Source organism: Microbacterium pasadenense, assembly GCF_047246565.1.
Taxonomy (GTDB): Bacteria; Actinomycetota; Actinomycetes; order Actinomycetales; family Microbacteriaceae; genus Microbacterium.
In genome coordinates, this window is record NZ_JBFOKN010000005.1 from 1 (window position 1) to 56,344 (window position 56,344).

Below are 56,344 nucleotides of genomic sequence, written 5' to 3' on the forward strand. Positions count from 1 at the left end.
AGTGCACGCTGTTGAGTTCTCAAGGATCGGATGCTCCCACCTCCACCCTCCCGGGCTTCACTGTGGGGCAACTTCTCTATCTTAGGACGCCGTTTCGAACCCGTCAAATCCGACACGCCGTGTGATTCTCAGTGAATCACGGTGCCGGACGACCTGTGCGAGCAGGCATCCTGGCTCCGACCTAGATCGTGATGATCAGACCCAACCATCGAGCGGCTGTTTCTTATCGGGTGGAGATGTTCACCGACGTGAGGGAGGCGGGCCTTCCGGCCTCTCGCTCTTCCCTGTGGGGCGAACAAGTAAAAATATACGCGCGCTTCGGGGATCGGGCAAATCCGGAGCCCGGATTTTCGGACACCGGGCGTGTCGGAACACGACAAGTCCCGGTGAGCAGGGAGTTCGCCGTCGACGGCCGCGTGCACCCCGGGCGCGTCGCGCGACCGGCGCCGGGTACGCGAAAGGGCCCGCCCCGAAACGGGGGCGGGCCCTGAGGTCCCTCGACGAGGGAGTCTTACTTCGCGTCGTCCGCGACGGCGTCCTCGGCCGCAGCCTCAGCAGCAGCGCCCTCCTCGGGCGACTCGGCGCCGGCCTCGGCTGCAGGAGCCTCGGACTCGGCAGCGTCGGCCTCGGGAGCGGTGTCCTCGACGGCCGGCTCCTCGGCGGGAGCAGCGGCAGCCGGAGCGTCCGCCTTCTTGGTGGACTTCACCTTCGGGGTAACGGGCTCGAGGACGAGCTCGATCACGGCCATGGGGGCGTTGTCACCCTTGCGGTTGCCGACCTTCGTGATGCGGGTGTAGCCACCCTCACGCTCGGCGACCAGCGGGGCGATCTCGGCGAACAGTTCGTGGACGACCGACTTGTCGCCGATGACCGACAGCACGCGACGGCGGGCGTGCAGGTCGCCGCGCTTGGCGAACGTCACGAGACGCTCCGCGAACGGACGCAGGCGCTTGGCCTTGGTCTCGGTCGTGGTGATCGACTTGTGGGTGAACAGCGCAGCGGCGAGGTTCGCAAGCAGCAGGCGCTCGTGGGCGGGGCCGCCTCCGAGGCGGGCGCCCTTCGTGGGCTTAGGCATATCAATTACTCCAGTTGAAAAAAGTCAGCGAGAGACCCGGGCGAACCGGTGTCCGCTCAGAGGGTCTCGTCTTCGTAGCCGCCGTAGAAGTGCGCGCCGTCGAACCCGGGGACCGAGTCCTTCAGCGACAGGCCGAGCGACACGAGCTTGTCGCGCACCTCGTCGACCGACTTCTGACCGAAGTTGCGGATGTTCATGAGCTGCGTCTCCGACAGGGCGACGAGCTCAGACACCGTGTTGATGCCCTCGCGCTTGAGGCAGTTGTACGAGCGGACCGACAGATCGAGGTCCTCGATCGGCATGGACAGCTCGTTGGTCAGGACCTCGGCGACCGGCGCGGGGCCGATCTCGATGCCCTCGGCCTCGACGTTCAGCTCACGGGCCAGGCCGAAGAGCTCGACCAGCGTGCGACCAGCCGAAGCGACAGCGTCGCGGGCGGTGATCGACGGCTTGGTCTCGACATCCAGGACGAGCTTGTCGAAGTCGGTGCGCTCCCCGGCACGGGTCGCGTCGACGCGGTAGCTGACCTTGAGGACGGGCGAGTAGATCGAGTCGATCGGGATCTGACCGGCCTCGGCGTACTCGTTGCGGTTCTGCGTGGCCGAGACGTAGCCGCGGCCACGCTCGATCGTCAGCTCGAGCTCGAACTTCGCCGAGTCGTTGAGCGTCGCGATGACGAGCTCGGGGTTGTGCACCTCGACGCCGGCGGGAGCCGAGATGTCGGCGGCCGTGACCTCGCCCGCACCGGTCTTGCGCAGGTACGCGGTGATCGGCTCGTCGCGCTCGCTCGAGACCACCAGCTGCTTGATGTTGAGGATGATCTCGGTGACATCCTCCTTGACACCGGGGACCGTGCTGAACTCGTGCAGGACGCCGTCGATGCGGATGCTGGTGACAGCCGCACCCGGAATCGAGGACAGCAGGCTGCGGCGCAGCGCGTTGCCGATCGTGTAGCCGAAGCCCGGCTCGAGAGGCTCGACGACGAAGCGGCTGCGGTACTCGCCGATCTTCTCCTCGGTCAGAGTGGGACGCTGTGCAATGAGCACTATGTGTTCCTTTCAGTCACGTGACCGCTATATGACACGTGCAGTTTCAAGAGGTGTTGAGTTGTGTCCGAGGATGCCGGGGGCCGCGCCGGAGCGCGCGCCACCCGGCATCCGTCGCGGAAAGATCAGACGCGGCGGCGCTTCGGGGGGCGGCAGCCGTTGTGAGCCTGGGGCGTGACGTCCTGGATCGAGCCGACCTCGAGGCCGGCGGCCGTCAGCGAGCGGATCGCGGTCTCGCGGCCCGAACCCGGACCCTTCACGAAGACGTCGACCTTCTTGACGCCGTGCTCGGCGGCCTGACGGGCAGCCGACTCGGCGGCCATGCCGGCCGCGTACGGGGTCGACTTGCGGGAGCCCTTGAAGCCCACGCCACCCGAGGACGCCCAGGCGATGACGGCGCCGGACGGGTCGGTGATCGAGACGATCGTGTTGTTGAACGTCGACTTGATGTGGGCGTGGCCCAGCGCGATGTTCTTCTTCTCCTTGCGGCGCGGCTTGCGCGCTGCGGACTTGGCCTGTGCCATGTGCGTGTTCTCCTAAACCTGTGGCGGCCGCGCTTTAGCGCGCCTTCTTCTTGCCGGCGACGGTGCGCTTGGGTCCCTTGCGGGTACGCGCGTTGGTCTTCGTGCGCTGACCGCGCACCGGGAGGCCACGACGGTGGCGGATGCCCTCGTACGAGCCGATCTCGACCTTGCGGCGGATGTCTGCGGCGACCTCGCGGCGCAGGTCACCCTCCACCTTGTAGGTGCCTTCGATGTAGTCGCGGAGTGCGACGAGCTGGTCGTCGGAGAGGTCCTTGACGCGGATCGACTCGTCGATCTCGGTGGCGGTGAGGATCTCGACCGAGCGGGTACGGCCGATGCCGTAGATGTAGGTGAGGGCGATCACCACGCGCTTGTCACGCGGGATGTCGACGCCGGCAAGACGTGCCATGCGATGTCTCCTAGGAGTAAGTGGAGGTGTGGAGCAGGATCGGTGCCCGGGCCTCCGACCCGAGGTGTCCCCCGCCGAACGGGTTCTGATCCTGCCGAGATGTGTTCAGTTGTGAGTCTGCGGGCCGCGCGGACGCGGCATCCGTTCAGCCCTGGCGCTGCTTGTGACGCGGGTTGGACTTGCAGATGACCATGACGCGACCGTGGCGACGGATGACCTTGCAGTGGTCGCAGATGGGCTTGACGGAGGGGTTGACCTTCATGATGTTCCTGTTTCGCTGTCTTCGCCGACGCGCCTGACGGCGCGGGGCGTTACTTCTCGACCGGTCTAGCGGTAGCGGTAAACGATGCGCCCGCGGGTCAGGTCGTAGGGCGAGAGCTCCACGACCACGCGGTCCTCGGGGATGATGCGGATGTAGTTCTGCCGCATCTTGCCGGAGATCGTGGCCAGGACCTTGTGTCCGTTGCTCAGCTCGACGCGGAACATCGCGTTCGGCAGAGCCTCGGAGATCACGCCCTCGATCTCGATGACACCGTCTTTCTTGGCCATACGCTCGCTTACAGTTGTGCAGACCGGTCGGTCTGCGGTGAATGGGGTGGTGGTGACACGCCGAGAAAGGCGCAAGGCACCAAAGATTCAGTGTACGTGATATTTTCCCGACCCGCCACTCGGCGCAGCCGGGCGGAGGTCAGTTCAGGCGGGCGACGATGTCGGCCTCGGCGTCGCCGGTGAGGGTGATCCGCTCGCCGTTGACGAAGACCGTCGGCGTGCCTGCACCGCCCGTCTCGGGGTCGGCCGGGATGGTCTCGGTCTGCTCGGCGACGAGGTCGTCCCACGTCCGGTCGGCGATGCACTCGGCGGCGCCCATGGAGCCGGCGGCCTCCGCGTGCTCGACGAGCTGCTCGTCGGTGAGGCCCGCGCCGCTCGGCTTCTCGGCGAAGACCGACGTGTAGAACGGGAAGGCCGCGACCGGCTCATCGGCGGCGACGCAGAACAGCGCGTTCGCGGACCGCTTCGAGAAGTCCGTCCCGGATGCCGCATTGAGGGAGTTCAGCGCGACGGGGTGGATGTTGAGGGTGACCGACTCGTCGCCGAGCTGCTCCTCGAGCGTCGGGCCGTAGACATCCTCGAAGTCCTGGCAGTGAGGGCAGTAGAAGTCGACCCAGACGTCGATCTCGTTCGCGCCCGTGCCGACGACGACGGCACCGGTCGACTCGTCGATGCCCGCGCTGTCGGGGCGCGCGGCAGGCGCGGTCGCGGCGTTGTTCATCACCACGACGATGCCGATCACGAGGGCCAGCACGGCGACGACCGCCACGCTGATCCAGATCGCGAACCAGTTCGTCTTCCCTGCAGCCGCCTGTGCCAACGCCACACCCTTCGATCACTTCTCGATGCCGGATGCCGGGCGCCCGGCATCCGTTTGCTCCATCCTCCCACCCCTCCCCTGTGCCTTCACTCCACGGGGCGGCGGTCCGGGTTGCTGCGAGACGTACGGTTCGGCGCGAGACGGATGTTCTCCCCGTCCGTCTCGGCGCGGATCGTCCGTCTCGCCGCGGATCGTCGGTCTCGTCGCGGCCAGCGGCGGCCGCGCGGCGCGGGCAGGGGCACCGGGGCTTCTCCCCCGGCGAGGCGGGGGCGGATGCCCTCCACACGTGAGGGGGGCGAGCGGCGGCACCCGGTGCCGGCCCGGGCAGGATGCCCCATGGCCTTGACTCTTGCCGGGCGCGCGATGATCTTTCCGCCGCTCGAGATCCTGAACCGCGCCGAGGCGCGACTGCGCGGCATCCGTCTCTCCCACGACACGCACCACCGGGTCCGACCGGGCGCGTGGGTCGATCGTGCCGCGTTCCGCGCGCTCCGTCCCTGGCAGCGGTACGCGGTGAGGGTGCACGCTTTCGCCCGCACTCACCCTGACGGGGTCCTCGCGGACGAGTCCGCGGCCGTCCTGCACGGCCTGCCGCTGTTCGGCGAGGCGAGCCGCATCCACGTGATCGAGCCGGCGCCCCAGTGGAGCCGGACACGCGGCGACGTGCAGGTGCACACGACGACGGCACCGACGGAGGTGTGCCGGGTGGGCGGGATCCTCGTCACGTCGCTGCTCGACACCGTGGTCGCGCTGGCCAGGGTGCTGCCGCCGGCCCACGCGCTGGCCGTGACGGATGCCGCGGTGTCGAGCGTGCAGGGCGGGACGCTGACGGTCGGCGCGCTCCAGCAGCGGCTCGCCGCGGGGTCGACATCACGCGGCCACCGGCGCGCCCGCCAGGTGCTGTGCCAGACCGACGGGATGTCGGAGTCCCCCGGCGAGAGCGTGAGCCGTGCGGTGATCGCCTGGTGCGGATTCGAGACTCCGATCCTGCAGCAGAGCTTCACCTACGAGGGGCGGGAAGCCCGCGTCGACTTCTTCTTCCCGGCATCCCACGCGATCGGCGAATCAGATGGGTGGGGGAAGTACGAACTCGAGCGTCCCGAACGAGCGGCGGAACTCCTGCGCACGGAGAAGACGCGCGAGGACAGGCTCCGCCGCCACGGGCATCCGTTCGCGAGGTGGGACCTGCGCGACGCCTTCCGGGTCGTTCCGCTGCAGCAGGCCCTGAGCGCGGCGGGCGTGCACCGCGTCCGCCCCGCGAATCTCGCCATGCTCGCGACGCTGCAGTCCTCGACGCGCTCGCTCCCCCGATGACAGCCCGATGCCACGAGACGGACCATCCGGCGCCAGACGCACGGTCGCGCCGTCCGTCTCGCGGCGAGCCGTCCGTCTCGCGGCGAAGTGTCCGGCTCGCGCGCGCGGGCGAGAGGGAGCGGCTCAGGCGATCTCGACGGGGACGACGCCGAACTCGGCGAGCTTCGCGGCTCCCCCGTCCGGCTCCGTCAGCACCCAGATGCCGCCGTCGTGCACGGCCACGCTGTGCTCCCAGTGCGAGCCGTCGCGGCCGTCGACGGTCGAGACCGTCCAGTCGTCGTCCTCGACGAGGGTCGCCTCATCGCCCGCCACGACCATCGGCTCGATGGCCAGGCACAGGCCGGGGCGCACCTCGGGTCCGAGATCGGCCACGCGGTAGTTGAAGACGGTGGGGCCCTCGTGCATCTTGCGACCGATGCCGTGGCCGACATAGTCGCGGAGGATGCCGTAGCCCTCCCCCGACGACTCGATGTGCGTCTGCACGGCGTCGCCGATCTCACCGACGCGGTGAGCGGATGCCAGGGCGGCGATCCCCGCCCACAGCGAATCCTCGGTGACCTCCGACAGACGCTGCCGGGCGGCGACGAGCTCGGGCCGGGACGGGTCGGGCACGACGATCGTGATCGCCGAGTCGCCGTTCCACCCCTTGAACTGGGCGCCGCAGTCGATCGAGACGATGTCACCCGGCTGGAGGACGCGCTCCCCCGGGATGCCGTGCACGACCTGCTCGTTCACCGAGATGCAGGTGGTGTGACGGTAGCCGCGCACGAGCTGGAAGTTCGACTCGGCGCCGCGGCCGACGATGGTCTCGTACGCGATGGCGTCGATCTCGGCGGTGGTCGCGCCGGCCACGACCGCCGGTCGCAGCGCCTGAAGCGCGGCGGCCGTGATGAGACCGGGTTCCACCATCGCCCGCAGCTGGGCGGGCGTCTTGTACAGGGAGCGGCGAAGACCCATCACGCCGTGATGCCGCGGGCCTCGAGGGCCGCCGCGATGCGCTCGGTGATCTCGTCGAACGAGCCGACGCCGTCGACGCCGTCGACGATGCCGCGGTCTCGGTAGACGTCGAGGATCGGCGCGGTCTCGGACTCGTAGATCGAGAGGCGCTTCGCGATGGACTCCGCGTTGTCGTCGGCGCGTCCCTGCTCGGCGGCGCGCACCGACAGTCGCGAGATCGACTCCTCCCGCGGCACCGTCAGCTCGATGACGGCGGTGAGAGGCTCACCGCGCGACTCGAGGAACGCGTCGAGGTCGCGGACCTGGCCGAGGTTCCGGGGATAGCCGTCGAGCAGGAATCCCGCCGCGGCATCCGTCTGCGTGAGACGGTCGCGGACGATCTCGCTGGTCAGCTCGTCGGGCACGAGGTCGCCGGCGTCGATGATCGCCTTCACCTTCAGGCCGAGCTCGGTGCCCTCGCTCACGTTGGCGCGGAAGACGTCGCCGGTCGATACGGCCGGGATCCCGAGCGCCTGTGCGATGCGAGCACCCTGGGTGCCCTTGCCGGAGCCCTGGGGCCCGATGATCAGCAGGCGTGCGGGAGTCGACGTCATCGCAGAAGTCCTTCGTAGTGTCGTTGCTGGAGCTGAGCGTCGATCTGCTTCACGGTCTCGAGACCGACACCGACGATGATGAGGATCGATGCGCCGCCGAACGGGAAGTTCTGGTTGGCACCGACCGTCGCCAGCGCGATCAGCGGCAGCAGCGCGATGAGGCCCAGGTAGATCGACCCCGGCAGCGTGATGCGCGTGAGGACGTAGTCCAGGTACTCGGCCGTGGGACGACCGGCACGGATGCCGGGGATGAAGCCGCCGTACTTCTTCATGTTGTCGGCGACCTCGACCGGGTTGAACGTGATCGCGACGTAGAAGTACGTGAAGCCGATGATGAGCAGGAAGTAGACCGCCATGTACAGCGGGTGGTCACCGGTGGTGAAGTTCGTCTGGATCCACGACACCCATCCGGGGACGGAGCCGTCGGCATCCGGGTTCGCGTTGAACTGCGCGATCAGCGCAGGGATGTAGAGCAGCGACGACGCGAAGATGACGGGCACGACGCCGGCCATGTTCACCTTGATCGGGATGTACGTGTTCGTGCCGCCGAGCGTGCGACGCCCGACCATGCGCTTGGCGTACTGCACCGGGATGCGGCGCTGCGACTGCTCGACGAACACGACCAGCGCGATCGTCGCGATGCCGACGGCGAGGACGAGGAGGAAGACCTCGAAGCCGCGCGCCTGCGCGATGCCCCACAGCGCCGACGGGAAGGAGGCGGCGATGGAGGTGAAGATCAGCAGCGACATGCCGTTGCCGATGCCGCGCTCGGTGACGAGCTCGGCCATCCACATGATGAGTCCGGTGCCGGCGGTCATCGTGAGGATCATGAGCAGCTGTGCCCACCATGCCTCATCGGTGAGCAGCTGCTCGCACTCGGCGATGCCGGTGATGCCGAACAGCTGGCCCGAGCGGGCCACCGTCACGAGGGTCGTCGACTGCAGCAGTGCAAGCGCGATCGTGAGGTAGCGCGTGTACTGGGTCAGCTTGGCCTGACCGGCCTGGCCTTCCTTGTACAGCGTCTCGAAGTGCGGGATGACCACGCGCAGCAGCTGCACGATGATCGTCGCCGTGATGTACGGCATGACGCCGAGGGCGAAGATCGACAGCTGCAGCAGCGCGCCACCCGAGAAGAGGTTGACCAGCGACAGCAGACCCTCGGTCGAGCCGGACTGGCTCAGGCAGGACTGCACGTTCGGGAAGTCGACGAACGGAGTCGGGATGTGCGCGCCGAACCGGTAGATGGCGATGATCGCCAGCGTGAAACCGATCTTCCGACGCAGATCCGGAGTGCGGAAGACCCGCGCAATGGCGCTGAACAAAGGGATTTCCTCCAGTGGGATGCCGGGCGCGTCGGGGCGCGCCGCATTCCAACATACGGCAACAGGGGCCGGAGGTTATCCTCCGGCCCCTGTGACGCGATTACTTGATCGAACCGCCTGCGGCGACGATCTTCTGCTCGGCCGAACCCGAGACCTTGTCGACGGCCACCGTCAGCGCGACCGAGATGTCGCCGGTGCCGAGCACCTTGACCTTCTCGTTCTTGCGGACGGCACCCTTGGCGACGAGGTCGGCGACGGTGACGTCGCCACCGGTCGGGTACAGCTCGGCGAGCTTCTCGAGGTTCACAACCTGGTACTCGACGCGGAACGGGTTCTTGAACCCGCGCAGCTTCGGCGTACGCATGTGGAGCGGCATCTGGCCACCCTCGAAGCCCACCCGGACGGTGTTGCGGGCCTTGGTGCCCTTGGTGCCACGACCAGCGGTCTTGCCCTTCGAGCCCTCACCGCGACCGACACGGGTCTTCGCGGTGTTGGCGCCGGGGACCGGACGCAGGTGGTGGACCTTCAGAACGCCGGGGCGTCCTGCAGTGGCATCCTTCTTCGGCGTCTCCGCCTTCTTCTCAGCCATCAGTCGATCTCCTCAACCTTGACGAGGTGCGCGACGGTCTTGACGTAGCCGCGCGTCTGCGCGTCGTCGGGACGGACGACGGAGTCGCCGATCCGCTTCAGACCGAGCGAACGCAGCGTGTCGCGCTGGTTCTGCTTCTCGCTCACCTTGGACTTGACTTGCGTAACCTTCAGACGGCTCGCCATCACGCACCTGCCTTCTGCGCCGCTGCGGCCTTGGCCTCGTTGCGGATGATGATGCCGGGCACGACGGCGTCGTAGTCGAGACCACGACGGGCGGCGACGGCACGGGGCTCCTCGAGGCTCTTCAGAGCCGCGACGGTCGCGTGCACGATGTTGATCGTGTTCGACGAGCCGAGCGACTTCGAGAGGACATCGTGGATGCCGGCGCACTCGAGGACGGCGCGGACCGGACCACCGGCGATGACACCGGTACCGGCGGCAGCCGGACGCAGCAGCACGACACCGGCAGCGGCCTCACCCTGCACGGGGTGCGGGATGGTGGAGCCGACGCGCGGGACCCGGAAGAAGTTGCGCTTGGCCTCTTCGACACCCTTCGAGATGGCGAGGGGGACTTCGCGCGCCTTGCCGTAGCCGACGCCGACGAGACCGTTGCCATCACCCACGACGACGAGCGCCGTGAAGCTGAAGCGGCGGCCACCCTTGACGACCTTCGACACGCGGTTGATCGTGACGACGCGCTCCAGGAACTGGTTGTCGCCCCGGTCACGCGAGTTGCGGTCACGGGTCTGGCTGCGCTCGCGGCCACCGCGACGCGGCTCACGCTCACGCTCGGCGGGCGCCTCGGCGGCAGCCGTGGCGGGCTGCTCGGTCGCAGTCACTTCGTTCTCCTTGTTATCGCTCACAGGTTCAGACCTCCTTCGCGAGCGCCGTCGGCGATCGCTGCGACGCGGCCGGCGTAGCGGTTGCCACCACGGTCGAACACGGCCGACTCGACGCCGGCAGCCTTCGCACGCTCAGCGACGAGCTCGCCGACCTTGCGGGCCTTGGCGGTCTTGTCACCGTCGAACGTGCGCAGATCGACCTCGAGGGTCGATGCGGATGCCACGGTCTGGCCCTTGCTGTCGTCGACCAGCTGCACGAAGACGTGGCGGGCCGAACGGGTCACGACGAGGCGCGGACGCGCCTCGGTGCCCACGATCTTCTTGCGAAGACGGGCGTGTCGACGCGAACGGGCGTCGGACTTCGACTTCACAGCCATGGTTACTTACCAGCCTTTCCGGCCTTGCGACGCACGACCTCGCCGGCGTAGCGCACACCCTTGCCCTTGTACGGCTCGGGCTTGCGGATCTTGCGAATGTTGGCGGCGGCCTCGCCGACGGCCTGCTTGTCGATGCCGGCGACGGTGACCTTGTTGTTGCCCTCGACGGTGAGCGTGATGCCCGCCGGAGCCTCAACGAGGACCGGGTGCGAGAAGCCGAGCGCGAACTCGACGGCTGCGCCCTTCTGGGCCACTCGGTAACCGGTGCCGACGACCTCGAGGCCCTTGGTGTAGCCCTGCGTCACGCCGATGATGTTGTTGTTGATCAGGGTGCGGGTCAGTCCGTGCAGCGAACGCGACTCGCGCTCGTCGTCGGGACGGGAGACCAGAACCTGGTTCTCCTCGACCGCAACCTCGATGGGCTTGGCAACGGTGAGCGTCAGCTCACCCTTGGGGCCCTTGACAGCGACGTCCTGGCCGGAGACCGAAACGGTCACGCCGGCGGGGATGTCGATGGGAAGTCGTCCAATACGCGACATGTCAGATCACCACACGTAGGCGAGGACTTCCCCGCCGACGCCCTTCTGCTCAGCCTGGCGGTCCGTGAGGAGGCCAGAGGAGGTGGACAGGATCGCGACGCCCAGGCCACCGAGGACCGTGGGCAGCTCGGTGGAGCGTGCGTACACGCGCAGACCGGGCTTCGAGACGCGCTTGATGCCGGCGATCGACCGCTCGCGGTTCGGGCCGTACTTCAGCGTCAGGGTGAGGCTCTGACCCACGCGGGCGTCCGAGACCTCCCACCCGGCGATGTAGCCTTCGCGCTGGAGGATCTCGGCGATGTGAGTCTTGAGCTTCGAGCTCGGCATGGACACGGAGTCGTGGTGTGCCGAGTTCGCGTTGCGCAGACGGGTCAGCATATCTGCGACCGGGTCTGTCATCGTCATAAGTGATGTCCTTTAGTCATGAGGTTTCGACTGCCGTTACACGACAGGCGACCTTCGATGAATGTTCGATATTCAGTTGTGCGGTCGTTCGGCCCCGGAGCACGCCCCGAGGCCGAACGATCGATTCTAGCGGATCACGCCTGAGCGTCTGCCGCCTTGAAAGGGAAGCCCAGGTGCTTGAGCAGCGCCCGACCCTCGGCATCCGTCTTCGCCGTGGTAACGATCGTGATGTCGAAGCCGCGAACGCGGTCGATCTTGTCCTGGTCGATCTCGTGGAACACAGCCTGCTCCTGGAGACCGAACGTGTAGTTCCCGTTGCCGTCGAACTGCTTGTCCGACAGGCCGCGGAAGTCACGGATGCGCGGAAGCGCCAGGTTGACGAGGCGGTCGACGAACTCCCACGCGCGGTCGCCACGGAGGGTGACGTGCGCGCCGATGGCCTGGCCCTCGCGCAGCTTGAACTGCGCGATGGACTTCCGGGCCTTGGTGACGACCGGCTTCTGGCCGGTGATCTTGGTGAGGTCTGCGACCGCACCGTCGATCACCTTGCTGTCGCGCGCAGCCTCACCGACACCGGTGTTGACGACGACCTTGACGAGACCGGGGATCTGCATGACGTTCGGGTAACCGAACTCGTCCTGCATCGCCTTCTTGATCTCGGCCTGGTACTTCTGCTTCAGGCGGGGCTGGATCTTGCCAGCTCCCACAGCAGTTGCGTTGCTCATGTTCAGAGGTCCTTGCCTGACTTCTTGGCGTAGCGGACACGGACGGTGCGCTTGACGCCGTCCTTCGTCTGCTCCTCGACCCGGTGGCCGACGCGGGTCGGCTTCTTGGTCGACGGGTCGACGACCGCCACGTTGGAGATGTGGATCGGGGCTTCCATCGTCTCGATGCCACCGGTCTTGGTGCCGCGCTGCGACTGTCCGACACGGGTGTGCTTCGTGACGTAGTTCACGCCCTCGACGACGACGCGGTTCTGCTCGACGAGGACCTCGAGGACCTTGCCCTGCTTGCCGCGGTCGCCGCCCTTGTCCTGCTTGCGGCCGTTGATGACCTGAACCAGGTCACCCTTCTTGATGTTCGCCATGATCAAATGACCTCCGGGGCGAGCGAGACGATCTTCATGAACTTCTTGTCGCGAAGCTCACGACCGACCGGACCGAAGATGCGGGTGCCGCGGGGCTCCCCGTCGTTCTTCAGGATGACGGCGGCGTTCTCGTCGAACTTGATGTACGAACCGTCGGGACGACGGGTCGACTTGACGGTGCGGACGATGACGGCCTTGACCACATCGCCCTTCTTGACGTTGCCGCCCGGGATCGCGTCCTTGACGGTCGCCACGATGATGTCGCCCACGCCGGCGTAGCGGCGGTTGGACCCACCGAGCACACGGATCGTGAGCAGCTCCTTGGCGCCGGTGTTGTCGGCGACCTTGAGGCGAGACTCGTTCTGGATCATTTCTTACTTCGCCTTCTCGAGAATCTCGACCAGACGCCAGCGCTTCGAGGCGCTGAGCGGACGGGTCTCGCTGATGAGGACGAGGTCGCCGATGCCGGCGGTGTTCAGCTCGTCGTGAGCCTTGACCTTCGACGTGCGGCGGATGACCTTGCCGTAGAGCGGGTGCTTAACGCGGTCCTCGACCTCGACGACGATGGTCTTGTCCATCTTGTCGCTCGTGACGTAGCCACGACGGGTCTTGCGGTAGCCGCGGGCGTTGACGTCGCGGACGTCGCGCTCGGACGACTCGTGGCCCTTGGTCTCGGTGGCTGCAGCAGCCTTCTTCTCAGCCATCACTCGGCCTCTTCCTTCGCGGCCTCAGCGGACTCGTCCGCCTTCTTGGCCTTGCTCTTCTTCGCCTTGGTGGCCGTCTCAGCCGGAGCGGGCGTGGCACGGATGCCGAGCTCGCGCTCACGGATGACGGTGTAGAGCCGCGCGATGTCGCGCTTGACCGCACGGATGCGGCCGTGGCTCTCGAGCTGGCCGGTGGCCGACTGGAAGCGCAGGTTGAACAGCTCTTCCTTGGCCTTGCGCAGCTCCTCCACGAGGCGCTGGTCTTCGAACGTGTCCAGCTCGCTCGGGGCGAGCGTCTTGGTGCCGACAGCCATTACGCGTCGCCCTCCTCGCGCTTGATGATGCGTGCCTTGAGCGGCAGCTTGTGAATTGCACGGGTCAGTGCCTCGCGAGCGAGTTCTTCGCTGACGCCGGCGACCTCGAAGAGGACGCGACCCGGCTTGACGTTCGCGACCCACCACTCGGGCGAACCCTTACCGGAACCCATGCGGGTTTCGGCCGGCTTCTTGGTGAGCGGACGGTCGGGGTAGATGTTGATCCACACCTTTCCACCACGCTTGATGTGACGCGTCATGGCGATACGAGCGGACTCGATCTGACGGTTGGTCACGTAGGCGGGGGTGAGGGCCTGGATACCGAACTCGCCGAAGGACACCTTCGTGCCACCGGTGGCGGCGCCATCCCGACCGGGGTGGTGCTGCTTGCGGAACTTGACCTTGCGGGGAATAAGCATCAGGCAGACGCTCCTTCTGCGACGGGGGCCTCGTTGCGCGGGCCACGGCGGCGGTCGCCGCCACGGTCGCGCGACGGCTTCTGGTTGGCCTGCTCGCGAGCGAGCTCCTTGTTGGTGAGGTCGCCCTTGTAGATCCAGACCTTCACGCCGATGCGGCCGAAGGTGGTCTTCGCCTCGTAGAAGCCGTAGTCGATGTTCGCGCGCAGGGTGTGCAGGGGCACACGGCCTTCGCGGTAGAACTCCGAGCGGCTCATCTCGGCGCCGCCGAGGCGGCCGGAGACCTGGATGCGGATGCCCTTGGCACCGGCACGCTGGGCGCCCTGCAGGCCCTTGCGCATCGCGCGGCGGAACGCCACACGTGCGGAGAGCTGCTCGGCGATGCCCTGTGCGACGAGCTGAGCGTCGGCCTCGGGGTTCTTGACCTCGAGGATGTTCAGCTGGATCTGCTTGCCGGTGAGCTTCTCGAGGTCGGCGCGGATGCGCTCGGCCTCGGCGCCGCGGCGGCCGATCACGATGCCCGGGCGGGCGGTGTGGATGTCGACGCGGACGCGGTCACGCGTGCGCTCGATCTCGATGTTGCTGACGCCGGCGCGGTCAAGCGACGTCGTGAGCAGGCGACGGATCTTGACGTCCTCGGCCACGTAGTCCGCGTAACGCTGGCCGGGCTTCGTGGAGTCCGAGAACCAACGCGACACGTGGTCGGTGGTGATGCCGAGGCGGAAGCCGTACGGGTTGACTTTCTGTCCCATTACTTGCTCGCCTTCTTGGTCGTGGCAGCCGGGGCCGTCTCAGCGACCGCGGGGGTCGAGAGCACAACCGTGATGTGGCTGGTGCGCTTCTTGATCTGGAACGCGCGACCCTGGGCGCGGGGGCGGAAACGCTTGAGCGTCGCGCCCTCGTCGACGTACGCGTTGGCCACGTACAGGTCCTGCTCGTCCAGGAACTCGTTGTCCTTGTCGGCCTTCACGCGGGCGTTGGCGACCGCCGAAGCAACGAGCTTGTAGATCGGCTCGCTGGCACCCTGGGGCGCGAACTTCAGGATGGCGAGAGCCTCCTGAGCCTGCTTGCCCTTGATGAGCGCGACGACACGACGAGCCTTCTGAGGGGTCACGCGGATGTGCTTGACGCGTGCGATGGATTCCACCATGAGTTCTCCTCCTCTTCCTCTCTCTGGGAAGTCACCGCGTTAGCGGCGACGCCCCTTCTTGTCGTCCTTCTCGTGGCCGCGGAAGGTGCGGGTGGGCGCGAATTCGCCCAGCTTGTGACCGACCATGGTCTCGGACACGAACACGGGGATGTGCTTGCGTCCGTCGTGGACCGCGATGGTGTGACCCAGCATGGCCGGGATGATCATCGAACGGCGCGACCAGGTCTTGATGACGTTCTTGGTACCGGCTTCGTTCTGCGAGACGACCTTGCGAAGCAGGTGCTCGTCGACGAAGGGGCCCTTCTTAAGGCTGCGAGGCATCTTCCTCTACTCCTACTTCCGCTTCTTGCCGGCGTTGCGACGGCGAACGATCAACTTGTCGCTTTCCTTGTTGGGGTGGCGGGTACGACCCTCAGCCTGACCCCAAGGAGTGACCGGGTGACGTCCACCGGAGGTCTTACCCTCACCACCACCGTGCGGGTGGTCCACCGGGTTCATGGCGACACCGCGGACGGTCGGGCGGATGCCCTTCCAGCGGTTACGGCCGGCCTTGCCCCAGTTGATGTTGGACTGCTCGGCGTTGCCGACCTCGCCGACGGTCGCGCGGCAGCGCGCGTCGACGTTGCGGATCTCGCCGGAGGGCAGACGCAGCTGGGCGTAGGGGCCGTCCTTCGCCACGAGGCGAACCGACGTACCGGCCGAGCGGGCCATCTTCGCGCCGCCACCGGGACGGAGCTCGATGGCGTGGATGACGGTACCGGTCGGGATGTTGCGCAGCGGCAGGTTGTTGCCGGGCTTGATGTCAGCGCCGGCACCCGACTCGACGACGTCGCCCTGCGACAGCTTGTTCGGCGCCAGGATGTAGCGCTTCTCGCCGTCCGCGTAGTGCAGCAGCGCGATGCGCGCGGTGCGGTTGGGGTCGTACTCGATGTGAGCGACCTTGGCGTTGATGCCGTCCTTGTCGTTGCGACGGAAGTCGATCAGGCGGTACTGGCGCTTGTGGCCACCACCGATGTGACGCGTCGTGATGCGGCCCTGGTTGTTGCGGCCACCGGTCTTCGCCAGCGGGCGAAGAAGCGACTTCTCGGGCGTCGATCGGGTGATCTCGGCGAAGTCGGCGACCGACGAACCGCGGCGACCCGGGGTCGTGGGCTTGTACTTGCGAATAGCCATGTGTCTCTAGTCCTCTATCCCAGCTGTCAGCCGACGGCCGTGAAGATGTCGATGGTGCCCGACTTCAGGGTCACGATGGCGCGCTTGGTGTCCTTGCGCTTACCGGTGCCGAAGCGGGTGCGGCGGGCCTTGCCCGGGCGGTTGAGCGTGTTCACCGACGCGACCTTGACGCCGAAGATCTTCTCGATGGCGAGCTTGATCTCCGTCTTGGTGGCGCGGGGGTCCACGAGGAACGTGTACTTGCCCTCGTCGATGAGCCCGTAGCTCTTCTCCGAGACGACCGGCTTGAGGATGATGTCGCGCGGGTCCTTGTTTCCAGAGATGTTCGCGGTGGTCATGCCGAGACCTCCTCGGTCACGCCGGCCTTCGCAGCGACGAACGCGTCGTAGGCGGCCTTGGTGAAGACGATGTCGTCGGAGACGAGCACGTCGTAGGCGTTGAGCTGGTCGAACGTGAGCACGTGGACGTACGCGAGGTTGCGGACGCTCTTGATGCTCAGCTCGTCATCACGGGTGATGACGACCATGACGTTCTTCGTGGGGGCGAGCTCGTTCAGGACCGCCACAGCGGTCTTGGTCGAGGGCGCGCCCTCGATGCCGAAGGAGTCGACGATGTGCAGACGGCCACCGCGAGCACGGTCGCTGAGCGCGCCCAGCAGGGCGGCGGCGATCATCTTCTTGGGGGTGCGCTGCGAGTAGTTGCGCGGCTTGGGGCCGTGCACGATGCCACCACCGGTCATGTGCGGCGCGCGGATCGAGCCCTGACGGGCGTTACCGGTGCCCTTCTGCTTGAAGGGCTTGCGGCCGGCGCCCGAGACCTCACCGCGACGCTTGGTCGAGTGGGTGCCCTGGCGAGCCGCCGCGAGCTGCGCGACGACGACCTGGTGGATGAGGGGGATGTTCGTCTTGACGTCGAACAGCTCCGCGGGAAGGTCGACCGAGCCGGCCTTCTTGCCGCTGGGGCTGTGGACGTCGAGCGCGAGAGTCGAGTCAGCCATGATCAGGCACCCTTCACTGCGTTGCGGACGTAGACGATGCGGCCACGAGCACCGGGGACGGCGCCCTTGACGAGCAGCAGACCCTTCTCGGCGTCGACGGCGTGCACCGTGAGGTTGAGGACGGTCACGCGCTCGCCACCCATACGGCCGGCCATGCGCATGCCCTTGAAGACGCGGCTCGGGGTCGACGATGCGCCGATCGAGCCGGGCTTGCGGTGGTTGCGGTGCGAACCGTGCGAAGCGGAGACGCCCTTGAAGTTGTGACGCTTCATGACACCCGCGGTGCCCTTGCCCTTGCTGGTGCCGACGACGTCGACCAGCTGGCCGGCCTCGAAGGTGGCGTCGACGGTGAGCTCCTGACCGAGTGAGTAGTCAGCGGCATCCGCCGTGCGCACCTCGGTGAGGTGGCGGCGAGGGGTCACGCCGGCGGCCTCGAAGTGGGCCGTCTGCGGCTTGTTGACCTTGCGCGGGTCGATCTGCCCGTAGGCGATCTGCACGGCGTTGTAGCCGTCGCGCTCGGGGGTGCGCACCTGGGTCACCACGTTGGGGGCGACTTCGATGACGGTGACGGGAACGACCTTGCCGTTCTCGTCCCAGACCTGGGTCATGCCGAGCTTCGTGCCCAGCAGACCCTTGGAAACCTTGGAGTTGATGTCAGCCATGATCGACCTCAGAGCTTGATCTCGATGTTGACGTCGGCCGGGAGGTCGAGACGCATCAGCGAGTCGACGGCCTTGGGCGTCGGGTCGATGATGTCGATGAGGCGCTTGTGGGTGCGCATCTCGAAGTGCTCGCGGCTGTCCTTGTACTTGTGGGGCGAACGGATCACGGCGATCACGTTCTTCTCCGTCGGAAGGGGCACGGGGCCCACGACCGTCGCGCCCGCACGGGTCACGGTGTCGACGATCTTCCGTGCCGACGAGTCGATGACCTCGTGGTCATACGACTTCAGGCGAATGCGGATCTTCTGTCCCGCCATTGTCTGCTCACTCTCTTTCTCGCGTCGTACCTCGGGGGCATTGGACGCACGGGGCGCTGATGCGCCGGGGGCAGGTCCCCCGCGCTTGCGCTCGGGATGCTGCACCGCTGTTCTGATGTCAATCCGCGGGAGGACCCGCGGTATCCGCTCCCTCGTACGCACGCGTGCGGATCCGTTTCCGGAAGTGAGGGGGGATGTGGTGTTCTGCTGCCCGCGGCCTAGGTCTGCGCACCCGCATCCTGATGGACGAGGCGCCGCCTATGCACTGCCCTGGCAGTGATCCCGCGCGAAGCGCAGGAATGTGGAACCTGTACAGTCTACGTGCCGTTCGGGCGTGTCGCAAACCCGGGCGTGTCGCACTTTCGGCTAGACCGAGTCGGGCGTCGTTCGCACGTCGCTGCGGTCCGGAACGCGGACCGCGGGCGTCACGTCGAGGTGACTCGGGCCGAGGTGCCCCGCGGTGTCCTTCTCGACGATATCGACGAGCGGCGCCCGGCGCACGGGCTGCCAGCCGAGGACGGCGGCGTGGACGGGGACCATGGGTCGCAGCGGATGCCGCGCTCCCGCGAGGGCGGGCAGGACGCGGGGCTGCAGTCCCGAGAGCCAGAGGTAGAGGGCCCCGCCCAGCAGCACGCCGGCGAAGGCCAGCGCCCACCACGGGAACCGCGGGATGTCGGGGCCGCGCTCGGCAGCCTCGAGCTGCTCGATCGGAGTCGGGATCACCCGCTCCCCCGTGACGAGGATGCGGTGGCTGTTCACGCCGAGCGGCGTGCAGGTGACCAGCGTGATGAGGTCCTCCCCCGCGACCGGATTGAGGAGCTGGGTGTCCTCGGGCAGGACGACCTGCGTGGCGCGGACCCGGTAGGTGTGGACCTCGCCGAAGGCGGAGACGGTGAACGTGTCGTCGACGCGCACCTCGTCGAGCCGGGTGAAGAGCTCTGCGGTCGCGAGGCCGCGATGCGCGGTGAGGACCGAGTGCGTGCCCACCCCGCCGACGGGCAGCGCGGTGCCTTCGAGGTGCCCGACTCCCTCTTCGAGGACGTCGTCGGTCGTTCCGTGGTAGATCGCCAGGTCCGCGTCGATGCGCGGGATCTGGATGCGACCGATCAGCCCGTTGCCGTCCGCGTCGAGCAGGTCGTCGTAGCCGGGGGCCGCCTGCTCGCCGTCGGCGCGCGGCTTGCGCTGGTTGGCCGGCAGGGTCGCGCCGCCCGTGAGCGTCGCGTTGTACTCGCGTGCCTGTCGGACCTCGGCGGCCAGCTGCTCAGCCCCCGTGGCGCCCATGTCCGCGGTGTAGTCCCGGATGTCCTGCGACTGGTAATACTGCTGGGTCCACGCGGCGGCGGTGGGATAGAGGAGCACTCCGGTGCCCACGAGGCTGAGGACCACGATCACGACGGCCAGGCCGGACACCCGCCAGCGACGAGGCGCGCGGTGCCGTCTCCGCCGAGGCGGAGCCGCTTCCGAGCTGGTCATGGCGCCTCCAGGGGCAAGAGGCGGGGGAGGCATCCGCAGACGCCTCCCCCGCCGATCGATTCAAGGTCAGGCGGGCTGAACCTTGTTCTTGCGGCGGGCCGCGATGAGGGCCAGACCGAGAGCGGTCGCGAGGATCGCGCTGCCGCCGATCATGAAAATCGCACCGGCGTCACCACCGGTCAGGGGCAGCACCCACGCCGGGGTCTGCGAGAAGGCGAACGGCTGGTAGTTCTTCGCCGCCACCTTCACGTCACCGGTGAGGTCGGGGGTACCCGGCTTCACGTCGACCGAGATCACCGTGGCGCTCGGGTCGAGGTAGCCCGCGGGCGCCTCGGTCAGACGGACCTTGTAGGTCGTCCCTGCAGCGGCCACCGGCACGTTCTCGAAGAGGACGACGCCCTGCGCGTTCGCCGTGGCGGTCACGGGCACGCCGTTGATGACGACGGGCTGGTCGTTGTTGTCGAGCAGGGCGTACTTCGCCCCGGCGAGCGGCGTGTTGGCACCGGCGACGTGCGAGAAGACCTGGACGTCGGCGAAGCGCGTGGCTGCGGTGACCGCGGCACCGTTGTCGACGCCGTTCACCTTGCCGTTGACGACACCGTTGATGCGGGTACCACCGTGGTTCGTGATCACGCCGGCAGTGGGGACATCGAGGACGCGAGTGAGGACCGACAGGGTGACCTTGCCGCCTGCAAGCGCGTTCGCGCCGGTCGACGCGTTCAGCTTCGCCAGGCCGGTGGACGTGAACGTCACGGCGAGCTCGCTCGTCGGCGATGCCGTGAGCGCGTAGTCGCCTGCCGCGAGGGTCACAGCGGTGCCGGCGGCGTTCGTCGCCGTGACGGTGGTCGCCGCGGCGACGCCCGCGGGAGCGGTGGTCACGAAGGCGAGCTGAGCGGGGGTGACCGTGTCGGAGATGACGAACTCGGTGAGCGCCTTCTGCGGCGTCGAGACCGGCAGGACCGGGACGTCGGCGACGATGTTCCAGCGCACGAGGTCACGGCCGGCGGCGATCTCCGCCGCCGTCGGAGCGACCTCGGACTTGGTCACGGTGGAGTAGCCGTTCTTCGGGTACACGTGGACGTCGTAGTTCCAGGTGCTGTTCGCGTTGTTCGCTTGCGGGAGGGTGACGAGGAAGGGAGCGGCCTTCTCGACGACGGTCGAGGGAGCGGTGCCCTCGGTCACGAGATACAGCGACTTCACGACGCCCGGGACGCTCGCGACGCCGGCGGCGCCGTTCTGGGTCGCGGTGGTGACCGTCTGAGCGGTGCCGAGCGACTGGTTCTCGGCGGTGAGTGCCGCCGCGATGGTCGAGCCGCCCGCGATGCGGGTCTGGATCGCCTCGACGGTGTTCCAGCCGGCATCCGTGGTCAGGTCGATCGAGCCGACGCGCTGAACCGAGAACTGGACGCCGTTGATGCCCACTCCGCCCGGAGCGGGCGAGGTCAGCTCGGCACCGGTGCCGGCGGTGGTGCCGTTGCCGGTCGTCTTGGCGTGCTTGTGGATCGTCAGGGTGACGGGCTGCGTCGTGCTGACGTTCGCCGCGCTGGCCGGAGCGGCCACGGCGATGGACCCGAGGAGCGCGATCGCGATCGCCCCCACGGTCGCGGTCACCCGCGTGGTGATGGACTTGGACATGGTGTTTTTCCCCTTGATGGTGCGGTGTGGTGTGGAAGGTGTGGAGCTGGAACGGAGTCGGGTCATGACGAGCGTCTTTCGGAAGCGCCATCGCTGTTGCCACAGGACGAGGGCGAGGGTCAGGGCGAGGATCCCCGCACCGACGACCAGGAAGGTGTCGCTGCCGAGGCCGCCGGTGAGCGGGAGTGTGGGTGGGACGATCGGAGCGTTCACGAACCGGTACACCGCAGTGCGACCTGCGGCGGGGGCAGTGACGGTGGCGCTCGTGACGTCCACCCAGGTGGAGGTCGCGGCGTCGAAGCGCTCGAGGGACACGAGTCGGAACGGCAGGGTGCTCGTCGCCGACGCGAGAGCCTCGGAGAGCGTGTAGGTCGTGCCCGGCCGGACGTTGATGGTGTTGGCTGCGGCTTCGCTCGCCGCTCCCGCCACGGTCACGGTCGAGAGCCCGGACCCGGCCGACGGCGTGGCGGTCAGGTTCCACGTCGCGGGGGTGACTCCCGCCGCGAATCCAGGCCGCAGGCTCTTGACGAGACTGATCGTGGCGGTCGTGTTCGTCACCGTGCAGGTCACGGCGGCACCCGCCGACAGCGTCACATCCCCCTGCGAGCTGACCGGGACGGTCTGACCGCCGGCCGTCCGGCAGGCCCAGTCCCCCGCCTGGACGTAGGGGGCGGTGAGAGCCGCGGCCGATGCCTTGCTCGCCTCGGAGAGCCGATAGGGCGTTCCCGCGGTGACGGTCCGGGTCGTGCCGGTGTCGCCCGAGAACCCGGCGAGAGCGGCGGTCGCCGTCTCGGACCGGGTCGCCGACAGCGTCCACGACGTCGCGGGCGCGGAGCCGAACGCGACGCTCTTGACGAGGGTGAGGGTCGCCACCGGCCGGTTGACGAAGGTGCACGCGATCGGCTGGTTGGGCGCAGCGTCGGTGATGGTGCCCGAGACGGTGCTGCCGCTCGTGGTGAAGGTCACCGCGCGCGCCGTGCCGTTGACGGTGCAGCTGCCGGACACGAACTGGTGCCCGGCCTTCTGGACTTCCGAGACGACCACCGTCGCGCGGGAGGCGGCGCTCCCGTAGAGGACCGTCCAGGACGCGCTTCCGTCGGCTCCGGTCTCCTGCTGCGTGGACTGGCTCGGCAGCGCCGTCGCGTTCCCCGTCGTCGGTGTCGCGGTGACGCCCACGGTCCATCCCGCGGCCGCATCTGTGGCGCCGGTCGCCGGATTGAGGATCCGCTTGGTGACGGTGACGCGGGATACCGGGCTCGGCGTGTTGAAGTAGGTGCAGCTGACGTTGATGCTGAGCGTGTCCGGCATCGTCACATCGTTGACGGCCGTGGCGCCCGAGGCGATGAGGACCCCGCCCGCCCAGCATTCGAACCGCGTCCCGTATGCCCCGATCGGGCTGCTCGAGCCGCTCGCCATCGCTTCGGAGACCCGGAAGGTCGTGCCGATGGGCGCGGGAAGCGGACCGATCTGCTGCGCGGAAGGCATCCCGCTCGGCGTCGTCGGCCGGCCCTGCACGCCGGTGGCGTTTCCCGAGGTCGTCGCGGTGGCGATCGTCTCCGAGCCCTGTGCGAGAGTCAGCGCGAACTGGTCGGCGGCGGCCGCCCGGCCCACCACGTTCTTCTGAACGGTGATGGTGGCCGGCGACGAGCACGATGCGAGGTCGCTGGACGCGTGCGGGACGCGCGCTGTGCCACCGACGCGGGTCCACGTCGTCGGGTCGAACTCGTAGATGTTCGAGGAGTCGGAGAGGTACGCGGTGCCGCGCGGGGAGAACGCGATGCCGTTCACGCTCGACAGGGCGTTGCCGGTGTCGGTGCCCGTGATCGTCTTGCGGAAGGTCGACTGGTACGTGATGTTCTGGGTGGCGGACGGCGCGGTGCGCGCTGCCGTGAGCGCCTCGCGGGTGACCGTGAAGATCGCCGCCTGGGCATCGCCAGAGCTGACAGCGCCGAGGATGTAGAGGTTGCCGCGGGCGTCGAAAGCGAGGTCGCCGTTCCCGTAGGGGGCGTTCAGCCCGGTCTCGATGTAGCCGAGCTGCGTCGGCGCACCGCCCTCCTGGTACGTCCAGAGCACGAAGCGCCCCTGGGTGCTCGTGGTCCCCGACTGGAAGCCGCCGAAGTAATAGCGGCCGTCGGCGTCGCTGCCACCGGCGATCGCCGTGGCGCCGGTGGAGAACGGGGTGGAGTACATGGTCGTGGCCGCCCCGCCGGTGGTGACCTTCACGATTCGGCTCACCGTCGTGTTCGACGCCGCCGCATCCGCACGGACCAGGGCATACGCCTCGTTGACGCCGTCGAGCTGCCGGATGGCGAGGCCGTTGACCTGCTCGCTGCCGGAGCTCGCGAGCGTGCCGACCGCCTGAGTGTTCCCCGTGACGATGTCACCCTGCCGGATCGCGCCGGTCGACGAGACCGTGTAGAAGTGGTTGACGTCGCAGGCGAAGCGGGCCGTCTGTGCAGCGTTCGTGAAGGTGCACACGATCTCCGCCCCCACCTGATCGGTCGGGATCGTCAGCGACGCGGACCCGGACGCCCCGGAGGCGATGACGGTGCCCCCGCGCACGCAGGAGTACGAGGTGGCGTATCCGGCCCCTGTGCCCGACACGGGCGCCTGGTGGATCGTGTAGGTCGCCCCGGGCTGCACCGACCGGGGGAAGGCATCGGCGGGCGACGTGGTGACCTGCGTGCCGGATCCGGCGGTGGTGGTCGACGCGATCACCGTCGATCCCTGCCGCAGGGAGAGGACGAACTGATCGCCGCCGGCGGTGCGGGGGGTTGCGAACTGGGTGGCGAGGGTCAGCGTGGTCCCGTCTTCGACCGCGATGGAGGTGTTCGCGGGAGCGTCCAGTCCGGTGGTCGACACGGCGCTCGCACGGTTGGTGTGGGTGCCGCTTCGATCGGCCATCACGTTGACCGTGACCGTGCAGGTGCCGTTCGCCGAACCGGCGCCGAGGTCGCCGCCGTCGTAGCTGATGGTGTCTGCGCCGGCGGGCGACGTGATGCGTCCGTCGCCGCACGTCGAGGACTCGGTGTCGACGTAGGTCATCCCGGCGGGGAGGGCGTTCTCGAACGACCAGTCCGCCTTCGCCGCGAACTCCGCCGTGTTGGTGACGGTGAAGGTCAGCGGCGTCGAGTGGAACACCGTGGCCGAGCTCTCGGCGAACTCCATGTCGAGCTTCGGCGTCGCGTCGACGACGCGGAGGTTGTCGACGGCGAAGTCGTTGCCTCCCGACCCGGTGTTCGTGTTGCGGATCGTCGGGCGGAAGGCCGCGGCCTGAGCCGGGGTCGCCAGCTGGGAGACGTCGGAGTAGAACCGGCCCGCGCGGACCCACGCCCCGCCGTTCTGCCAGGGGTTGGCGTTGTTGTTCAGGGCCGGCGAGGTGTGTGCGGGAGCCGACGAAGCGCACGGGCTGACCGGCGACCCCTGTGCGCCGGCTTCCGTCAGGCTGAGCCGGATCCGCGCGTCACTCATCCCGCAGGATGCCTCGGCGACGTCCACCGACGCGACGTAGTAGCGAGCGCCCGTGGGTGAGGGGCTGAGCGTGATGCCCGTGTCGCGCCGCGCGACGAGCGTGCCGGAGCTGGTGCCCGAACCCGATGACGTCCACTCCACGAGTGCGCGGTTCGAGCGGGTGGCCTGCTTGGACCCGGATGCGCCGGGGTCGAGTTCCTTCGCACTGACCTGACCGAGGACGTCGGCGAGCCGTCGGACGTTGACGCGCGCGTTGCCGGCGTCGCCGGAATCGCAGTTCGGGGTCTCGACCGGCCACCACCCCCACCGCATCTCCGTCGTGCTGAAGTTCGTGGTGTTGTAGGTGACGGTCAGGCCGTTGCACTCGCTGTAGTCGCGCCAGTACGCGTCACCGGTGTAGCCGGTCGTGCTGCTCCCCGTCACGAATTCGATGGTGCGCGTCTCGCTGCCGCCGTCGCCGAAGTCCTCGTTCCACACCTCGGTCGGCGCCGCGGCGGAGGCCGCCGCGGCCGCGCTGAGCGCCATCGTGGTCATGCGACTGGACGAGCGCGGGGACGGGCTCGCGGTGTTCGTCGGCGCGGTCGTGGCCGACGGCGTCGGCACGGGTGACGGTGCGCCGGGCGCCTCGGGAGAGGCGGTCGGTTCGGGCGACGCCGACGCCGACGGCTTCGGCGCGACGGGAACCGACGGGGACGGAGCCGCGGAGGCGGTGGGCGCGGGGGTCGGCGATGCGGCCGGCGACGGCGTCGCGGTCGGCGACGGCGACGCGGTCGGAGACGGCGCGGGCGTCTCGACCGCAGGCGCGGTACCGTCCGCCACCGTGGCACCCGCGACCTCGGCCTCTGCTGCCGCGGCGGAGTCCGCGGCGGCTGCCGGGGCCGCCACACCGAAGGAGGTGAAGCCCGCTGCCAGTCCGGCCACCAGCGCGACGACGACCGTCATCGCGGCGGCACGCCCGCCGCGGCGCGACGGCGCGCGGAAGCTGGAGGACAAACGCATGACTGCCTTCGGGTACGCCCCACCGGCTTCGGGACCGGTGATGCGGGACGCGCGGATTCTTCGGGTGATCCGTCTTGCGCCCCGCGGACATGAGAAACCTCTCATCGGAAGGAGCGGTCTTGCGGCAGTTGGGTCAATCTTGCGGAAATCTTGCGCCGCCCTTGGGGGCATCGCGGCGAAGGCGCTGGATGTCGGCCGAGGTGGGGAGTGCCGCCCGTCGAATGCAGGCAGAGAGAAGGGGCCGGATGCTCGGCATCCGGCCCCTCAGAAGGTGACGATCACTCGTTCCCGACGCGCCGATCGGCAGCGTTCCGGACCTCGTCGACCTTCGCGTCGACCGAGTCGGGGGCGACCTTCTTCACGAACTCGGCGGCGGCATCGAGGGTCTTGTCGCTCGGCCCCTCGGCCTTCTCGGAGGACAGCGTGTTCGAGATCTGATCCCTGTTCTGCTCGAGGAAGTCCTTGCCCTTGTTGACCAGGTCATCGATGCCCATGCGCGTTCCTCACGTCGGAGTCGGTCGGCGGATGCCGCTCGTCGACAGCCTAGGACCGTGTCCCGCCCGCACGGCACCCCTTGCGCAGGAGCCCGGGGACGACGAAAGGGCCGGGCCCGAAGGCCCGACCCTTTGTCGGTGAGTCCGAAAGGACTTACTTGATGATCTTCGTGACCGTGCCGGCGCCGACGGTGCGGCCACCCTCACGGATAGCGAAGCCGAGGCCCTCTTCCATGGCGATCGGCTGGATCAGCTCGACCGTCATGTCCGTGGTGTCGCCGGGCATGACCATCTCGGTGCCCTCGGGCAGCGAGATGACGCCGGTGACGTCCGTGGTGCGGAAGTAGAACTGCGGACGGTAGTTCGTGTAGAAGGGGTTGTGACGGCCGCCCTCTTCCTTCGAGAGGATGTAGGCAGTGCCCTCGAAGTTGGTGTGCGGCGTAACCGAACCCGGCTTCACGACGACCTGGCCACGCTCGACGTCGTCGCGCTTGAGGCCACGGAGGAGCAGACCACAGTTCTCGCCGGCCCAGGCCTCGTCGAGCTGCTTGTGGAACATCTCGATACCCGTGACCGTGGTCTTCTGCGTCGGGCGGATGCCGACGATCTCGACCTCGGAGTTGATGGCGAGGGTGCCACGCTCGGCGCGGCCGGTGACGACCGTGCCACGACCGGTGATCGTGAAGACGTCCTCGATCGGCATGAGGAACGGCTTGTCCTTGTCACGCACGGGGTCGGGGATGTTCTCGTCCGCGGCCTCCATGAGGTCGAGGATCGCCTGGGTCCACTTCTCGTCGCCCTCGAGAGCCTGCAGGCCCGAGACGCGGACAACGGGAGCGTCGTCGCCGGGGAAGCCCTGGCTGGACAGCAGCTCGCGGACCTCGAGCTCGACGAGCTCCAGGATCTCCTCGTCGTCGACCATGTCGGACTTGTTCAGCGCGACCATCAGGTACGGCACGCCGACCTGCTTGGCGAGCAGGACGTGCTCACGCGTCTGAGCCATCGGGCCGTCGGTGGCGGCGACCACGAGGATCGCGCCGTCCATCTGAGCGGCACCGGTGATCATGTTCTTGATGTAGTCAGCGTGACCCGGGGCGTCGACGTGTGCGTAGTGACGCTTCGGGGTCTCGTACTCGACGTGCGAGATGTTGATCGTGATACCACGCTGGCGCTCCTCGGGAGCGGAGTCGATGGTCGCGAAGTCGCGCTGCACGTTGGTCGCGGACGGGAACTTGTCAGCGAGAACCTTCGAGATCGCTGCGGTGAGCGTCGTCTTGCCGTGGTCCACGTGACCGATCGTTCCGATGTTCACGTGCGGCTTGGTCCGCTCGAACTTGGCCTTAGCCACTGGGTCCTCCTCAGGACTGTCGTGTAGATCTTTCCGGGCGCTGGATTGCGACCGGTCGTCTACGGGGATGGTGTCAGTGTAGTTGACGTTCGATATTCAGTTTGGGCGGATGCCGGGAGCCGGGCCCCCGGCATCCGTAAAGGCGAGTGTTACTCGCCCTTGGTCTTCTGGACGATCTCGTCGGCCACCGCACGCGGGACCTCGGAGTAGCTGTCGAACTCCATCGAGTAGACCGCACGGCCCGAGGTCTTCGAGCGCAGGTCGCCGATGTAGCCGAACATCTCCGACAGGGGAACGAGTGCCCGGACGATCTTGATGCCCGCGCCGTCCTCCATCGACTGGATCTGGCCACGACGCGAGTTCAGGTCGCCGATGACGTCGCCCATGTACTCCTCGGGAGTACGGACCTCGACGCCCATCAGGGGCTCGAGGAGAACGGGGTTCGCCTTGCGGATGGCCTCCTTGAAGCCCATCGAGCCGGCGATCTTGAACGCCATCTCGGACGAGTCGACATCGTGCGAGGCACCGTCCAGCAGGCTCGCCTTCACGCCCACCATGGGGAAGCCGGCGAGCACGCCGACCTGCATGGCGTCCTGGAAGCCCTGGTTGGTCGGCTCGATGTACTCGCGCGGGATGCGGCCACCGGTGACCTTGTTCTCGAACTCGTACGTCTTGTCGGGCGTGACCTCGAGGGGCTCGATCGCGAACTGGATCTTCGCGAACTGACCCGAACCACCGGTCTGCTTCTTGTGCGTGTAGTCGTGACGCTCGACGGTCTTCTTGATCGTCTCGCGGTACGCGACCTGGGGCTTGCCGACGTTCGCCTCGACGCGGAACTCGCGCTTCATGCGGTCGACGAGGATGTCCAGGTGCAGCTCGCCCATGCCCTTGATGACGGTCTGACCCGTCTCGGGGTTGAGCTCGGTGCGGAACGTGGGGTCCTCTTCGGCGAGCTTCTGGATCGCGATGCCCAGCTTCTCCTGGTCGGCCTTGGTCTTCGGCTCGATGGCGACCTCGATGACCGGCTCGGGGAACGTCATCGACTCGAGCACGACGGGCTCGCTGGGGTCGGCGAGGGTGTCACCGGTGGTGGTGTCCTTCAGGCCGATCACGGCGTAGATGTTGCCCGCGGTGACCGCGTCGACCGGGTTCTCCTTGTTGGCGTGCATCTGGAAGATCTTCCCGATGCGCTCCTTCTTGCCCTTGGTCGAGTTGATGACCTGCGCACCCGAGTCGAGGTGACCCGAGTAGACGCGGATGTAGGTCAGACGACCGAAGAACGGGTGCACGGCGACCTTGAAGGCCAGCGCGGCGAAGGGGTCGTTCGCGTCGGGGTGACGCTCGATGACCTTCTCCTCGTCCTTCGGGTCGTGCGCCTCGATGGCGGGCACGTCGAGGGGCGAGGGCAGGTAGTCCACGACCGCGTCGAGCATGGGCTGCACGCCGCGGTTCTTGAACGCCGAGCCGCAGAGCACGGGGTAGAGCTCGCCGCCGACGGTCATCTTGCGGATGGCGCCCTTGATCTCGGCCGTGGTGAGCTCCTCGCCGCCGAAGAACTTCTCCAGCAGGGCGTCGTCGCTCTCGGCGACCGTCTCCAGCAGCTGCTGGCGGTACTCGTCGGCACGCTCCTGCAGGTCTGCGGGGATCTCGCGGACGTCGTACTTGGCGCCCATGGTGACATCACCCTTGGCGTCGCCCTCCCAGACCAGTGCGCGCATCTCGACGAGGTCGATGACGCCGACGAAGTCGTTCTCCGCGCCGATGGGCAGCTGCAGCACGAGCGGCTTGGCGCCGAGGCGCTTCACGATGGTGTCGACGGTGAAGTAGAAGTCGGCGCCCAGCTTGTCCATCTTGTTGACGAAGCAGATGCGGGGGACGTCGTACTTGTCGGCCTGACGCCAGACGGTCTCGGACTGGGGCTCGACGCCCTCCTTGCCGTCGAAGACGGCGACCGCGCCGTCGAGGACGCGGAGCGAGCGCTCCACCTCGACCGTGAAGTCCACGTGCCCGGGGGTGTCGATGATGTTGATCTGGTTCTTGTTCCAGAAGCAGGTCACGGCGGCAGACGTGATCGTGATGCCGCGCTCCTTCTCCTGCTCCATCCAGTCGGTGGTCGACGCGCCGTCGTGGGTCTCGCCCAGCTTGTGGTTGACACCCGTGTAGAAGAGGATGCGCTCGGTCGTCGTCGTCTTGCCGGCATCGATGTGGGCCATGATGCCGATGTTGCGGACCTTGTTGAGGTCGGTGAGCACTTCCTGTGCCACGGGGTGTCCTTATCTGTTGTGACGAAAAGTCGCGGGGCGACCGGCCGGCGGGGTGCGCCGGCCGGTCACCGGGTGCTGTCGGATTACCAGCGGTAGTGCGCGAAGGCGCGGTTCGACTCGGCCATCTTGTGGGTGTCCTCGCGGCGCTTGACCGCGGCACCGAGGCCGTTCGAGGCGTCGAGGATCTCGTTCTGGAGACGCTCGGTCATGGTCTTCTCACGACGGCCCTTGGCGTACGAGACGAGCCAGCGCAGCGCAAGCGTGTTCGCGCGGTGCGGCTTGACCTCGACGGGCACCTGGTAGGTCGAGCCACCGACGCGGCGGCTCTTGACCTCGAGGGTGGGGCGCACGTTGTCGAGCGCCTTCTTGAGCGTCGCGACGGCGTCCTGGCCGTTCTTGGCCTCCACGCCGCGGAGGGCGGTGTAGACGATCGCCTCGGCGATCGACTTCTTGCCGTCGACGAGGATCTTGTTCACCAGCTGGGTGACGATCGGAGCACCGTAGACCGGGTCGTTGACGACGACGCGGCGGGGTGCGGGTCCCTTACGAGGCATCTAACTCAACCCTTCTTCGCGCCGTAGCGGCTGCGAGCCTGCTTACGGTTCTTGACAGCCTGGGTGTCCAGAGCGCCGCGGACGATCTTGTAGCGCACACCGGGGAGGTCCTTCACTCGACCGCCGCGCACCAGCACGAGCGAGTGCTCCTGCAGGTTGTGGCCCTCGCCGGGGATGTAGGCGGTGACCTCGGTGCCGTTGCGGAGCTTGACACGAGCGACCTTGCGCATGGCCGAGTTCGGCTTCTTGGGCGTGGTCGTGTACACGCGGGTGCAGACACCCGCCTGCTGCGGGTTCGCCTTCAGGGCAGGCGCCTTGGTCTTGGTGACCTTCGGCGTGCGACCCTTGCGAACCAACTGCTGAATGGTTGGCACGTTCTCTCCTTGTTGAGCTGTGCGCTTCCTCGCGGGAGCGCACAGGTGCTGCACGGTGACAGCGTTCGTGGTTTCACCACAGATCCACCGGCGCGCCGCGATCGCGACGAACTTTGAATGGTGGATATGCCGTGGGGGTGACCTGTTCGCAGGTCCTTTCCCGTTGAGAGTGCGGCCTTCGGCCCGCCGGTGCCGAGGCACATCGCAGGGCGCGTAAGCACGCACACCCGATCAATGATACGCGGGGATGAGGAGGTGGGTCAAACGCGGGCGAAACAGGCGTTCTCAGCCCGGCAGCTCGATCCGCTGCAGGCGCAGCGCGGCGTCGCCCAGCAGGAAGCGCTCGGCCACCTCGGCATCCGTTCCCGCCTCGAGCTCGATGTCGGTGCCGAGCAGACTCGGCAGCAGCACGCCGTTCGTGGAGCCGAGGTCGACGATGTGCCAGACGTCGCCGCGACGCTCCAGGCGCGCATGCGTCTTCGAGACGGTGCGGGTCGGGTCGACGACCGTCACGAGCTGCGCCCGGGGATGCGCGGGGTCGGGCGCCGGATGGCGGCCGAGGATCACGGTGTCGGCGTGGAGCGGGATCGGTGCCCCCGACGGCGGGACCAGCTCCCACAGCCCTCGCTTGCGCCGCACCATGACCGTCTGATCGAGGTCGTCCTCGAGGTCGTCGAGCGGTGCAGCGGGCTCGGGCGTCGCGGACGCGGGCGATGCGCCCCCCTCGCGCTGCTGAGCCGAGACGGAGCTGCTCGCCGACATCGGAGCGCCGGCGGCGGGCGAGCCGACAACGGCGGACACCTCCCCCGTCAGCTCGGGGAACGGATCGTGGTCGTCGCCGCCGAGAGCCGGCGGCCGCAGCCGCGAAACGGGCCGGTCGGCACTCCGGCCGGGCACCGACGAGATGATCCCGTCCTCGGCGGGACCGACGGGCGGATTCACGAACGGCCGGGACGCGCTCGCCGAGCTCGGCGGGAACGGCGCGGGCGAGATCGCGGAGACCTCGTCCATGTCGGATTCATCGAACTTCTCGCGGAGCGTGGGCGTGGGCGGGGCCGCGTCGGCCGTCGGCGCGGCCACGGCGGCGCCGACGGCGTCCGACCGATGCGCCGGGACGTCGTCCGCCGCACCGGGCACGGCGGCGATCGGAGCGCCGCTCGGAGAGGATGCCGCGGGCGCGGCGTCCGCTGCGTCCACGACCGCTGCGTCGGGCGCGGCCGGCGTGGGCGGCGGGACGGGCGACGTCGACCGGGCGACGGTGGGCGCTGCCGGCCACGACGGGGACGCACCCGCCTCGGACGTCCCGTCGGCGCGGACGACGCCGGCTGGCGCGGCGCTCCGGCCCGGGGTCTCGGCGACCGGGCCGTGCGCGGGCAGGGGTGCTTCAGCGGCCGGGGCGTTGCGCCGAGCGGACGGCGGCATCGCCGGCGGTGGCGGCGCCCACGGCTGGGGCGCGACGGATCCGGCGGGTGCGCCCGAACCGGCCCGGTCGGGCGCAGCTCCCGAGGGCACCGGTCCTGCAGGCGGCGAGGCGAGGGAGCGTCCCGGACCGGGATAAGGCGGGGGCGGCAGCGGGGCGCCGAAGCCCGCGGCATCCCCGCCGGCGGGAGGGCGAGGCGGCGCCGCGGTGAACGGCGCGTAGGGTGGCGACGCACCCGTGGCCGGGAGCGACCCACCGAACGGATGCCGCGGCGGCGGGATCGGCGCGCCGCCGAGCCGCGCGCCGCGCCACTGCGCCGGACCGAACCCGAGGATCGTCGCCCACACCGGGAAGAGGAAGACCGCGAGGACGGTCAGCCCTCCCCCGTAGCCGAAGCCCGGGTTCAGGCGGTGCACCGAGATGAGGACCAGGACGCCGACGGCGGTCGTGCCGAGTCCGGGGACGAGCATGAAGAGCACGAGCCAGGGACTGAATCCGCCCCACTTCAGCAGCGTCGCGGCGTTGACGAACGGCACCCACGCGCGCCACTGCTCCTCGCCCATCTTCCGGAACATCGCCGACAACGCCAGCGCCACCCACACGTACAGCCCGACGACGAGGACGATGCCGAGCAGACCCAGCACTCCTGTCGCGGCGCCGTCGACACCCGAGTTCATGGTCCCCACACTAGTGAGCGCGGTCACCCCGTCAGAGCCCGGGGAGTCCGTCGGTGCCGTCGAACGGCGCGTCGAGCGACCGCGTGAGCTCGTCGAGCATCGCGGCGATCTGCGGCTCGACGTACTGCCCCACCGCCGCCTGGATCCGCAGCCGGTGGCGCAGCAGGATCGTGCACACCTCGCGCCCGACCATGCTCGCGTACTCGTCGGCGAGCCGGACCTCCTGCCGGAGCGCGGCCTTCGCCTCCTCGCTCAGCGGCGGAAGGGCGGGGACGACGGCATCCGCCTCCTCCGCGAGGCCGCCGATCGTGAAGAGGAAGGGGGCGCCGGGAACGGGGTCGGGATCGAGCGGCAGACCCTCGAACTCCGGCTCGAGGCCCTCCGCCGGGCGGTAGCTGCGCGAGCGGTTGCGGTTCGCCTGCTGGTCGAGCTCCGCCTGCAGCATCGGCAGGTTGCGCGAGGTGTACTGGGCGACAGCGTGGTCGACGATCGTCTTCACCCGGGTCGACAGTCCGTGCTGCACGCCGTGCGGCACGTCGGAGCCGAGCCCCGCCGCCGACAGGACCGGCGAGCCGAGGCAGCGTCGACACGGGGCGACTCGTCCGCGATGGGTCGCCGGCTCCCATCGGGGCAGCCAGCGCAGCCAGGCGTCCACCGCCTGGCTGACCTGCGTCTCGAGCGAACGCTCCACGCCACCATTGTCGCGGACATCAGCGGAAAAGTGGTGCAGCGACGGCGGGCGGATGCCGGTGCCGCCGTCACTCGTCGGCGTCGTCCTCCCACGGCCACCGCGGCCGGCCCGATCGGGTGCGGACCAGCGCCACCCCGCACCACGCGGCCACGAACGCGGCCAGGAGCAGGACGACGGCGAAGATCGAGAGGGCGAACTCCCCCGCGGCGCCGATCGCGCGCGCCGGATCGATGCCCGCGAAGAACCCGCCCACGACGATACCGGCGAGGTAGGCCGCGAACGTGGCGACGCCGACCCACAGCGCCGCGGGGTAGCGGCCGCGACGGGTGGCGCCCCACACCGTCGCGGCGAACGCGACGCCCGCCAGGACCATCGCGACGATGCCCGGTGCGTGGCCGAGGTCGGGGGTCGCGATGACGTCGCGGCCGGCGAACAGGCTCGTGAATCCGAACCCGCAGATCGCGAGCGACGCGAACCCGACCGTGGCGAAGAACGCCGCCACCGGCGGCGTCACTCCACGGCCGGGCTCGTCCATCAGTACTGGTGCAGCTGCGGTCCCGCTTCGAGCGTGCGCTCGTACTCGCGCTGCGCCTCGGCGTTGAGCTCGGTGACGCGGCGGCCGCGGGCGGCGACCCAGGCGCCGAACCAGATGGTGATCTCGCGGCCGAGGATGAACGCGACGATCGCCAGCGGCGCGAGCAGCTGCTCGCCGACCAGCGCCGCGGCCTCGGAGGGCGCGACCGCCCAGAACGGCGCCTCGAACAGCTGACCCAGCAGGTACCCGCCGTACGAGACCGCACCGACCAGCAGGCCGAGGATCACCCAGAGGCCCCAGCGGCCGCGGTTGATGAAGGCGCCCAGCAGCCAGAAGCCGAGGAAGAAGACGGCCACGGGGACCCAGAACGCCCAGGTCCCGAGCGTCGCGAGCGCTTCACCCGGAAGGTCGGCGACGTCCATGCCGCCGTCGAGGGCGGCGAAGCCCAGGCTCGCGGCGAGGTACAGGAGGGCGAACAGCAGGGCGGCGAGCAGGCCGATCGCGCCGGCCGCGGCGCGGTTCCCGCGGGGGCGGGGCGCCTCGGGTGCCTGCACGAAGATCGGCTGCTGCGAGTAGACGGCGGTGGGTGCCGGAGCCGCGGCATCCGCCTGACGCGTGTCGGCGTCCGTGCCGGCGTCGGTGTCACGGTCCCCACGGGGCCGCTCGGCGGGCTCCGTCGGCGTGACCGTGGTGGGCGTCTGGTCGGCGTGCGCGTACGCGGTCGTCGCGGGCTCGGCGGCGTCCGCGTCGGCCGTCGAGGTCGTCGGCGCGGGGACGGCTGCGGGCGCGGCGCTCGCCGAGCCCTCGGCCACGGTCTCGGACGTGTCGGGCTGCGGGCGGTACAGCGGCTCGCTGCTCACGGCGGAGGCGGTCACCGCGTCGTCGTCGGCGTACTTGCCGTAGTCGATGCTGAGGTCGGAGCCGCGATCGGCCACGGAGAACGACCGGTCGCCGCGCTCGCGGTCGGCGGCGCGAGAGGCCGCCTCGGCCTCGGCGAGGCTGTCGTTGGCGCTGCCGACGACGTCGTCGACGGCGGGCGCCTCGCTCGACGTGGTCTCATCGACCGGCTCTCCGTAGGCGGTTTCGCGGGTCGTGTCGTCGCGCTCGCCGGACTGGGGGTCGCTCATGTGCCGTGTACTCCTCACGCGGCAGCGCGCGCCACCGCACCAGGAAGCGTATCGTCGCGGGTCCCGGCGGCCGCGCAGGCGTGCCGTCGTGTCTCGACGCGGGATCAACGGCGGGTGGCGCAGCCGGGCGCCCGCGCCGCCCCGACGTATCGTGGGGACCATGATGATCCGCGCGCGCCGACTGACCGCGACCGCCCTGGTCGCCGTCGCGCTCGCAATGGGCGGATGCGCGCCGGAGCCGGGCGCGGATGCCTCCGGCGAGCCGACGCCGACGGCGACGGCGACCCCCTCCCCGACACCCACGCCCGCCCCGGTCGCCGACTTCCCGTACGGCCCGTCGACGTCGACGACAGCTCTGCCGCAGGACTGCGAGACCATCCTCACCGACGAGATCCTCGCCTCGCTCGACGGCATCCCGCTGAACGCGCCCGGCATGGGCGGCGGCATCCGCCCCGACAGCAGCCGCGTATGCGTCTGGGCCGACCCGGGCGCCAGCATGACCCGTCTCGTCACGGTCGTCGGCTATGCGCCGAAGAACCCCGCGATCGATGCGATGAACGAGCTTGCCGACGACGAGGGCTTCGTCTGCTACGCCCCCGACGAGGGAGTGCGCTGCGAGAAGACGTGGGAGGACGACACCCTCGGCCTGCCGCAGGGACGCACCATCTACTACCGCGACGGGGTCGCCGTCGACACGCAGTACTCCAACCTCACCCCGCAGGGCTACACGACCGCCATCGTGCAGGCGCTGTGGCCGGAGGGCTGACCACGGGTCAGTCCGCCGACGCCCAGACGCCGTCCGCGACGCGCGCGGCGTACGCGGTGGGATGCCAGGCGTCCTGCGACGTCGACACCCAGATCCCCGCGGCGGCCTCGAGCGTCTCGAGCAGCTCCCCGTCGGTGCGTGTGCACAGCATCCGCCCGGCGTGCGCCGCGCACTCGAACCCCGAGGACGGCAGCGACGCCGCCGCGATGGCACCGGCGTCCGTCGGCACCGTCGCGATCGTGGTGGAGACGGTGCCGGCGTCGGAGGTCCAGCGGCAGGTCATCATGACCTGCGGAGACAGCGCCTCGACGAGCGCCGGGGCGTCGAACCCGGGGGCGTCGACGGACGCCGTCAGCTCAGCCCCTTCCGTGAAGCGGAGTGTCGCCCACATCGCGTTGTCGTACAGGTCCCGGCACTGCGTGGGGAGTCCGGTGTCGCCGGAGTCGGCGGGCGCGTCGGCCGGCTCGGCCGCATCGACCGGGGCGGCGGCATCCGGGTCGATGGCGCGCTGCACCTGACCGACCGCGCCGGCCACCCAGCCGGTCGCGGCGGGGAACACCGGCGCAGCGAGCACCGCGAGCGCGACCACCACCGCCGTGCAGACGATGCCCACGAACCACGCGAAGACCGTGTTGCGTCCCCCCACCCGAGCCATGCCCTCCACCGTAGGGCCGACCGTGCCGGGGCGGCGCGCGCCGCTCCGGCGGCCGCCGCGAACAGCACAGGACCCCCGCGGATCGAGATCCTCGGGGGTCCTGTGTCAGTCGCTCACGCGTCGGGTCAGTTGTAGGTGCCCGGCGTGAAGTCGTCCGTCGAGAAGCTGTCGAAGTCGACGTAGCTCAGGTCGGCGTCGCTGTAGGCGCCGTCCGAGGCGAAGATGCGGTTGGGGTACCGCTCGCTCTTCGCCTCCTCCGTCGCCTCGACCGCGACGTTGCGATACTTCGCAAGACCGGTTCCGGCGGGGATGAGCTTTCCGATGATGACGTTCTCCTTGAGGCCGACGAGCGGGTCGCTCTTGCCCTCCATGGCCGCCTGCGTCAGGACGCGGGTGGTCTCCTGGAACGACGCTGCGGACAGCCACGATTCGGTCGCGAGCGACGCCTTCGTGATACCCATCAGCTCGGGGCGGCCGGACGCGGGACGCTTGCCCTCGGCGACAGCCTCGCGGTTCATCTGCTGGTAGCGCTTGAAGTCGACCAGCTCACCGGGCAGCAGGGTGGTCTCGCCGTGGTCGACGACGGTGACCTTCCGCAGCATCTGGCGGACGATGACCTCGATGTGCTTGTCGTGGATCGGGACACCCTGCGAGCGGTAGACGCCCTGGACGCCGCCGACGAGGTACTTCTGCACCTCGCGGGCACCCATGACGCGCATGACCTCCTTGGGGTCCAGCGTGCCGACCTGCAGCGGCTGACCGACCGTGACGCGCTGGCCGTCCTCGACGAGGAGGGTGGCGCGCTTGAGGACCGGGTAGACGTGCGGCTCGTCGCCGTTGTCGGGCGTCAGGATGACCTTCTTGGCCTTGTCGGTCTCGTCGATCTTGATGACGCCGTCAGCCTCGGCGATCGGGGACGCACCCTTGGGGGTACGAGCCTCGAACAGCTCCTGCACACGGGGAAGACCCTGCGTGATGTCGTCTGCCGACGCGGAACCACCGGTGTGGAACGTGCGCATCGTCAGCTGGGTGCCGGGCTCGCCGATCGACTGGGCCGCGATGATGCCGACGGCCTCGCCGATGTCGACGAGCTTGCCGCTGGCCAGCGAACGGCCGTAGCACTTCGCGCAGACGCCGACGGCGGAGTCGCAGGTGAGCACCGAACGGACCTTGATGGTCTCGATGCCGCCGGCGACCAGCTTGTCGATGAGCACGTCGCCCACATCGTCGCCGGCCTCGGCCAGGACGATTCCCTGCGCGTCGACGACGTCGGCGGCGAGGGTACGGGCGAACACCGAGTTCTCGACGTTCGCGTCGCGGACGAGCGTGCCGTCCGCGCCGGGAGCGGCGATGGTGAACTCCAGGCCCTTCGACGTGCCGCAGTCCTCCTCGCGGATGATGACATCCTGCGAGACGTCCACGAGACGACGGGTGAGGTAGCCCGAGTCGGCGGTACGGAGGGCCGTGTCGGCCAGACCCTTACGGGCACCGTGCGTCGCGATGAAGTACTCCGCCACCGACAGACCCTCGCGGTACGAGGAGATGATCGGACGGGGGATGATCTCACCCTTGGGGTTGTTCACCAGGCCTCGCATACCCGCGATGTTGCGGATCTGCAGCCAGTTACCACGGGCGCCCGAGCTCACCATGCGGTTGATGGTGTTGTCGGCCGGGAAGTTGTCCCGCATCGCCTTCTGGACCTCGTCGGTCGCCTCGGTCCAGATCTTGATGAGCTCCTGGCGACGCTCGGCGTCGGTCGTGAGACCCTTCTCGAACTGGCCCTGGACCTTCGCGGCCTGCTTCTCGTAGGCCCCGACGATCTCCTTCTTGTTCGGCGGCGTGAGGACGTCGCTCAGCGCGACGGTCACACCCGAACGAGTGGCCCAGTAGAAGCCGGCGTCCTTGATCCGGTCGAGGGATGCCGCGACCTCGGTCTTCGGGTACTCCTCGGCCAGCTTGTTGACGATCTGCGACAGCTTGCCCTTGTCGGCCTGCTCGCGAACGAACGGGTAGCCCTTGGGGAGCGTGTCGTTGAAGATCGCCTGACCGAGCGACGCGTCGACCAGACCGTGACGCTCGTAGCCCTCGGGCGCTTCGCCCTCGAGGAACGTCAGGCCGGGGACGCGGATGCGGACCTTGGCCTGCAGGTCGAGGGTGCCCTCGTCCTTCGCCAGGATCGCCTCGCCGACCGAGCCGAACACGCGGCCCTCACCGGCTGCGCCCTCCTTGAGGGTCGTCAGGTGGTGCAGACCGATGATCATGTCCTGCGAGGGCAGGGTCACCGGGCGGCCGTCCGACGGCTTCAGGATGTTGTTCGACGCGAGCATCAGCACGCGGGCCTCGGCCTGGGCCTCGACCGACAGCGGCAGGTGCACGGCCATCTGGTCACCGTCGAAGTCCGCGTTGAAGGCGGCGCAGACGAGCGGGTGCAGCTGGATGGCCTTGCCCTCGACGAGCTGCGGCTCGAAGGCCTGGATGCCCAGGCGGTGCAGGGTGGGTGCACGGTTGAGCAGCACGGGACGCTCGCGGATGATCTCCTCGAGCACGTCCCAGACCTCGGGACGGGTGCGCTCGACGGCGCGCTTGGCCGCCTTGATGTTCTGCGAGTGACCGAGGTCGATCAGGCGCTTGATCACGAACGGCTTGAAGAGCTCCAGCGCCATCTGCTTCGGCAGACCGCACTGGTGCAGCTTGAGCTGCGGGCCGACGATGATGACCGAACGTCCCGAGTAGTCGACGCGCTTGCCGAGCAGGTTCTGGCGGAAGCGGCCCTGCTTGCCCTTCAGCATGTCGCTGAGGGACTTGAGGGCGCGGTTGCCGGTACCGGTGACGGGACGACCGCGGCGACCGTTGTCGAACAGGGCGTCGACGGCCTCCTGCAGCATCCGCTTCTCGTTGTTGACGATGATCTCGGGGGCACCGAGGTCGATCAGACGACGAAGACGGTTGTTGCGGTTGATCACGCGACGGTACAGGTCGTTCAGGTCGCTGGTGGCGAAGCGGCCACCGTCGAGCTGGACCATCGGGCGCAGCTCCGGCGGGATCACCGGGACGACGTCGAGGACCATCGAAGCCGGGCTCATGCCGGTCGACAGGAACGAGTTGACGACCTTCAGGCGCTTGATCGCGCGGATCTTGCGCTGACCCTTGCCCTCGGAGATCTGCAGGTGCAGCGACTCGGCCTCGGCGGCCAGGTCGAACGCCTCGAGACGACGCTTGATCGACTCGGCGCCCATGTAGGCCTCGAAGTACTGCCCGAAGCGGTCCTGCAGCTCCTGGAAGATGTCGTCTTCCTGCTTGAGCTGGCCGACCTCGAGGTTGCGGAACTCGTCCCACATGCGCTCGAGCTTGGCGACCTGCTCGTCACCGCGCTTGCGGATCGTCGCCATCTCCTTCTCGGCGGCGTCCTTGACCTTCTTCTTCTGGTCGGCCTTGGCACCTTCCTCCTCGAGCGCGGCGAGCTCCTCCTCCAGCGTCTGGAGGCGAGCGGCGATACGCGCGTCGCGGCGGTCGGCGAGGTTCTTCATCTCGAGGCGGAGGTTCGACTCGTGGGTCGGCAGGTCGCGGTGACGCGCGTCCTCGTCGACCGAGATGACCATGTACGCGGCGAAGTAGATGACCTTCTCGAGGTCCTTCGGCGCCATGTCCAGCAGGTAGCCCAGGCGCGACGGGACGCCCTTGAAGTACCAGATGTGGGTGACGGGAGCGGCGAGCTCGATGTGGCCCATGCGCTCACGGCGGACGGAGGACTTGGTGACCTCCACGCCGCAGCGCTCGCAGACGATGCCCTTGAAGCGGACGCGCTTGTACTTGCCGCAGGCGCACTCCCAGTCGCGCGAGGGGCCGAAGATCTGCTCGCCGAACAGACCGTCCTTCTCGGGCTTCAGGGTGCGGTAGTTGATGGTCTCGGGCTTCTTGACCTCACCGAAGGACCAACGACGGATGTCGTCGGCGGTGGCGAGACCGATGCGAAGCTGATCGAAGGTGTGTGACTCGAGCACTGATTCTCCTGTGTCGGAATTCTGTTCGTTACCGGGCCGGGTCAGATCTCGTCGATCGACGTCGACTCGAACCGGGTGGAGATGTTGATGCCGAGCTCTTCCGCCGCGCGGAAGGCCTCGTCGTCACTGTCACGCAGGTTCACCTCGGTGCCGTCGGCCGAGAGGACCTCGACGTTCAGGCAGAGGGACTGCATCTCCTTCATGAGGACCTTGAACGACTCCGGGATGCCGGGCTCCTGGATGTTCTCGCCCTTGACGATCGCCTCGTAGACCTTGACGCGGCCGACGATGTCGTCCGACTTGATCGTGAGGAGCTCCTGGAGCGCGTATGCGGCGCCGTAGGCCTCGAGGGCCCACACCTCCATCTCACCGAAGCGCTGGCCGCCGAACTGCGCCTTACCACCGAGCGGCTGCTGGGTGATCATCGAGTACGGACCGGTCGAGCGGGCGTGGATCTTGTCGTCCACGAGGTGGTGCAGCTTCAGGATGTACATGTAGCCGACCGAGATGGGAGCCGGGAACGGCTCGCCCGAGCGACCGTCGAACAGCGCGGCCTTGCCGGAGCTGTCGATGAGGCGCTCGCCGTCGCGGTTGAGGTTCGTCGAGTCGAGGAGACCCGCGATCTCCTGCTCGAAGGCACCGTCGAACACGGGGGTGGCGACCTTCGTGCCGGGCGCAGCCTCACGGGCCTGCTCGGGCAGCTTCGCTGCCCACTCCGGAGAGCCGTCGACCTTCCAGCCCTGCTTGGCGACCCACCCGAGGTGGGTCTCGAGGACCTGGCCGAAGTTCATTCGTCCGGGGATGCCGAGCGGGTTCAGGACCACGTCGACGGGCGTGCCGTCGGCGAGGAACGGCATGTCCTCGACGGGGAGGATCTTCGCGATGACGCCCTTGTTGCCGTGACGGCCGGCGAGCTTGTCGCCCGCGGTGATCTTGCGCTTCTGGGCGATGTAGACCACGACGCGGCGGTTGACGCCCGAGCCGAGCTCGTCGTCGCCGTCTTCGGCGTTGAACTCCTTGACGGCGATGATCGTGCCCTGCTCGCCGTGGGGCACCTTCAGCGAGGTGTCACGGACTTCACGGCTCTTCTCGTTGAAGATCGCGCGCAGCAGGCGCTCCTCGGCGGACAGCTCGGTCTCGCCCTTGGGCGTGACCTTGCCGACGAGGATGTCGCCGGGGCGGACCTCGGCGCCGATGCGGATGATGCCGCGGTCGTCCAGGTCCTTCAGCAGGTCCGGGCTGACGTTGGGGAGGTCACGGGTGATCTCCTCCTTGCCGAGCTTGGTGTCGCGGGCGTCGACCTCGTACTCCTCGATGTGGATCGAGGAGAGGGTGTCGTTCTTCACGAGCTCCTGGCTGAGGATGATCGCGTCCTCGAAGTTGTGACCCTCCCACGTCATGAAGGCGACGAGGAGGTTCTTGCCGAGGGCGAGCTCGCCCTCTTCGGTCGCAGGACCGTCGGCGATGACCTCGCCGGCCTCGATGCGCTCACCCGCGGAGACGACCACGCGCTGGTTGTACGACGTGCCCTGGTTGGAGCGGTCGAACTTGCGGAGGAAGTAGTCCTTCGTGCCGCCCTCGTCGAGCTGGACGGTGACCACGTCTGCGGAGACCTCGGTGACGACACCGGCCTTGTCGGCGGTGACGACGTCACCGGCGTCGATGGCGGCGTAGCCCTCCATACCGGTTCCGACGATCGGCGACTCGCTGCGCAGCAGCGGGACGGCCTGACGCTGCATGTTCGCACCCATGAGGGCGCGGTTCGCGTCGTCGTGCTCGAGGAACGGGATGAGCGAGGTCGCGACCGACACCATCTGGCGGGGCGAGACGTCCATGTAGCCGATCTCGTCGACCGGGAACAGGTCGACCTCGCCACCCTGGCCACGGCGGGCCAGGACGCGGTCGTTGGCGAACGTGCCGTCGGCGGTCAGCTCGGCGCCGGCCTGAGCGACGATGAAGTCGCTCTCTTCGGCGGCGGTGAGGTAGTCGATCTGCTCGGTGACCTTGCCGGAGACGACCTTGCGGTACGGCGTCTCGATGAAGCCGAACGCGTTGATCCGCGCGAAGGATGCGAGCGAGCCGATGAGGCCGATGTTCGGGCCTTCCGGCGTCTCGATCGGGCACATGCGGCCGTAGTGCGAGGGGTGGACGTCACGGACCTCGACGCCGGCCCGCTCGCGCGAGAGGCCGCCGGGGCCGAGCGCCGACAGACGACGCTTGTGGGTCAGACCCGCGAGCGGGTTGTTCTGGTCCATGAACTGCGACAGCTGCGACGTGCCGAAGAACTCCTTGATCGCCGCCACGACGGGGCGGACGTTGATCAGGGTCTGCGGCGTGATCGCCTCGATGTCCTGCGTGGTCATGCGCTCGCGGACGACGCGCTCCATGCGCGACAGACCGGTGCGGACCTGGTTCTGGATGAGCTCGCCGACGGCGCGGATGCGACGGTTGCCGAAGTTGTCGATGTCGTCGACGTCCAGGCGGATCTCGGCGGGCTTGCCGCTGCGGACGCCGTCGTAGCTGACGTCGCCGCGGTGCAGGCGGACCAGGTACTTGATCGTCGCGACGATGTCGTCGACGGTCAGGACCGAGTCGGACAGCGGCTTGTCGAGACCGAGCTTCTGGTTGATCTTGTAGCGACCGACCTTGGCGAGGTCGTAGCGCTTCGCGTTGAAGTAGAAGTTGTCCAGCAGAGCGCGGGCAGCCTCGGCGGCGACCTGCTCGCCCGGACGGAGCTTGCGGTAGATGTCGCGGAGCGCGTCCTCCTTGGTGAGGATCGTGTCCTTCTCGAGGGTCTCCTCGATCGAGCTGAAGCCCGCGAACTCGCTCATGATGTCTTCGGTGGTGAGGCCGAGGGCCTTGAGGAAGACGGTGACCGACTGCTTGCGCTTGCGGTCGATGCGCACGCCGACCTGGTCGCGCTTGTCGATCTCGAACTCGAGCCAGGCGCCGCGGCTGGGGATGACGCGCGCCGAGACGATATCCTTGTCGCTCGTCTTGTCGGGCGTCTTGTCGAAGTAGACACCGGGCGAGCGGACCAGCTGCGAGACGACGACGCGCTCGGTGCCGTTGATGATGAAGGTGCCGCGCGCGGTCTGGAGCGGGAAGTCGCCCATGAAGACCGTCTGCGTCTTGATCTCACCGGTGAGGTGGTTCATGAACTCGGCCTCGACGTACAGCGGGGCGGCGTACGTCTTGCCGCGCTCCTTGCACTCCTCGATCGAGTACTTCTCGGGCTCGAGGTACGGGTTCGTGAACGAGAGCTGCATCGTCTCGCCCAGATCCTCGATCGGCGAGATCTCCTCGAAGATCTCCTCGAGGCCGCTGATCTCGGGGACGTCGGTGCGACCGGCGGCCTGCGCCTCGGCGACGCGCGACTTCCACTGCTCGTTGCCGACGAGCCAGTCGAACGACTCGGTCTGCAGCGCGAGAAGGTCAGGGACCGTCAGCGTGTCGGAGATCTTGGCGAACGACAGACGCGAAGCGTTGCGGCCGTTCTTGTAGGTGGTGGTGGAAGTTGCGTTGCGCGCAGCAGCCAAGGGGATTACCTCCGTGAGCCCGGGGAGGGCTGGTTTCCTTGTCGTCAGGTGGAGTACTCCCACATCTGTTCACCTGCGGCACGCGCCGACGGATATCCGCCGGGGGCACAGGCACAAGCCGACCACCATATGAGGGCATGTAGAGGGGAGCGCAACTACCTACTATAGGACGAACGACGCGCCGTGTCCAGCCGGATCGTTGACGAGTTCGGAATGCTGCGGTATAACCCCGGATGCCTCTGGCGCGATCCGGCGCGCACCACCATGATGTGCTCATGGTTGGGGAACCTCACCCCGTGATCCGCACACCTGATCAGCGGATCCGGGTCTTCATCAGCTCCACCCTGCGCGAATCGGCACCCGAGCGGATCGCGGCACGCGCAGCCGTCGAGCGGCTCGGTCTGGCGCCGGTGATGTTCGAGCTGGGCGCGCGTCCGCATCCGCCGCGCGCGCTGTACCGCTCCTACCTGCAGCAGAGCGACGTGTTCGTGGGGGTGTACGCCGAGAGCTACGGCTGGGTGGCGCCGGGCGAGGAGATCTCGGGGCTCGAGGACGAGTACCGTCTCGCCCCGCGGGACATGCCGAAGCTGATCTACGTGAAGCGCGTCGCGCGCCGCGAGGAGCGTCTCGATGCCCTGATCGGACGCATCCGCGACGACGACACCGCCGCCTATCTGCCCTTCGACGATCCCGCCGAGCTGGAGGGGCGGATCGCCACCGATCTCGCGGTCCTCCTCGCGGAGCGGTTCGACGAGTCGCGTCGCGGCGCCCTTCCCGGCGACGGCGACGCCGACACCGTCCTCGCCGCGAGGGTGCCGACGCCCTACACCGCGACGATCGGGCGCTCCGCCGACATCGCCGCCGTGTCGGCCCTGCTGACCGGCGACGACCGGCTCGTCAGCCTCATCGGCCCCGGCGGCATCGGCAAGAGCCGGCTGGCGATCGAGGTGAGCCGGTCGCTGAGCGGGGCCTTCCCCGACGGCGTCTACTTCATCCCGCTCGAGAACGTGCTCGAGTCCGGGCTGCTCCTGCCGACGATCGCGTACTGCCTCGGCATCCGCGACAACGGCGAAGCCTCCCTCGAGGAACGCCTCTCGCGCGCGCTGGAAGGCAGGCGGGTGCTCCTCGTGCTCGACAACTTCGAGCAGATCGTCGAGGCGGCGCCGGTCCTCATGCGCCTGTTCACCGTCGCGCCCGACGCGACCTTCCTCGTCACGAGCCGCATCGTGCTGCGGGTGCGGGGCGAGCGCGTCTACGACGTGCAGGCGCTCACGGTCCCCGAACCGAACGCCCCCGCCACGCTCGACCGTGCGGCCGCGTCCACCGCGTGCGCGCTGTTCGTCGACCGGGCGACCGCCACCAAGCCGGGTTTCGCCCTCACCGACGACAACGTGGGCGCGGTGATGGACATCTGCCGCCGCCTCGAAGGGCTGCCGCTGGCGGTCGAACTGGCGGCGGCGAAGGTGCGGATGCTGTCGCCGAAGGCGATCGCGGACCGGCTGGGGCAGGCGCTCCCCCTGCTCACCGCGGCGGTGCGCGACCTGCCGGACCGGCACCGGACGATGCGGGCGACGCTCGAGTGGAGCGTGAGCCTGCTGCCGCACGACCACCGGGCGCTGCTCGAGGACCTCGGCGTGTTCGCGGAGCGGTTCACCCTCGAGGCCGTCGAGGCGCTCGGGCAGGGCCGCTCCTGGGACGGACAGGCGGTGGACGCCCTCGCCTCGCTCATCGACAGCTCACTCGTCACGCAGACCGATATGGCGGGGCGCGGCGTCCTCTCCCTGCTCGCCATCGTCCGGGAGTACGCCATCGGCCGACTCAAGGAGCACGGTGAGGCCGATCTGATGCGCGGCGCCCACGCCGACTACTACCTGTCCCTCGTGTCGACCCTCGCGCCTCGGCTGCGCGGCGACGGTCAGGAGGAGACGATCGCCGAGCTCGGCGTGCAGCACGCGAACCTCCGGGCCGCCGTCCGCCACCTCGTCTACGTCGACCGCCTCGACGACGCGGCGAGCCTGACCTGGTCGCTCCTCATCTACTGGTGGATCATGGGCCTGTTCGCGGCCGTGCGGGTCTGGATGCTCGAGCTGCTCGGCAAGGACAAGCCCATCCGGCAGCACACCCGCGCGGTCGCCTGGTTCTTCGCCCTGTGGGGCGAGCTCTGGCAGCGACCGGCGCAGGAGGTCGTCGCCGGGCTGGGCGAAGTGGTGCGCCTGTTCACCGAGAGCGGCGACGAGGATGCCGCGGCGATGGCCTTCGCCGCACGCGCCACGGCGCGCGTGCAACTGGCCGACCCCGACATCGACCTGGCGGAGCGCGAGCTGACGGCGGCGGTGGACCGGCTGCACGCGGTCGGCAACGGGTGGGGCGAGGCGATCTCGCGGGTGTCGCTCGCCCGCGTCGCCTGGCTGCGGGGGTCGATCGACGACGCGCTGTCGCACCTGGAGCGCGCGACGCGCATCGCGGCGGGCGGGGGCGACCTGTTCACGCGGTCGATCGCCGGGAACCAGCGCGGCCGGCTGCTCATCGTCCGGGGCGACACCGAGGAGGCGGAGCGCGTCTTCGTGCGCACCCTGCTCGACTCGCTGCGCCTCCATCACGAGGAGGGCATCGCGTACGGGCTCGAGGGGCTGTGCGCGATCGCCGCCGCCCGCGGCGAGGCCCGGCGGGCCGGCGAGCTCTCGGCGGTGGCGAGCGCGATCCGGCATCGCGTGGGCGTGTTCGACGTCGAGGCCTTCACGGTGCACGCGCTGTCGCTCGATGCCGCGCGCGCCGCCGATCCGGACGGCGTCGCGGCCGGTGAGGCGGCCGGGACCGAGCTCACGCTGGCGGAGGCGGTGGCCCGGGCGCTCCCCGACGCGGCCCTGCCGGCGGCACGCGAGGCGATGGCGCGCTGGTAGCCGTCGGCGGCGGGGTGTCCGGCTGCCGCCGGCCCGGGATGGAGGACCCGGACCGGCGGATCCGGCGCCGCTCCGCTCCCGAAACGCGTGGGCGCCGTGCCCTGATCGATGCCGCTGGAAGGAGGCTCAGCGGGATCGGTTCGAGCCTAGGGCGGCCGGGATCGTCGATGAGCTCCGCGGCCCGATCATGTCGATGAGATCTCTCTCATCCATGGGTCTCGGGCCGGGTCACTTCCACTGCCAGGTGGCCAGCACGGACTGCGCGAGGGCGTCCCGGTCCTCCTGGGGCACGTCGGGGCTGAAGGAGAACGTGACGATGTGGGTCTGTCCGGCATCCGTCAGGTAGTACTGGTCGATCGTGTACTCGACGCCCTCGGGCGAGGCGAAGCCGGCGGTGAGGTGCGCCGACTCGACGCCTCCGGCGGTGACGCGGTCGAGCACGGTCACGTCGGTCGCGCCGACGTTCTCGAGCTCCGCGACCCCGTCGGACTCGACCTGCTCGGGCGTGATCTCGCCCGCCGGCGAGGTGATGACGTTCAGGTTGTCTGTGAAGTCGTCGGTGTCGGTGAGGTCCGCCGAGAACATCGTCTCGTCGTACCCCTCGGGCGCCTCCTCCGGGAAGCCCCACCCCTCGGGCGTGGAGAAGACGTACGCGTCGCCCTCGACGGTGCCTCCCGCGGCCGGCGCGACGGCGGGCGCACTGGCCGTGGGCGCCTGCGACTCCTCGACCTCGGGCGCCGCCGTCGAGCATCCCGCGAGGGCGATCGCGGAGGCGAGGACGAGGCCGGCGGCGGCGGATGCGATGGACGGTGCGATGCGGGGCATGCTTCGAACCCTACGCGGGGTCAGAAACCCGCGAGGGGCCTTGCGGACCGCAGCCGCAGCCGTGTACCCGGTCGCGCCTGGGCGAGCAGGTCCCGCGCGGCATCCGTCACGACGGCGATCACGGGGTAGCCGCCCGTCACCGGACCGTCGGGTCCGAGGATCACGGGGCGGCCGCTCGGCGGGACCTGCAGCGCGCCGGGCAGCATGCCCTCGCTCGGCAGCTCGCCGCCTCGGCGGCGCTCGAGGACGGGGCCGTCCAGGCGGATGCCGACCCGGTCGGCTGCCGCCGTGACCGTCCATTCCGCGGTGTGGAGCAGGTCGACGGCCGCCGGCTCGAACCAGTCGGCGCGCGGGCCGGGCGCCACCGGCAGGTCGAGCACATCAGGCGGCGGTCCCCACGGGTGGAGGTCCTCCGGCGGGATCGGGCCCGCTGCGTCGTGCTCGATGCCGAGGGCGTCGCCGGCGCGCAGCGGCGGCGGACCCAGCCGGGCGAGCGTGTCGGTCGCCCGTGACCCGAGGACGGCGTCGGCGGCGATGCCGCCGCGGACGGCGAGGTAGGCGCGGACGCCCGCCGCGAAGGCGTCGAGCTGGAGTTCGCTGCCCGCCGGCCACGGCAGGGCGGTGTACGGGTCGACGCCGCGACCGTCCAGGCGGATGCCGCCCCACGCGCCGGTCACCGCGATCCAGAGGTCGGCGTGCGCGACGGCGCGGAACCCGCCGAGGGTGATCTCCAGCCCGGCGGCGTCCTCGCGGTTCCCGATGAGCCGGTTGGCGGTGCGGAGGGCCGCGCGGTCCGCCGCGCCCGAGAGGGCGACGCCCTCGGCGAGGTGGCCCGGGCGGCCCTGGTCCTGCACGGTCGCCAGGAGCCCCGGAGCGGTGACGGTCAGGGCGGGCTGCGGCGCCGGGGCCGGCGCGGCGCTCGGAGGCGGAGACCCGAGCCGCGTCGCGGGTCCGGCGGCGGGAGGCGGAGAGCCGAGCTTCGTCGCGGGTCCGGCGGCGGGAGGGCGCTCGACGAAACGCACCCGCGCCCCGGGCAAGAGGAGGGCCGGGCGCTCGGCCGACGTGTCGAACAGCGGCGCGGGAGTCGTCCCGATGAGCCGCCAGCCTCCCGGCGTCTCCCGCGGGTACGCGCCGCTGAACGAGCCGGCCAGCCCGACGGATCCCGCCGGGACCCGGGTGCGCGGGGTCTCCAGGCGCGGCACGTCGAACGGCCAGTCGTCGCTGACGAGGTACGCGAAGCCCGGTGCGAATCCGGTGAAGGCCACCGTCCACCGCGCCGCTCGATGTCGGTCGATCAGGTCCGGGACCCCGACCCCGAGGACGGCTGCCGTCTCCGCCAGGTCGGCGCCGTCGTAGACGATCGGCACCTCTACCTCTACCTCGGCCTCTACCTCGGCCTCTACCTCGGCCTCGGCCGGAGTCACCGGGCCCGCCGACGTGTCCTCGCGTCGCCCGCCGGACCGCTCGGCATCCGCCAGCCACGCGCGCGTCGCCGACGGCAGCAGAGCCGGGTCGACGCGCACGAGGATCGTGCGGGCGGCCGGGACGAGGTCGACCACGCCGGGCGGCCGCGTCGCCGCGAGACGGGCGTACAACGCGAGCACGTCCGCGAGCGAGTCGACCTCGACGAGGAGCGCGCGCTCGCCGAACGGCAGGATCACCATGGCGCGCGCACCGCGATGCCGGCCTCATCGAGCGCGGCGCGGACCGCCCGGGCCATCGCGACGGCCCCGGGCGAGTCGCCGTGCACGCAGAGCGACGCGGCATCCGCACGCACGGTCGACCCGTCGACGGCGTCGACCACGCCCTCGCGCGCCAGGCGCACCGCCCGGGCGGCGACGACCGCCGGATCGCCGAGCAGGGCGTTCGGCGAGGTGCGCGGCACGAGGGCGCCGGTCGGGAGATACGCGCGGTCGAGGAAGGCCTCGCGGACGAACGGCAGCCCGGCGGACTCCGCCGCCCGGACGATCTCGCCGTCGAGCCCCAGCACCGGCAGCACCCGTCCGAGGTCGCTCGACACGTCGGCGACCGCGGCGGCGACGGCGGCCGCCGCATCCGCGCTCCGCGTGACGACGTGGTAGAGCGCGCCGTGCGGCTTGACGTACCGGACGGCGGCACCCGCGGTCGCGAGCGCCGCGATCTGCCCCCGCACCTGACGGCGCAGCAGATCGGGGGCGACGTCGAGGGCGGTCCGCCCGAAGCCGGCCCGGTCCTCGAACGACGGGTGCGCGCCGATCGCGACGTCGGCGCGGGCTGCGCGGGCGACGGCATCCGTCATGGACGCCGTGTCACCGGCATGTCCACCGCACGCGACGGAGGCGCTGGAGATCACGGCGAACATGGCCTCGTCGTCGGCCGTCGGGATGCCGTCGACGGTCTCGCCGAGGTCCGCGTTGAGGTCGATCGTCGCCATGCGCCCACGGTACCGCCGCGCCCGGAGCCGCCGCCGGAAGGTTCGCGCCGCCGGATGACGGCGAGCGCCGGCCAGGTCTCCGGACGCCGCACCGAACCGCCACCCTGCACGAGGCGGTGCAGCGGCCGCGGTCCCGTCCGCAAGACGCAAGGCCCGTCCGCAAGACGGTGGAGCGGCGGCGTCCCGGGCCGTAGTGTCGGCACCGATGCCGGGGACGGGCTCCGGCCGGAAGGACCTCTCATGGCGTTCATCACCGTCGCGACGGAGAACTCGGTCGATGTCGAGCTCTTCTACACCGACCAGGGCAGCGGCCAGCCCGTCGTCCTCATCCACGGGTTCCCCCTCAACGGCGAATCGTGGGGCAAGCAGCAGGCCGCCCTCCTCGAGGCCGGGTACCGGGTCATCGCCTACGACCGGCGCGGATTCGGGGCATCGACCAAGACGGCGACCGGCTCCGACTACGACACGTTCGCGGCGGACCTGCACGCGCTGATCGAGGACCTCGACCTCGAGGACGCCGTCCTCGTCGGGTTCTCGATGGGGACCGGCGAGGTCGCCCGGTACCTGTCGCGGTACGGCACGAGCCGGATCGCGCGGGTCGCGTTCCTCGGCTCGCTCGAGCCGTTCCTCCTGATCACCGACGACAACCCCGACGGGGCCGGCGACCAGGCGTTCTTCGACGGGACCGCCGCCGCGGTGCGGGACGACCGGTACGCCTTCCTCACCGCGTTCTTCCGCGACTTCTACAACCTCGACGACACCCTCGGCGAGCGCATCTCGCAGGAGGCCGTCGACGCCTCGATCGCCGTCGCCAACCTGGCAGGCAACGCCGCCATCGCTGCGGCGCCGCTGGCGTGGCCGACGGACTTCCGCGCGGACATCGCCGAGGTGACGGTGCCGGCGCTCATCGTGCACGGCACGGCGGACAACATTCTGCCGATCGACGCCACGGCGCGGAAGTTCCGGACCCTCCTGCCGGATGCCGAGTACGTCGAGATCGAGGGGGCGCCGCACGGCCTGCTCTGGACCCACGGCGCCGAGGTGAACGAGGTGCTGCTGCGGTTCCTGGCGGGGGGCGACGACCCGCAGTCGTGAGGGCCGCGCGGTCGGCCGCACGAGGCTGCGCGAAGCGCGGGCTCGCATCGCGGGCCCGCGTGATCTCCCCCGCGGCCCGTGCTGCTCGGAAGCTCGGAACGGATGCCGCGGCGGCTCGGCCCGGCGGCTCGGCCGGCGGCATCCGTTCCGCTCCGTGATCGTGCCTTCTCACGGACGCCCCCGCTCTGCCACGATGGGGCGGGACGCGAGGGGGATGCGATGACGGATGCCACCGGCAACACGGCCGAGGCGACGGCCGGCACGACGCGGTCGATGGTCGCCGATGCGGGCCTGTCGCAACGGCTCGTCGACGGCTACATGCGGACGGCACGGGGTTCCGTCTGGGTGATCGTGGCCGTGTGCGTGTTCATCGCCGCCGGGATGTTCGCCCTGACGGGCAATCCGCGATCGTTGACGGCCACGGCCGTGCCGGCGGTCGTCCTGGTCGCGGTGTACGTCCTCCTGCGCCGGTATGCCGCCGGGCAGCTGCGGCGCGCGACAGCCGCCGCCTACCCTGTCGGCGAGGAGATCACGCTCACCGTCTCACCCGACGGCATCGGCATGACGACGGCGACGGGCCGCAGCGACGTGCGGGCGGCCGCGATCCGGAAGGTGACCGTGTCGGGCGAGGCGGCCGTCCTGCGCCTCGCGCGCATGCCCGGCGCGTCGGCTGCCGTCATCCCGCGCGCCCTCCTCACCGATGAGGACATCGCCGTGCTGCGCCGCGGCCGCTCCTCGCGCTGAGACTGCCGGCGTTTCGCCCGGCGGCAGGCAGGCGGTTGCCTCGCGAGGCCGTCAGCCGACGACGGCGGCGTCCGGGATGCGGGCGCGCATGACGGTGACCGCGTCGGCGCTGTGGTCGACCAGGACGGCGTCCCGGCCGAGGGCGGCCGCGACCGCGCCGGTGGTCCCGGAGCCGGCGAACAGATCGAGGACCCGGTCCCCCGGGCGGCTGGACGCCTGCACGATCCGGCGGAGGATCCCCTCGGGCTTCTGCGTCGGGTAGCCCGTCTTCTCCCTGCCCGAGGTGGGCACGATCGTGTGCCACCAGACATCGGTGGGCAGCTTGCCCCGCGCCGCCTTCTCGGGCGTCACCAGACCGGGCGCCATGTAGGGCTCGCGGTCGACGGCATCCGAGTCGAAGAAGTAGCCCGACGGATTCTTGACGTACACGAGGATCGTGTCGTGCTTGCTCGGCCACCGCCTGCGCGACTTCGCGCCGTAGTCGTACGCCCAGATCAGCTCGTTGAGGAAGCAGTCGCGGCCGAACACGGCGTCCAGCATGACCTTCGCGTAGTGCGCCTCGCGGTAGTCGAGGTGCAGGTACAGGGTGCCGTCGTCGGCCAGCAGACGCCACGCTTCGCGCAGGCGCGGCTCGAGGAAGCCCCAGTAGTCGTCGAACCGGTCGTCGTAGAGGCGCAGCGCGCCGCGGGTGCGGGCGTACGAGGTGCCGCGGAAACCGCCCTTCACCGGTGCGCCGACCGGGACAGCCGCCGGTGCTCCGGCCGGAGCGGCGGCCGCGGGGTCGGGGATCAGGTCCGGCAGCCGGCCACCGTGACGGAGATCCGACGGACCGGATGCCGCCGAAGCCCGGGATTCCGCGGGCGCGCCCGAGGCCGGGGCCGGAAAGTCCGTCGCGCGTGCCGGGCGGGCCCGGGTCGCGGACTCGATCGCCCGTTCCTGCGTCCGGCCCGTGTTGAACGGCGGATCCAGATAGACGAGGGTGAACGCGCCGTCCGGCAGTCGCCGCGCGACGTCGAGGTTGTCGCCGAGATGGATCTCGACGGTCACGGGACGCGCTGCAGCCAGGCGTCCGTGGCGAACTTGCTCTCGACGAGCGCCTCCGCCTCGGCGTACTCCTCCGGCGAGATGGACCCGCTCCGGGCGCCGTACAGCGACGCGAACGTCTCCTTCAGCCGCTCGATGATCTCCGCACGCGGCAGCCCGGTCTGGCTGCGGAGCGGATCGACGCGCTTGGCGGCCGACGTCGTCCCCTTGTCGGAGAGCTTCTCGCGCCCGATCCGCAGCACCTCGGTCAGCACCTGACCGTCCATGTCGTAGCTGAGCGTCGCGTGGTGCAGCACTCCCCCGTTGGCGAGCCGCTTCTGCGCGGCGCCGCCGATCTTGCCCTTCGGGGAGGAGATGTCGTTGAGCGGCTGGTAGGTCGCGTCGACGCCGAGCGAGCGCAGCGCGTGCAGCACCCAGTCGTCGAGGAACGCGTACGAGTCGGCGAACGTCATGCCGGCGACCAGCTCCGCGGGGACGTACAGCGAGTAGGTCACGATCGAGCCGGCGGCCATCAGCATCGCACCGCCGCCGGAGATGCGGCGGACGACCTGGAAGCCGTGCCTGGCCGCGCCCTCGGGGTCGACCTCGTTGCGCAGCGACTGGAACGAGCCGATCACGACGGCGGACTCGTCCCACTCCCAGATGCGCAGCGTCGGCCTGCGGCGACCGTCGCCGACGCGGCTCGTCAGCACCTCGTCGAGGGCGAGGTTCATCGCCGGCGAGACGGCCTTCTCGTGGATGATCTCCCACTCGAACTCGGTCCATCCCGGCGCCACGATCAGCGCGCGGCGGATCGCCGTGCCGACCGATTCCGGGGTGAAGCCGAGCAGCTGCGCACCGGGGGGCAGGGCCGCCCGGACCGCGGCGGCGATCGTCGCGACGTCCGCCTCGACCGGCAGGCCGGTCACCGCCGCGTCGATGTCGGCGAGCGCGTCGTCGGGTTCGAGGAAGAAGTCGCCCGCGAGGTGGAAGTCCGCGATGCGGCCGTCCGCGACCTCGAGATCGACGACGACCAGCTTGCCGCCAGGGACCTTGTATTCGCCGTGCATGGTTCCATTCTCCCGCTCGTTCGGGTGGGACGGATGCCGGGGCCCCGGCATCCGCTCAGTCGCGCCGCGGGACGCGGACGTCGAGCCAGGCGAGGAGGTCGGCGCGTACCTCCGCCTGGGCGCTCTCGTTGAAGATCTCGTGGCGGGCGTCGGGGTAGACGAGGGTCGTCACGTCGGTCAGTCCCGAGCGGTTGCGGTACGCGTCGGCCAGCCGATGCACGCTCCGCGGGCCGCCGACCGGATCGTCGCGCCCGACGAGGAGCAGGACGGGAAGCGCGACGCCGAGGCCCCGCGGCGGGAGGCCGAGCAGCCGGATCGTGTCGACGGGGCCGAACAGCCGCACCAGGGGGACGGTCGTGGTGAGCGGGTCGTCGAGGAAGGCCTGGCCCACCGTGGCATCCGCCGACAGCCACTCCACTCCGGTCGCTCCCGCCCCCGCCCAGCGCCGATTGAGCGGTGCGGCGTTGAGCGCGCCCGGCCAGAGGAGGGACGAGCCCGACAGGACCAGCGCGTCGTAGGCTCCGGGCTCTGCGGCGACCATCTTCTGCGCCAGGAACGAGCCCCATGAGTGGCCGAGGAGGACGAGCGGGAGTCCGGGGTTCTCGTCGCGGATGAGGCGGGTGAGCCGGCGGCACGCGGCGATCGTGGCGGGCAGACCGCCGCGGCCGAGTCGGCCGAGCCTCGCCGGGCCGCCGTGCTGACGGATGCCGGTGCGTCCGTGACCGCGATGGTCGTCGGCGTAGACGACGAATCCGGCGCCGGTGAGCGCGGCGATCAGGGCGGGATAGCGGCCGGCGTGCTCGCCGACGCCGTGGAGCAGCTGGACGACGCCGCGCGGAGTGCCCTCCGCCGGGTGGACGTCGTAGACGATCGCGATGCCGTGTGCATCGATGAACTCGGGCATCCCCGAAGTGTACGGGTCGACGCGGGGCGGTCCGCGACCGGGGACCGGCACGACGCACCGGCCCTCGGCGTTTAGCCAGACTAATGAGCTATGCTAACGAAACCGATGACTGCTGACACCGACTCCGACGACCTCGCCCGCGCGGCATCCGATTTCCGCATGGCGACCTTCCGCCTCGCCCGCCGGCTCCGCTCGGAGCGCGCGGTCGACTCCATGAGCGACGGCCAGTTCGCCGTCCTCGCGGCGCTGCGCACCCATGGGCCGCACACGCTCGGCGAGCTCGCCGACCGCGAGCGCGTCTCGTCGCCCTCGATGAACCGGACCGTGAACTGCCTCGAGGAGTCCGGCTACATCACCCGCACGCCCGACGAGACCGATCGGCGGAAGGTCAACATCGACCTGACCGACGCGGGCCGCGGCGTCGTCGCCGAGACCGTCCGGCGACGCGACTCGTGGCTCGAGGGCGTCCTGGCGGACCTCCCCGCCGCGCAGCGCCGCTCGCTCGCGCAGGCCGCCGACATCATGCGAGAGGTGGCCGGCCGGTGACCCGCACGCCTTCGTCCGCCGCGGACGCGCCGCGCCGGGCGTCCCGCCGCGGCCGCCCGACGATGTTCCGCTCCTTCTCCGTCTTCAACTACCGCGTCTGGTTCATCGGCGCCCTCGTCTCCAACGTCGGCGCATGGATGCAGGCGACCGCGCTCAGCTGGGTCGTGCTGACCCAGCTCACCGACAACGACGCCACGGCGATGGGCATCACGATGGCGCTGCAGTTCGCGCCGCCCCTCCTCCTCGTGGGCGTCACGGGCTGGGTCGCCGACCGCTTCGACCGGCGCAAGCTGCTGTTCGTCACGCAGGGCCTCCTCATGGTGCTGGGGCTCATCGTCGGCATCCTGCTGCTGCAGGGCGTCATGACGCTCCCCGTGATGTACGCCTTCGCGTTCGGCCTGGGCATGGTGGCCGCCTTCGACAACCCGGCGCGGCAGGCGTTCGTGTCCGACCTCGTGTCGCGCGAGAACGCCTCGAACGCGGTCGCGCTGAACGCGGCATCGTTCAACACCGCCCGGATGATCGGGCCCGCCGTCGCCGGCTTCGTCATCGTGGCGGTTGGGACGGGCTGGGTCTTCCTGCTCAACGCCGTCACCTTCCTCGCGATGCTCGTCTCGC

The 56,344-nt window shown here is 69.5% G+C and carries 57 protein-coding genes (1 of these 57 cut by a window edge); 7 read left to right on the plus strand and 50 right to left on the minus strand.

Annotated features, from left to right (window positions below; translation table 11 throughout):
- Nucleotides 1-511 precede the first annotated feature (511 nt).
- From rplQ to AB3M83_RS12880, 7 genes are all read right to left on the minus strand, one after another.
- The gene (gene rplQ / locus AB3M83_RS12850; protein ID WP_412948787.1) at nt 512-1,075 is read right to left on the minus strand and encodes a 50S ribosomal protein L17; all 564 of its coding nucleotides are present in this window, start codon (nt 1,073-1,075) and stop codon (nt 512-514) included.
- Between the two features lie 56 nt (nt 1,076-1,131).
- Complete coding sequence (locus tag AB3M83_RS12855; RefSeq protein ID WP_412948790.1) at nt 1,132-2,121, minus strand: DNA-directed RNA polymerase subunit alpha; 990 nt, start codon at nt 2,119-2,121, stop codon at nt 1,132-1,134.
- A gap of 125 nt (nt 2,122-2,246) precedes the next feature.
- On the minus strand, nt 2,247-2,645 hold the full coding sequence (gene rpsK, locus AB3M83_RS12860; RefSeq protein ID WP_150893203.1) for a 30S ribosomal protein S11: 399 nt from the start codon (nt 2,643-2,645) through the stop codon (nt 2,247-2,249).
- Nucleotides 2,646-2,679: 34 nt separating this feature from the next.
- Complete coding sequence (gene rpsM / locus AB3M83_RS12865; RefSeq protein WP_412948792.1) at nt 2,680-3,054, minus strand: 30S ribosomal protein S13; 375 nt, start codon at nt 3,052-3,054, stop codon at nt 2,680-2,682.
- Between the two features lie 145 nt (nt 3,055-3,199).
- Entirely contained in the window at nt 3,200-3,316 is a 117-nt protein-coding gene (rpmJ, locus tag AB3M83_RS12870; RefSeq protein WP_005050492.1) for a 50S ribosomal protein L36, read from the minus strand.
- A gap of 65 nt (nt 3,317-3,381) precedes the next feature.
- Nucleotides 3,382-3,603, minus strand: a complete 222-nt coding sequence (infA, locus tag AB3M83_RS12875; RefSeq protein WP_017201569.1) for a translation initiation factor IF-1 — start codon at nt 3,601-3,603, stop codon at nt 3,382-3,384.
- A gap of 139 nt (nt 3,604-3,742) precedes the next feature.
- Nucleotides 3,743-4,423 (minus strand): DsbA family protein, encoded by a 681-nt coding sequence (locus tag AB3M83_RS12880; RefSeq protein ID WP_412948794.1) that lies wholly within the window; start codon nt 4,421-4,423, stop codon nt 3,743-3,745.
- Nucleotides 4,424-4,759: 336 nt separating this feature from the next.
- Between AB3M83_RS12880 and AB3M83_RS12885 the strand changes: the two genes are divergently transcribed.
- Nucleotides 4,760-5,737, plus strand: coding sequence for a hypothetical protein (locus tag AB3M83_RS12885; RefSeq protein WP_412948796.1), 978 nt, complete (start codon nt 4,760-4,762; stop codon nt 5,735-5,737).
- A gap of 123 nt (nt 5,738-5,860) precedes the next feature.
- Here the strand turns inward: AB3M83_RS12885 and map are convergent, their stop codons facing one another.
- The 34 genes from map to AB3M83_RS13055 all read right to left on the minus strand — a co-directional run bounded on the left by map (nt 5,861) and on the right by AB3M83_RS13055 (nt 35,245).
- Nucleotides 5,861-6,694: a type I methionyl aminopeptidase gene (gene map, locus AB3M83_RS12890; RefSeq protein ID WP_412948798.1), complete on the minus strand. Its 834-nt coding sequence runs from the start codon at nt 6,692-6,694 to the stop codon at nt 5,861-5,863.
- Nucleotides 6,694-7,287 carry an adenylate kinase gene (locus AB3M83_RS12895; RefSeq protein ID WP_412948801.1) on the minus strand — a complete coding sequence of 198 codons (594 nt, stop codon included), beginning with the start codon at nt 7,285-7,287 and terminating at the stop codon, nt 6,694-6,696. Before AB3M83_RS12895 ends, map begins: the two co-directional genes overlap by 1 nt.
- On the minus strand, nt 7,284-8,609 hold the full coding sequence (gene secY, locus AB3M83_RS12900) for a preprotein translocase subunit SecY (RefSeq protein ID WP_412948803.1): 1,326 nt from the start codon (nt 8,607-8,609) through the stop codon (nt 7,284-7,286). The genes AB3M83_RS12895 and secY overlap by 4 nt, the downstream gene beginning before the upstream one ends.
- A gap of 100 nt (nt 8,610-8,709) precedes the next feature.
- Nucleotides 8,710-9,198: a 50S ribosomal protein L15 gene (rplO, locus tag AB3M83_RS12905; RefSeq protein ID WP_412948806.1), complete on the minus strand. Its 489-nt coding sequence runs from the start codon at nt 9,196-9,198 to the stop codon at nt 8,710-8,712.
- Nucleotides 9,198-9,383 (minus strand): 50S ribosomal protein L30, encoded by a 186-nt coding sequence (rpmD, locus tag AB3M83_RS12910; RefSeq protein ID WP_028496517.1) that lies wholly within the window; start codon nt 9,381-9,383, stop codon nt 9,198-9,200. Before rpmD ends, rplO begins: the two co-directional genes overlap by 1 nt.
- Nucleotides 9,383-10,063, minus strand: coding sequence for a 30S ribosomal protein S5 (gene rpsE, locus AB3M83_RS12915; protein ID WP_412948809.1), 681 nt, complete (start codon nt 10,061-10,063; stop codon nt 9,383-9,385). The genes rpmD and rpsE overlap by 1 nt, the downstream gene beginning before the upstream one ends.
- Nucleotides 10,060-10,419 (minus strand): 50S ribosomal protein L18, encoded by a 360-nt coding sequence (gene rplR, locus AB3M83_RS12920; RefSeq protein WP_412948812.1) that lies wholly within the window; start codon nt 10,417-10,419, stop codon nt 10,060-10,062. Before rplR ends, rpsE begins: the two co-directional genes overlap by 4 nt.
- Before the next feature lie 2 nt (nt 10,420-10,421).
- Entirely contained in the window at nt 10,422-10,958 is a 537-nt protein-coding gene (rplF, locus tag AB3M83_RS12925) for a 50S ribosomal protein L6 (RefSeq protein ID WP_412948813.1), read from the minus strand.
- Nucleotides 10,959-10,964: 6 nt separating this feature from the next.
- Nucleotides 10,965-11,363 (minus strand): 30S ribosomal protein S8, encoded by a 399-nt coding sequence (gene rpsH, locus AB3M83_RS12930; protein WP_412948816.1) that lies wholly within the window; start codon nt 11,361-11,363, stop codon nt 10,965-10,967.
- A 134-nt stretch (nt 11,364-11,497) separates the two neighbouring features.
- Nucleotides 11,498-12,088 (minus strand): 50S ribosomal protein L5, encoded by a 591-nt coding sequence (rplE, locus tag AB3M83_RS12935; RefSeq protein ID WP_412948819.1) that lies wholly within the window; start codon nt 12,086-12,088, stop codon nt 11,498-11,500.
- Between the two features lie 2 nt (nt 12,089-12,090).
- On the minus strand, nt 12,091-12,450 hold the full coding sequence (gene rplX, locus AB3M83_RS12940) for a 50S ribosomal protein L24 (RefSeq protein WP_412948822.1): 360 nt from the start codon (nt 12,448-12,450) through the stop codon (nt 12,091-12,093).
- A gap of 2 nt (nt 12,451-12,452) precedes the next feature.
- Nucleotides 12,453-12,821 (minus strand): 50S ribosomal protein L14, encoded by a 369-nt coding sequence (gene rplN, locus AB3M83_RS12945; protein ID WP_248170008.1) that lies wholly within the window; start codon nt 12,819-12,821, stop codon nt 12,453-12,455.
- Between the two features lie 3 nt (nt 12,822-12,824).
- Nucleotides 12,825-13,154, minus strand: coding sequence for a 30S ribosomal protein S17 (gene rpsQ, locus AB3M83_RS12950; protein ID WP_412948823.1), 330 nt, complete (start codon nt 13,152-13,154; stop codon nt 12,825-12,827).
- On the minus strand, nt 13,154-13,468 hold the full coding sequence (gene rpmC, locus AB3M83_RS12955; protein ID WP_282443345.1) for a 50S ribosomal protein L29: 315 nt from the start codon (nt 13,466-13,468) through the stop codon (nt 13,154-13,156). The genes rpsQ and rpmC overlap by 1 nt, the downstream gene beginning before the upstream one ends.
- Entirely contained in the window at nt 13,468-13,887 is a 420-nt protein-coding gene (gene rplP, locus AB3M83_RS12960) for a 50S ribosomal protein L16 (RefSeq protein WP_412948825.1), read from the minus strand. Before rplP ends, rpmC begins: the two co-directional genes overlap by 1 nt.
- Nucleotides 13,887-14,636: a 30S ribosomal protein S3 gene (gene rpsC, locus AB3M83_RS12965; RefSeq protein ID WP_412948827.1), complete on the minus strand. Its 750-nt coding sequence runs from the start codon at nt 14,634-14,636 to the stop codon at nt 13,887-13,889. The genes rplP and rpsC overlap by 1 nt, the downstream gene beginning before the upstream one ends.
- Nucleotides 14,636-15,034 (minus strand): 50S ribosomal protein L22, encoded by a 399-nt coding sequence (rplV, locus tag AB3M83_RS12970; RefSeq protein ID WP_412948828.1) that lies wholly within the window; start codon nt 15,032-15,034, stop codon nt 14,636-14,638. Before rplV ends, rpsC begins: the two co-directional genes overlap by 1 nt.
- Nucleotides 15,035-15,073: 39 nt before the next feature.
- The gene (rpsS, locus tag AB3M83_RS12975; protein ID WP_018187348.1) at nt 15,074-15,355 is read right to left on the minus strand and encodes a 30S ribosomal protein S19; all 282 of its coding nucleotides are present in this window, start codon (nt 15,353-15,355) and stop codon (nt 15,074-15,076) included.
- Between the two features lie 12 nt (nt 15,356-15,367).
- A complete protein-coding gene (gene rplB, locus AB3M83_RS12980; RefSeq protein ID WP_412948829.1) occupies nt 15,368-16,207 on the minus strand; it encodes a 50S ribosomal protein L2 in 840 nt (279 codons plus the stop codon).
- 26 nt (nt 16,208-16,233) lie between these two features.
- Nucleotides 16,234-16,545: a 50S ribosomal protein L23 gene (gene rplW, locus AB3M83_RS12985; RefSeq protein WP_412948831.1), complete on the minus strand. Its 312-nt coding sequence runs from the start codon at nt 16,543-16,545 to the stop codon at nt 16,234-16,236.
- Entirely contained in the window at nt 16,542-17,204 is a 663-nt protein-coding gene (gene rplD / locus AB3M83_RS12990) for a 50S ribosomal protein L4 (protein WP_412948833.1), read from the minus strand. The genes rplW and rplD overlap by 4 nt, the downstream gene beginning before the upstream one ends.
- 2 nt (nt 17,205-17,206) lie before the next feature.
- Entirely contained in the window at nt 17,207-17,866 is a 660-nt protein-coding gene (rplC, locus tag AB3M83_RS12995; protein ID WP_412948835.1) for a 50S ribosomal protein L3, read from the minus strand.
- Nucleotides 17,867-17,874: 8 nt separating this feature from the next.
- On the minus strand, nt 17,875-18,183 hold the full coding sequence (rpsJ, locus tag AB3M83_RS13000) for a 30S ribosomal protein S10 (protein WP_018171443.1): 309 nt from the start codon (nt 18,181-18,183) through the stop codon (nt 17,875-17,877).
- Nucleotides 18,184-18,549: 366 nt separating this feature from the next.
- Entirely contained in the window at nt 18,550-19,593 is a 1,044-nt protein-coding gene (locus AB3M83_RS13005) for a class C sortase (RefSeq protein ID WP_412948836.1), read from the minus strand.
- Nucleotides 19,594-19,722: 129 nt separating this feature from the next.
- Nucleotides 19,723-25,761 (minus strand): SpaH/EbpB family LPXTG-anchored major pilin, encoded by a 6,039-nt coding sequence (locus AB3M83_RS13010; protein WP_412948838.1) that lies wholly within the window; start codon nt 25,759-25,761, stop codon nt 19,723-19,725.
- 278 nt (nt 25,762-26,039) lie between these two features.
- The gene (locus tag AB3M83_RS13015) at nt 26,040-26,255 is read right to left on the minus strand and encodes an Rv0909 family putative TA system antitoxin (protein ID WP_412948840.1); all 216 of its coding nucleotides are present in this window, start codon (nt 26,253-26,255) and stop codon (nt 26,040-26,042) included.
- A 154-nt stretch (nt 26,256-26,409) separates the two neighbouring features.
- Complete coding sequence (gene tuf / locus AB3M83_RS13020; protein WP_412948842.1) at nt 26,410-27,603, minus strand: elongation factor Tu; 1,194 nt, start codon at nt 27,601-27,603, stop codon at nt 26,410-26,412.
- Between the two features lie 149 nt (nt 27,604-27,752).
- On the minus strand, nt 27,753-29,867 hold the full coding sequence (gene fusA / locus AB3M83_RS13025; RefSeq protein WP_412948844.1) for an elongation factor G: 2,115 nt from the start codon (nt 29,865-29,867) through the stop codon (nt 27,753-27,755).
- Nucleotides 29,868-29,950: 83 nt separating this feature from the next.
- Nucleotides 29,951-30,421 carry a 30S ribosomal protein S7 gene (rpsG, locus tag AB3M83_RS13030; protein WP_184215316.1) on the minus strand — a complete coding sequence of 157 codons (471 nt, stop codon included), beginning with the start codon at nt 30,419-30,421 and terminating at the stop codon, nt 29,951-29,953.
- Nucleotides 30,422-30,426: 5 nt separating this feature from the next.
- Nucleotides 30,427-30,795, minus strand: coding sequence for a 30S ribosomal protein S12 (rpsL, locus tag AB3M83_RS13035; protein ID WP_005050525.1), 369 nt, complete (start codon nt 30,793-30,795; stop codon nt 30,427-30,429).
- A gap of 285 nt (nt 30,796-31,080) precedes the next feature.
- Nucleotides 31,081-32,892 (minus strand): DUF5684 domain-containing protein, encoded by a 1,812-nt coding sequence (locus tag AB3M83_RS13040; RefSeq protein ID WP_412948847.1) that lies wholly within the window; start codon nt 32,890-32,892, stop codon nt 31,081-31,083.
- Nucleotides 32,893-32,923: 31 nt separating this feature from the next.
- Nucleotides 32,924-33,583: a spermidine/putrescine ABC transporter substrate-binding protein gene (locus tag AB3M83_RS13045; RefSeq protein WP_412948849.1), complete on the minus strand. Its 660-nt coding sequence runs from the start codon at nt 33,581-33,583 to the stop codon at nt 32,924-32,926.
- Nucleotides 33,584-33,650: 67 nt separating this feature from the next.
- Complete coding sequence (locus AB3M83_RS13050) at nt 33,651-34,118, minus strand: DUF6121 family protein (protein WP_412948851.1); 468 nt, start codon at nt 34,116-34,118, stop codon at nt 33,651-33,653.
- Complete coding sequence (locus tag AB3M83_RS13055) at nt 34,118-35,245, minus strand: ABC transporter (protein ID WP_412948852.1); 1,128 nt, start codon at nt 35,243-35,245, stop codon at nt 34,118-34,120. The genes AB3M83_RS13050 and AB3M83_RS13055 overlap by 1 nt, the downstream gene beginning before the upstream one ends.
- Before the next feature lie 160 nt (nt 35,246-35,405).
- On the opposite strand from AB3M83_RS13055, the gene AB3M83_RS13060 reads away from it, so the two are divergent.
- The gene (locus AB3M83_RS13060; RefSeq protein ID WP_412948854.1) at nt 35,406-36,011 is read left to right on the plus strand and encodes a hypothetical protein; all 606 of its coding nucleotides are present in this window, start codon (nt 35,406-35,408) and stop codon (nt 36,009-36,011) included.
- A gap of 7 nt (nt 36,012-36,018) precedes the next feature.
- Here the strand turns inward: AB3M83_RS13060 and AB3M83_RS13065 are convergent, their stop codons facing one another.
- From AB3M83_RS13065 to rpoB, 3 genes are all read right to left on the minus strand, one after another.
- Nucleotides 36,019-36,666, minus strand: coding sequence for a hypothetical protein (locus AB3M83_RS13065; RefSeq protein ID WP_412948855.1), 648 nt, complete (start codon nt 36,664-36,666; stop codon nt 36,019-36,021).
- A 125-nt stretch (nt 36,667-36,791) separates the two neighbouring features.
- Nucleotides 36,792-40,667, minus strand: coding sequence for a DNA-directed RNA polymerase subunit beta' (gene rpoC, locus AB3M83_RS13070; protein WP_412948857.1), 3,876 nt, complete (start codon nt 40,665-40,667; stop codon nt 36,792-36,794).
- Nucleotides 40,668-40,708: 41 nt separating this feature from the next.
- Nucleotides 40,709-44,206 carry a DNA-directed RNA polymerase subunit beta gene (rpoB, locus tag AB3M83_RS13075; protein WP_412948858.1) on the minus strand — a complete coding sequence of 1,166 codons (3,498 nt, stop codon included), beginning with the start codon at nt 44,204-44,206 and terminating at the stop codon, nt 40,709-40,711.
- Nucleotides 44,207-44,502: 296 nt separating this feature from the next.
- Here rpoB and AB3M83_RS13080 point away from each other — a divergent pair, with 296 nt between their 5' ends.
- The gene (locus AB3M83_RS13080; protein WP_412948859.1) at nt 44,503-47,106 is read left to right on the plus strand and encodes an ATP-binding protein; all 2,604 of its coding nucleotides are present in this window, start codon (nt 44,503-44,505) and stop codon (nt 47,104-47,106) included.
- Nucleotides 47,107-47,334: 228 nt separating this feature from the next.
- Here the strand turns inward: AB3M83_RS13080 and AB3M83_RS13085 are convergent, their stop codons facing one another.
- Genes AB3M83_RS13085 through pxpA form a run of 3 tightly spaced genes read right to left on the minus strand, consistent with a single transcriptional unit; the run spans nt 47,335 to nt 50,344 of the window.
- Complete coding sequence (locus tag AB3M83_RS13085; RefSeq protein WP_412948860.1) at nt 47,335-47,931, minus strand: hypothetical protein; 597 nt, start codon at nt 47,929-47,931, stop codon at nt 47,335-47,337.
- A 20-nt stretch (nt 47,932-47,951) separates the two neighbouring features.
- A complete protein-coding gene (locus AB3M83_RS13090; protein WP_412948862.1) occupies nt 47,952-49,595 on the minus strand; it encodes a 5-oxoprolinase subunit B/C family protein in 1,644 nt (547 codons plus the stop codon).
- Complete coding sequence (pxpA, locus tag AB3M83_RS13095) at nt 49,589-50,344, minus strand: 5-oxoprolinase subunit PxpA (protein ID WP_412948864.1); 756 nt, start codon at nt 50,342-50,344, stop codon at nt 49,589-49,591. The genes AB3M83_RS13090 and pxpA overlap by 7 nt, the downstream gene beginning before the upstream one ends.
- Nucleotides 50,345-50,584: 240 nt before the next feature.
- Between pxpA and AB3M83_RS13100 the strand changes: the two genes are divergently transcribed.
- Both AB3M83_RS13100 and AB3M83_RS13105 read left to right on the plus strand, forming a co-directional pair.
- Nucleotides 50,585-51,439, plus strand: coding sequence for an alpha/beta fold hydrolase (locus AB3M83_RS13100; RefSeq protein WP_412948865.1), 855 nt, complete (start codon nt 50,585-50,587; stop codon nt 51,437-51,439).
- Nucleotides 51,440-51,658: 219 nt separating this feature from the next.
- Nucleotides 51,659-52,183: a hypothetical protein gene (locus tag AB3M83_RS13105; protein ID WP_412948867.1), complete on the plus strand. Its 525-nt coding sequence runs from the start codon at nt 51,659-51,661 to the stop codon at nt 52,181-52,183.
- Between the two features lie 51 nt (nt 52,184-52,234).
- On the opposite strand, the gene AB3M83_RS13110 is transcribed toward AB3M83_RS13105, so the two are convergent.
- Genes AB3M83_RS13110 through AB3M83_RS13120 form a run of 3 tightly spaced genes read right to left on the minus strand, consistent with a single transcriptional unit; the run spans nt 52,235 to nt 55,180 of the window.
- Nucleotides 52,235-53,230: a DNA-methyltransferase gene (locus AB3M83_RS13110; RefSeq protein ID WP_412948868.1), complete on the minus strand. Its 996-nt coding sequence runs from the start codon at nt 53,228-53,230 to the stop codon at nt 52,235-52,237.
- Complete coding sequence (gene lplAB, locus AB3M83_RS13115; RefSeq protein WP_412948869.1) at nt 53,227-54,276, minus strand: lipoate-protein ligase LplAB; 1,050 nt, start codon at nt 54,274-54,276, stop codon at nt 53,227-53,229. The genes AB3M83_RS13110 and lplAB overlap by 4 nt, the downstream gene beginning before the upstream one ends.
- Nucleotides 54,277-54,331: 55 nt before the next feature.
- The gene (locus AB3M83_RS13120) at nt 54,332-55,180 is read right to left on the minus strand and encodes an alpha/beta hydrolase (protein WP_412948870.1); all 849 of its coding nucleotides are present in this window, start codon (nt 55,178-55,180) and stop codon (nt 54,332-54,334) included.
- A 105-nt stretch (nt 55,181-55,285) separates the two neighbouring features.
- Here AB3M83_RS13120 and AB3M83_RS13125 point away from each other — a divergent pair, with 105 nt between their 5' ends.
- Entirely contained in the window at nt 55,286-55,726 is a 441-nt protein-coding gene (locus AB3M83_RS13125) for a MarR family winged helix-turn-helix transcriptional regulator (protein ID WP_412948872.1), read from the plus strand.
- Between the two features lie 62 nt (nt 55,727-55,788).
- On the plus strand, nt 55,789-56,344 hold the beginning of the coding sequence (locus AB3M83_RS13130; RefSeq protein ID WP_412948891.1) for an MFS transporter. It continues 824 nt past the right edge of the window; the window shows 556 of its 1,380 coding nt (coding positions 1-556); it begins with the start codon at nt 55,789-55,791; the stop codon falls past the right edge of the window.

Coding starts and splice junctions, on each gene's coding strand:
- rplQ (WP_412948787.1), bottom strand. CDS start 1,075: ATGCCTAAGCCCACGAAGGGCGCCCGCCTCGGAGGCGGCCCCGCCCAC.
- rpsK (WP_150893203.1), bottom strand. CDS start 2,645: ATGGCACAGGCCAAGTCCGCAGCGCGCAAGCCGCGCCGCAAGGAGAAG.
- rpsM (WP_412948792.1), bottom strand. CDS start 3,054: ATGGCACGTCTTGCCGGCGTCGACATCCCGCGTGACAAGCGCGTGGTG.
- rpmJ (WP_005050492.1), bottom strand. CDS start 3,316: ATGAAGGTCAACCCCTCCGTCAAGCCCATCTGCGACCACTGCAAGGTC.
- infA (WP_017201569.1), bottom strand. CDS start 3,603: ATGGCCAAGAAAGACGGTGTCATCGAGATCGAGGGCGTGATCTCCGAG.
- AB3M83_RS12885 (WP_412948796.1), top strand. CDS start 4,760: ATGGCCTTGACTCTTGCCGGGCGCGCGATGATCTTTCCGCCGCTCGAG.
- map (WP_412948798.1), bottom strand. CDS start 6,694: ATGGGTCTTCGCCGCTCCCTGTACAAGACGCCCGCCCAGCTGCGGGCG.
- AB3M83_RS12895 (WP_412948801.1), bottom strand. CDS start 7,287: ATGACGTCGACTCCCGCACGCCTGCTGATCATCGGGCCCCAGGGCTCC.
- rplO (WP_412948806.1), bottom strand. CDS start 9,198: ATGGCTGAGAAGAAGGCGGAGACGCCGAAGAAGGATGCCACTGCAGGA.
- rpmD (WP_028496517.1), bottom strand. CDS start 9,383: ATGGCGAGCCGTCTGAAGGTTACGCAAGTCAAGTCCAAGGTGAGCGAG.
- rplR (WP_412948812.1), bottom strand. CDS start 10,419: ATGGCTGTGAAGTCGAAGTCCGACGCCCGTTCGCGTCGACACGCCCGT.
- rplF (WP_412948813.1), bottom strand. CDS start 10,958: ATGTCGCGTATTGGACGACTTCCCATCGACATCCCCGCCGGCGTGACC.
- rpsH (WP_412948816.1), bottom strand. CDS start 11,363: ATGACGATGACAGACCCGGTCGCAGATATGCTGACCCGTCTGCGCAAC.
- rplE (WP_412948819.1), bottom strand. CDS start 12,088: ATGAGCAACGCAACTGCTGTGGGAGCTGGCAAGATCCAGCCCCGCCTG.
- rplX (WP_412948822.1), bottom strand. CDS start 12,450: ATGGCGAACATCAAGAAGGGTGACCTGGTTCAGGTCATCAACGGCCGC.
- rplN (WP_248170008.1), bottom strand. CDS start 12,821: ATGATCCAGAACGAGTCTCGCCTCAAGGTCGCCGACAACACCGGCGCC.
- rpsQ (WP_412948823.1), bottom strand. CDS start 13,154: ATGGCTGAGAAGAAGGCTGCTGCAGCCACCGAGACCAAGGGCCACGAG.
- rpmC (WP_282443345.1), bottom strand. CDS start 13,468: ATGGCTGTCGGCACCAAGACGCTCGCCCCGAGCGAGCTGGACACGTTC.
- rplP (WP_412948825.1), bottom strand. CDS start 13,887: ATGCTTATTCCCCGCAAGGTCAAGTTCCGCAAGCAGCACCACCCCGGT.
- rpsC (WP_412948827.1), bottom strand. CDS start 14,636: ATGGGACAGAAAGTCAACCCGTACGGCTTCCGCCTCGGCATCACCACC.
- rplV (WP_412948828.1), bottom strand. CDS start 15,034: ATGGTGGAATCCATCGCACGCGTCAAGCACATCCGCGTGACCCCTCAG.
- rpsS (WP_018187348.1), bottom strand. CDS start 15,355: ATGCCTCGCAGCCTTAAGAAGGGCCCCTTCGTCGACGAGCACCTGCTT.
- rplB (WP_412948829.1), bottom strand. CDS start 16,207: ATGGCTATTCGCAAGTACAAGCCCACGACCCCGGGTCGCCGCGGTTCG.
- rplW (WP_412948831.1), bottom strand. CDS start 16,545: ATGACCACCGCGAACATCTCTGGAAACAAGGACCCGCGCGACATCATC.
- rplD (WP_412948833.1), bottom strand. CDS start 17,204: ATGGCTGACTCGACTCTCGCGCTCGACGTCCACAGCCCCAGCGGCAAG.
- rplC (WP_412948835.1), bottom strand. CDS start 17,866: ATGGCTGACATCAACTCCAAGGTTTCCAAGGGTCTGCTGGGCACGAAG.
- rpsJ (WP_018171443.1), bottom strand. CDS start 18,183: ATGGCGGGACAGAAGATCCGCATTCGCCTGAAGTCGTATGACCACGAG.
- AB3M83_RS13010 (WP_412948838.1), bottom strand. CDS start 25,761: ATGCGTTTGTCCTCCAGCTTCCGCGCGCCGTCGCGCCGCGGCGGGCGT.
- AB3M83_RS13015 (WP_412948840.1), bottom strand. CDS start 26,255: ATGGGCATCGATGACCTGGTCAACAAGGGCAAGGACTTCCTCGAGCAG.
- rpsG (WP_184215316.1), bottom strand. CDS start 30,421: ATGCCTCGTAAGGGACCCGCACCCCGCCGCGTCGTCGTCAACGACCCG.
- AB3M83_RS13040 (WP_412948847.1), bottom strand. CDS start 32,892: ATGAACTCGGGTGTCGACGGCGCCGCGACAGGAGTGCTGGGTCTGCTC.
- AB3M83_RS13050 (WP_412948851.1), bottom strand. CDS start 34,118: ATGGACGAGCCCGGCCGTGGAGTGACGCCGCCGGTGGCGGCGTTCTTC.
- AB3M83_RS13055 (WP_412948852.1), bottom strand. CDS start 35,245: ATGAGCGACCCCCAGTCCGGCGAGCGCGACGACACGACCCGCGAAACC.
- AB3M83_RS13060 (WP_412948854.1), top strand. CDS start 35,406: ATGATGATCCGCGCGCGCCGACTGACCGCGACCGCCCTGGTCGCCGTC.
- AB3M83_RS13065 (WP_412948855.1), bottom strand. CDS start 36,666: ATGGCTCGGGTGGGGGGACGCAACACGGTCTTCGCGTGGTTCGTGGGC.
- AB3M83_RS13085 (WP_412948860.1), bottom strand. CDS start 47,931: ATGCCCCGCATCGCACCGTCCATCGCATCCGCCGCCGCCGGCCTCGTC.
- AB3M83_RS13090 (WP_412948862.1), bottom strand. CDS start 49,595: ATGGTGATCCTGCCGTTCGGCGAGCGCGCGCTCCTCGTCGAGGTCGAC.
- pxpA (WP_412948864.1), bottom strand. CDS start 50,344: ATGGCGACGATCGACCTCAACGCGGACCTCGGCGAGACCGTCGACGGC.
- AB3M83_RS13100 (WP_412948865.1), top strand. CDS start 50,585: ATGGCGTTCATCACCGTCGCGACGGAGAACTCGGTCGATGTCGAGCTC.
- AB3M83_RS13105 (WP_412948867.1), top strand. CDS start 51,659: ATGACGGATGCCACCGGCAACACGGCCGAGGCGACGGCCGGCACGACG.
- lplAB (WP_412948869.1), bottom strand. CDS start 54,276: ATGCACGGCGAATACAAGGTCCCTGGCGGCAAGCTGGTCGTCGTCGAT.
- AB3M83_RS13120 (WP_412948870.1), bottom strand. CDS start 55,180: ATGCCCGAGTTCATCGATGCACACGGCATCGCGATCGTCTACGACGTC.
- AB3M83_RS13125 (WP_412948872.1), top strand. CDS start 55,286: ATGACTGCTGACACCGACTCCGACGACCTCGCCCGCGCGGCATCCGAT.